Genomic DNA, 53,320 nt, shown 5'->3' with positions numbered 1-53,320 from the left:
CAAGCGGTTGCAGAGCGACAATCGCTATCGCGCCGGTGATAACAGTCGTCAATAAAGGGTTAAGAATTAACTCCAGCGACCCCGGCAGCAGCTTACGGAACTGGCGCTCAATCCAGCACATTAACGCCACCACCAGCAGGACGGCGATAACGCCGCCCCGTCCCGGCTGAAGCACCTCGCCAAAGAGCGTAATCTGCGCCAGTTGCGGGCTGGAAAGGATCCCCGCCATCACGCCGCCTAACGCCTGCGATCCGCCAAAGACTTTCGCGGTATTGACGCCAACCAGAATGTTCATGATAGCGAATACCGCGCTACCAAATATCCCCATCAGGCCCAGCAGGTTAGGATAGTGGACAGCAACATCGCCGACGATATCCGGACGTTTAAGAATGTTGATAATGCCGGTAATCAAGCCGGATGCGATAAAGGCGGGGATAAGCGGTATAAAAACATTCGCCAGCTTACGCAACGCATCGCTCATCGGCGCTTTATACTTCGCTTTCGCCTCGGATTTGGTACGCGCCATAGCATCGTCCGGCTTTACACCACCTGCGGCAATCTGCACGCGCATCGCATCAACCACCTGCGCAGCCTTCCCCGGCCCAACGATCAGCTGATGTTGCTCCCCTTGCTTTACGTATCCACTGACGCCAGGCAACGCTTTTAAGCGCGGAATATCCAGTTGGCTGTCGTCCTGTACCTCCACCCTGACTCGCGTCATACAGTTTTCCAGGCGCAGAATATTTTGCTCTCCGCCGATACCACGTAAAATGTCGCTGGCGAGCGCTGCCGTCTTATCCATACACACCTCTTTAGTGTTCTAACGCCGCCCTTAAAAAGCCCTGATGAGCGGCGAGTTTTTCCCTGGCGGCTGCAGCATCCAGCCCCGTAAGCGCCATCAAAATGGCGGGCTTAACCTCAAAATCGGTCTGTTTCAGCAACGTTTCCGCCTCTTCACGACCTATCCCGGTCGCTTCAACGACCATCCGACACGCGCGATCGACCAGTTTGACGTTGGTGGCTTTCATATCCACCATCAGGTTTTGATAGACCTTGCCGAACTTCACCATCGCGCCGGTAGAAATCATATTGAGCACCATTTTCTGCGCGGTGCCGGATTTCAGCCGCGTGGAGCCGGTAAGCGCTTCCGGCCCGACAACGGGCGAAATAGCGATATTAGCCTCCCGCGCAATAGGCGAATCTGGATTACAGGAGACGGCAACAGTGGTACAACCGGACTGTCGCGCATAGCGCAGGCCGCCAATCACATAGGGTGTACGACCCGACGCCGCGAGCCCCACGACCAGATCCTGTTCTTGCAGATTTAGCGCGACAAGATCGTCTTCGCCTGCCTGTTGGCTGTCTTCCGCGCCTTCGACCGCCTTCAGCAACGCGCCCGGCCCACCGGCAATCAGCCCGACGACCAGACCGTGCGGAACGCCAAACGTCGGGGGGCATTCTGAGGCATCCAGTACGCCAAGCCGACCACTGGTGCCCGCGCCCATATAGATGATACGTCCGCCAGACTTCAGCGCCGCCGCAGCGGCATCCACCGCACGCGCAACGTCAGGCAGAGTGGCTTTTACCGCTTCCGCTACCAGCGTATCCTGTTCATTAAAACGCTTAACTAATTCAGGAGTAGGCAACGCATCCAGATCCATCGTTTGCGGGTTACGGGTTTCAGACACTAAGGTACCAAGATTCATTTTTGTCCCTCTGGAATTTTTAATTCATAATAAGCGTCCATGATGGAATAGAATATTCCCCCAGGCGAGTGAAATTTCGTTTTGTCGTCGCCATCACGTTTCGCAGGAGCTGCCCATGAACTGTTTGATTCGTATTCGCCAGCGTTATCCGGATCTCGCGCAAAGCGACAGGAAACTGGCGGATTATCTGCTCGCGCAACCGGATACGGCGCGACATCTGAGCTCGCAGCAACTGGCGGCCGAAGCGGGCGTCAGCCAATCCAGCGTAGTCAAGTTCGCGCAAAAACTGGGGTTTAAAGGGTTTCCGGCGTTGAAACTGGCTATCAGCGAAGCGTTGGCCAGCAATCCTAATCCGCATTCCGTTCCCGTTCATAACCAGATTCGCGGCGACGATCCGATGCGCCTGGTCGGAGAAAAATTAATTAAAGAGAATGTGGCGGCGATGCACGCCACGCTGGACGTTAACAGTGAAGAAAAGCTGTTAGAAAGCGTCACGATGCTGCGCCACGCCCGCCGTATTGTGATCACCGGGATTGGCGCCTCTGGGCTGGTGGCGCAAAATTTTGCCTGGAAGCTACTGAAGATTGGCATTAACGCGGTGGTTGAGCGCGATATGCACGCCCTGCTGGCGACGGTGCAGGCGCTGGCGCCGGAGGATCTGCTGCTGGCGATCTCTTATTCCGGGGAGCGGCGCGAGCTGAACCTGGCGGCGGACGAAACATTACGCGCAGGCGCGAAAATCCTGGCCATTACCGGTTTTTCTCCCAACGCCTTGCAGCAGCGCGCCACCCGCTGTCTGTATACGATTGCCGAAGAGCAAGCGACGCGCAGCGCCGCTATCTCCTCGACACATGCGCAAATGATGTTGACCGACTTACTGTTTATGGCGCTGGTACAACAGGATTTAGAGCGGGCGCCGGAGCGTATTCGCCATAGCGAGGCGCTGGTAAAAAAACTGGTTTGAAAATGGCTCTTCCGCCTCATGCAGAAGAGCTATCAAGTTTATTGCGCTTCTTTCGCGTGAATCAATTGCGTCAGGAGTGTGTTAACCGGTACAGCAATATTGTTCTGAGCGCCGATTCGCGCAATCGCACCATTTAAATAGTCGATTTCAGTCAGTCGGCCTTTATGTAAATCCTGATGCATAGAAGGATAGTGGTGGCCGCTCTCACGCGGATCGAACACTTTCTTCACCGTATTCATCACCATTTGCTCAGTCAACGGAATATTCTGGCTGGCAGCAACTAACACAAACTCATCAACTACCGCTTGCGCTAAATCTAAAGCACCAGGCCGCTGACCAAATCCGCCGACATTACAATCCAGTAGCGCGCAATAGGTGTTCATTACGCTATTAAAGGCTGCTTTCTTCCAGATCGATAATAATACGTCAGGGCTTATTTCAGCATTCAATCCAGCGCTATTAAGGGTGGCAATGACCTTAGCCTCTTGAGCCGAATCCTGGCTGGCTATCGGCTGCAGTTCAATCGTTCCGGTACCGGTGGCCATAATATGCCCAGCCCCCTCCAGTTCGCTGGACCATAACGTCACACCCGCATAGATTTTCTGCCGATCGACATATTTCTCCAGGGTTTCGATATTTCCCAGGCCGTTAGATAAAATCATCACGACCTTCGCGGCTGGCAGCAGCGGCTTAATACGCTGTAACATGCTATCCAACTGCATGGCTTTGGTAAACAGAATAACCAGCTCAAACTCCCCCTGGGATTCATCAGCCAACATAGCAGGGATGGGGTAATACTTCTGAGTCGTTTCCGTTTCGACAAACAACCCCTTGCTACGAATAGCGTCGACATGCTCCTGCCAACCATCGATAAGCGTCACGTCGTGCCCGGCCTCCAGCAGCATATAGCCAAAACGACATCCCATAGCGCCTGCACCTGCGATTGCAATTTTCATTTTTATTTCCTTATTATCTGATTAATGAATTTTGGCTAAAACCGTTGCGACATATTTTTTCGTTATCAGGGTCAACACGACTCCAATAAGCAATAGCACTGTTGTCAAAATAAATACTGTATTGTAGCTTCCGGTATATTTTGCAATAGCGGACGTTACATAAGGAGCAATAACCGCACCGACGGCAAAACCAAAATACATAAAGCCGTAGTTTAGTCCCTGGTTACGCATACCAAAATTCTGGCTGGTCAAGCCAGGGAAGATAACTAATATACCGGCATAAGCAAAGCCCACGCCCAGAGCGCTGAAATAAAATACCGAAGTATTGCCATTGAAGAAAAATAACAGCAGCATACACAAGCAAGTAAAGAGGTAAACAATAACCAGCGTATTATAGCCGCCTAATTTATCGGTTAACCCTCCCCAGAACAGGCGACCGATCGAGTTAAATATCGAGACCAGGCTAACGACTAATGCACCGGACAGTAAACCGTACTGCGTCATACCAATTTGCGCAGAACTTGAGCTAATTACCATCCCAGAGAACACGCCCAGCGCCAGAATCATAAACAGCAGCCAGAAGCGCAGATCTTTCAGCATGTGCCGATAGTCTTTATCCAGTGGCGACGCTTTAATTCCTCCACTATCTTTTGCTGGCGCGCTACGAATAAAGAACTGGACGATAAAAATAACCACCAGATAAACAATGCCCAGATATAACAACGCCCGACTAACATCGTGAGTTTGCGCCATAAAATATTCGGCCAGGCGGGTGCAAAGTAGCGTCCCGACGCCAACACCCGCCAGTACGATACCGCTGGCAAGACCGCGACGGTCAGGGAAAAATTTCAGAATATTATTAAGATTACCCGTAAAAGCCAGGCCCGATCCCAACCCGGCAATGACGCCGTAGGTTAAAAACAGCATGGGCAAATTATCCACAAACCCGGACAAGATAAAACCTAAAGAAAACAGGATACCACCGATAACTATCGCCTGCTTTCCTTTACCATTGTCGATCATTCTCCCGCCCCAAATCATCGGTAAAGGAATGATCCCCATATTGATAGAGAATGCTAACGCCAGCGTAGCCGGATCCCAGTGATATTGCGCCATGAGTGGTGTTTTGAAATAGCTAAATGCGTAGACGCCCCCGAGCACAAAATTGATGCACACGTGAGCGGCAAGCATTCCCCAGCGGTTGATTGATGCCGACATAATTTTCCCTTTTTAAAATGCACTGATCACAGTTTAAAAAAAGCAAAATAGGCAAACAATTTGGTATTTTTTATAATCGTTATAACAAAACCCAATCGATTGGCATTAAATTTTAATGAATATCAAACAACTACACTCCTTCCTGATATTGTGTGATGAATTACATTATGGTCGGGCAGCCAGTCGCCTGTTTATCACTCAGCCATCATTAAGTCAGCAAATCAAACAACTTGAGTCATCACTTAAAATAATATTATTTAAGCGAAAAGGTAGAGGAATTAAATTAACAAAAGCAGGCATTATTTTGCAACGACACGCTAACAAAATAATGCTGGATTTAAAAAATGCCGAAAATGAACTTCTTCCCTATCAGGACCAACAGCGCGATACTATTTCAATCGGGGTGTCAGGCAGCTACCTGGTCCTGCCCGCTTTTCGCAACTTTATGGCGCACCATCCGGAAATATCTTTAAATGTTAAAGAGTTCTCAACTGAGCAAACCATTAAAAAGCTGACGGATAGCGCCGTTGATATTGGCATTGTTTATCGAACAGCGCTCCCTGCCCAGCTAAGCTCGACCATGCTGTTTGAAGATGAAATTATCGCTGCAATCCCACTTTCTCATCCTCTGGCGACACGCGAACGTCTGCATTTAAAAGATTTAAACGACCAGCCCATTATCGTGCTTAATGACTCTCTGCTATTAAGAGGGATCATCACCACAGAATTTAATAACCGCAAAGTCGTCCCTAACGTCATCTGCGAACTGGATAACCACTACTCATGCCTTGAGTATGCCGAAGCGCAGATTGGCATCGCATTTATTACCCGCTCGCTAACCCATTTATCGACACCCAAAAATGTTCGCCTGGTTTCACTGGGCATCCCCGCATTTTTTATTCCTGTCATGCTGGTGCACAGTAATGACCTTTCACTGGATAACGCAACCATCTGCCTGCTCAAGCAGATCAAAAATTTTTACACTGTAGATAACAAATCAGCGCCAGAAAAGAGCTGGCCCGAGTAGAAAATAGGCGTATAATGCCCGCCCGATTTGTGTTGTTTCTGAGAATTTCCTGATGGCGCTGTTAATCACCAAAAAATGTATCAATTGCGATATGTGCGAGCCGGAGTGCCCGAATGAGGCGATTTCAATGGGCGACAGCATTTATGAGATTAACAGCGACAAATGCACCGAGTGTGTAGGCCATTACGAAACGCCGACCTGTCAGAAAGTCTGCCCAATCCCCAATACGATTTTGCAGGATCCCGCCCATGTCGAAACCGAAGAACAGTTGTGGGATAAGTTTGTTCTGATGCATCACGCAGATAAACTGTAAGCGGGTTAACGCACTTCCAACGCAACAATGCCTGATGGCGCTATGCTTATCAGGCCGACAATATATCGGCCTGTAGGTCAGATAACGTGTTTACGCCGCCATCCGGCAAATCTAACTTTCCAGAATGACCGTAGCGCAGGCGTAATGGCGTTCATCGGCCAACGTGACATGCATGTGCGCCACACCGAGTTTTTCCGCCAGCGTTAACGCCTCGCCCCACAGCCGCAAACGTGGTTTTCCCAGCTCATCGTTAAACACTTCGAACTGATTAAACGCCAGACCGTTGCGGATGCCGGTGCCAAAAGCTTTCGCTGCCGCCTCTTTGACCGCAAAACGCTTGGCGAGAAAACGCACCGGCTGCTGATGCGTCTCCCAGATAGCCCACTCGTTGTCACTGAGCACACGCCTTGCCAGACGTTCGCCGGAACGGGAGATCACTGCCTCAATGCGGGCAATCTCTACAATATCCGTTCCCAGGCCGAGAATCGCCATTAGCCGCGCGCTTCCAGCATCAAACGTTTCATTTCAGCCACCGCCTCTTTCAGCCCCGTCATCACCGCCCGACCAATAATGGCATGACCGATATTGAGCTCGTGCATTTCCGGCAGTGCGGCAATAGCTTTGACGTTATGGTAGGTCAGGCCATGACCCGCATTTACTTTTAGCCCCAGACGGGCCGCCAGGGTCGCGGCGCTGGCAATACGCGCCAGCTCTTTTGCCTGTTCCGCATCGGTTTCTGCGTTGGCGTAGCAGCCGGTATGGATTTCGATAAACGGCGCGCCGACTTCCGCCGCCGCGTTGATTTGCGCTTCATCGGCATCGATAAAGAGCGAAACCTGGATGCCAGCCGCCGCCAGGCGCGCACAGGCATCACGCATTTTATCGCGCTGTCCGGCCACATCCAGGCCGCCTTCGGTGGTGACTTCCTGGCGTTTTTCCGGCACCAGACAACAGAAATGCGGCCTGGTTTCTACGGCGATCGCCAGCATCTCTTCGGTCACCGCCATCTCCAGATTCATACGCGTATGCAGCGTCTGACGCAGAATGCGCACATCGCGATCGGTAATGTGGCGACGATCTTCGCGCAGGTGTACGGTAATGCCGTCCGCGCCTGCCTGTTCAGCAATAAACGCCGCCTGTACCGGATCCGGATAGTCGGTGCCGCGCGCATTACGTAACGTGGCAATGTGGTCAATATTGACGCCTAACAGTAATTCAGCCATGACAATCCTCGTTAATCTTTCTTCGTTTTTACTGTGCGTTTGGGCATAAATTGCCGGAACAGCTCCCGGCTTTTTAACGGTTTTCCCCCAAGATACGGCTTTAATGCCATACGGGTAAAGCGTTTAGCGGCACGCAGGGTATCTACATCCGGAAATTCCCGCTCCTCCAGCGCTTTCAGGTGCCGTCCGGTAAAGGTGTTGTTATCGATGACGACGCTGGCGAAAAAGCCTTTTTCTTCGCGGTAACGGTAGGTCATGGTGTCATCCACCCGTTCGCCGCTGCCTGCACAGTGGGTGAAATTGACGCCATACCCCAGATGACCCAGCAACGCCAGTTCGAAACGTCGCAACGCCGGTTCAGGCGAGCCGGTGGTTCCCGCCAGCGCCTGAATACAGTTCAGATAATCAAAAAAGAGTTCGGAGAAGCGCGTTTCATATTCCAGTACGCGAGAGAGGAGTTCGTTGATGTACAGGCCGCTATAGAGCGTAATACCGCTTAACGGCAGCGCCAGAGAAACTGCCTCGGCGCTGCGCAGGGTTTTCACCTCGCCGCGTCCGCTGTAGCGTAGCAATAACGGCGTAAAAGGCTGCAACGCGCCTTTCAGATTGGAACGTTTAGATCGCGCGCCTTTGGCGACAAGGCGCACGCGCCCCGATTCTTCCGTGAAGACGTCCAGCATCAGGCTGGTTTCGCTCCAGGGGCGACTGTGCAGGACAAATGCGCGCTGCCACCCTTCCACGCTGTGTTAACTCACAGATCGTCTACGTAACCGAGACTGCGCAGAGCGCGTTCGTCATCGGCCCAGCCGGATTTCACTTTCACCCACAGTTCCAGGTGTACCGGCGCTTCAAACATCTCCTGCATGTCTTTACGCGCTTCAATACCAATGGTTTTGATTTTGGCGCCTTTGTTGCCAATCACCATCTTCTTCTGCCCTTCGCGCTCGACGAGGATCAGCCCGTTGATATCATAGCCGCCGCGTTCGTTGGTAACAAAACGTTCAATCTCAACGGTAACGGAATACGGCAGCTCGGCGCCGAGAAAACGCATCAGCTTTTCACGAATGATTTCAGACGCCATAAAGCGCTGAGAGCGATCGGTGATGTAATCTTCCGGGAAGTGGTGAATAGCTTCCGGTAAATGTTTACGCACGATACCGGCAATGGTATCGACGTTCATACCCGTTTCAGCAGAGATCGGTACGATATCAAGAAAGTTCATCTGGCTTGCCAGGAACTGGAGGTGCGGCAGCAAATCGGCTTTTTCTTGCACGTTATCCACTTTGTTAACGGCGAGAATAACCGGCGCTTTGCCATCGCGCAGTTTGTTCAGGACCATTTCGTCGTCCGGCGTCCAACGGGTGCCTTCCACAACGAAAATCACCAGCTCAACGTCGCCAATCGAACTGCTCGCCGCCTTATTCATCAAACGGTTAATGGCGCGCTTTTCTTCCATATGCAGTCCCGGGGTATCGACATAGATTGCCTGATACGGGCCTTCGGTATGAATACCGACAATGCGGTGGCGCGTGGTCTGCGCTTTACGGGAAGTGATCGAAATCTTCTGCCCGAGCAGTTTGTTCAGCAAGGTGGATTTGCCAACGTTCGGACGTCCGACGATGGCAATAAATCCGCAGTAAGTTTTGTCAGTGCTCATTCCAACTCCAGTTTTTTCAGCGCCTGTTCGGCGGCAGCCTGCTCCGCCTTACGACGGCTGGAACCCGTGCCAACCACCGGTTCGCTCAGGCCGCTGACCTGGCAGTGGATAGTAAATTCCTGATCGTGCGCCTCGCCGCGCACCTGCACAACCAGGTAAGATGGCAGCGGCAGATGGCGACCCTGCAAATACTCCTGCAAGCGCGTTTTAGGATCTTTTTGTTTATCGCCCGGGCTTATCTCATCCAGACGGGTTTTATACCAGTTAAGGATTAACTGCTCGACGGTCTGGATATTGCTATCGAGAAATACTCCGCCGATTAACGCTTCCACGGTGTCCGCCAGAATGGACTCCCGACGAAATCCGCCGCTTTTTAATTCGCCCGGCCCTAAACGCAGGCACTCGCCTAAATCAAACTCACGGGCTAATTCCGCCAGCGTATTACCACGTACCAGCGTGGCGCGCATACGGCTCATATCTCCCTCATCCACCCGTGGAAAACGGTGATAAAGCGCGTTAGCGATAACGAAGCTCAGGATTGAATCGCCTAAAAATTCCAGGCGTTCGTTATGTTTACTGCTGGCGCTGCGGTGAGTTAATGCCTGCTGCAACAGCTCCTGATGATTAAAAGTGTAGCCCAGCTTCCGTTGAAGCCGATTAATTACGATGGGGTTCATGCGATACCAATAAATGAATGCGTCAACAATCCAGCACACGAAACAGACCTGATACACGTCATCTGTCCTGCCGCATCGCTGCAGCGGAAAGAAGGTTGTCTATAACCAACGCTGTTTCGTGTGCCGTGGCGACCAAACGGCGCCAACCTAAAACTTCGGGGGAATATTCTATACACAACGACAGGGGATGTCGTTAGTCTGAGGGAATTTATCCAGGAAATAATTCACGCTGCCGCTAAAAAGACGGCAGCGTGAACGATCATTTCGTCACAGTTAGTGAATACCGCCGATACGACTCAGGCGTACGCCTGTCGGCCACTCCCCTTCCTGCTTGTCAAAGCTCATCCAGATAGCGACCGCTTTACCGACCAGATTCGCTTCCGGAACAAATCCCCAGTAACGGCTATCCGCGCTGTTATCGCGGTTGTCGCCCATCATGAAATATTGCCCCGGCGGTACAACCCAGGTCGCCAGCGGTTGTCCTGGCTGTTGGTAATACATGCCCAACTGATCCTGGGCTATCGGCACCATCAGGATGCGGTGCGTCACATCGCCCAACGTCTCTTTACGTTCGGTCAGGCGAATGCCGTTTTCTTTCGTCTCGTTTAGCGGAACCTCAAAGAAACCGCTGGTCGCTTCTCCGCCGTTACGGCGGGCAAAGGTCTGTACAAAATCGCTCGGCTCAACGTTAGAGTAGGTAACCGGTAGCGCGTTTTCGCACGCCTGACCGGAGCTACAGCCAGGCTGAATCGTCACCTCTTTCGCAACCGGATCATAAGTGATTTTATCGCCCGGCAAACCGACGGCGCGTTTGATGTAATCTAACTTAGGATCTTCCGGATATTTAAATACCACAATATCCCCGCGCTTTGGATGACCGGTTTCAATCAGGGTTTTCTGGTAGATCGGATCTTTAATGCCGTAGGCAAATTTTTCCACCAGAATAAAATCGCCGATAAGCAGTGTCGGCATCATTGAGCCTGACGGGATCTGAAAGGGTTCATAAAGAAATGAACGAACGATCAGAACGATCGCCAGAACCGGGAAAACCGACGCCCCGGTCTCCAGCCAGCCCGGCTTAGGCGCCACTTTATTGAGCGTAGCGTTATCCAGCGCATCTCCCGACGCCGTTTGCGCGGCAGCCTGGCGCGCCCGACGTTTTGGCGCGAAAACAAACTTATCAACGCACCATAAAATGCCCGTCACCAGTGTGGCTATCACTAGAATCAGGGCAAACATGTTCGCCATGCCAACTCCTTAGGGATTATTTATTGTCTTTACCGACATGCAGAATGGCGAGGAACGCCTCCTGAGGCAGCTCGACGTTACCGATCTGCTTCATGCGTTTCTTACCTTCTTTCTGTTTCTGCAGCAGTTTTTTCTTACGACTGATATCGCCGCCGTAGCACTTCGCCAGCACGTTTTTACGTAACTGTTTTACCGTCGAACGGGCAATAATATGCGTACCAATCGCCGCCTGAATCGCGATATCAAACTGCTGACGTGGGATCAAATCTTTCATCTTCTCCACCAGCTCGCGACCACGGCTTTGCGAGTTATCACGGTGCGTGATCAGCGCCAGCGCATCGACACGTTCGTTGTTGATTAACACATCAACACGCACCATATCGGAAGCCTGGAAGCGCTTGAAGTTATAATCCAGAGACGCATAGCCGCGCGACGTTGATTTCAGACGGTCAAAGAAGTCGAGCACCACTTCCGCCATCGGGATTTCATAGGTCAACGCGACCTGGTTACCGTGATACACCATGTTAGTTTGTACGCCGCGTTTCTCAATACACAGCGTAATAACGTTACCTAAATAGGCTTGTGGTAACAGCATATGACATTCAGCGATAGGCTCGCGCAGTTCATAAATGTTATTCAACGGCGGCAGCTTGGAGGGGCTATCAACATAGATAGTCTCTTTCGCCGTTGTTTCTACTTCATAAACCACGGTCGGCGCAGTGGTGATCAGATCCAGATCGTATTCGCGTTCCAGACGCTCCTGAATGATCTCCATGTGCAACAGGCCGAGGAAGCCGCAGCGGAAACCAAAGCCCAGCGCCGAGGAGCTTTCCGGTTCATAAAACAGTGAGGCATCGTTCAGGCTCAGCTTGCCGAGCGCGTCGCGGAAACTTTCATAATCGTCGGAGCTGACCGGGAACAGACCTGCATAGACCTGCGGTTTCACCTTCTTAAAGCCCGGCAACGCTTTTTCCGCTGGGTTACGCGCTGAGGTTAAGGTATCGCCAACCGGCGCGCCGAGGATATCTTTAATGGCGCAGACCAGCCAGCCTACTTCGCCGCACTTCAGCTCGGTACGATCAACCTGCTTCGGCGTGAAAATCCCCAGGCGGTCAGCGTTGTAGGTCTGCCCGGTGCTCATCACTTTAATTTTGTCGCCTTTACGCATGGTGCCGTTTTTAATACGCACCAGCGATACCACGCCCAGGTAGTTATCGAACCAGGAGTCAATAATCAGCGCCTGCAGCGGGCCGTCCGGATCGCCTTGCGGCGGCGGGATATCGCGCACCAGGCGTTCCAGAACATCCGTCACGCCGACACCCGTTTTGGCGGAGCAGCGTACCGCGTCCGTCGCATCAATACCGACAATGTCTTCGATTTCTTCCGCCACACGCTCCGGATCGGCGGCCGGCAGGTCAATCTTGTTAAGCACCGGCACCACTTCAAGATCCATTTCCATCGCGGTGTAGCAGTTAGCCAACGTTTGCGCTTCTACGCCCTGGCCGGCATCCACCACCAGCAGCGCGCCCTCGCAGGCGGCTAACGAACGGGAAACTTCATAGGAAAAGTCAACGTGTCCCGGCGTGTCGATAAAGTTCAGTTGATAAGTTTCACCATCAGACGCTTTAAAATCCAGCGTCACACTCTGGGCTTTAATAGTAATACCGCGCTCACGCTCAAGATCCATCGAATCAAGTACCTGAGCTTCCATTTCACGGTCAGACAGGCCACCGCAGATTTGGATAATACGGTCAGACAGCGTCGATTTACCGTGGTCAATGTGAGCAATGATGGAGAAATTTCTTATGTTCTTCATAAATATGAATTTTTCAACTCGCTATGCTGATAAATTTTTCTTGATGGACACAGCGGTGGACATTCCACAATAACTACCCCATCAACGACTGGCGTGCATATTACACTGTAGCTTTGCAATCGTCAGCATACGATCTGCTGATCAACATACGATGTTACATCACAATAGTGGCCCATACGACCTATAAACACGGTTACAGTCAGTACTGACTAAACTGCAGGCAGCCTACCAAAGCACGCTCTTGCAAACAACGTGACTGCGGTAATCCATCACATCAAAAATGTGAAAAATCAGGGTGAAGAATTAATTGAACCTGTCACTTAACCCGAAACAGGTCTTCATAGCGGGTGGTATACCTAGGCGAAAGCATTTCTCGCTTCATAGTCCACTGCTGCGGTATCCCCTGCCCGACGATTTTCTGACTGTATTGTCATGGCGCATATTTAAGCCAGTTTAGAGGCCGGGAACTTTCTGTACAGCGTCGACAGCCCCACGTCATAAATAATCGCTACCTGCTGTCGCGGTACTCCTGCCCTAATCAGGCGCCCGGCCTGCGCTCCCAGTGGATGGGAGCTAGTAAGGATTTGAATAGCACATGAACTCACTCTCATATGAATTAATTTCTATAGAAAATAGAATATTGCTTATCATTTTTATTTAAAGTAAATATTTTATAAATTATTTTTATTTACTCACCCGGTAGTAATGAATTACGTTTAATATTTGTAATAAAGGATGCTGTAACAGTAAGGATAGTGAGTCACAATTTAACAGGTAACATATTATGAAACACGTTAAGAGCGTATTTTTAGCAATGGTTTTAATATTACCACCTTCACTATATTCTGCTCTTACAATAGCGGCAGACTCTCAATATCATAAAAAAGAAGAAAAAATTAAGACAATGTCTCGAAGGTGGTGTATTCTTTGGCCTGCTGCCATACCCGTCCCTGAAGATTGGTTTAAAATTTGTGGAGTTCATTGAGTATAAATTTAATATACTAACCAGTAACCTTATCAGTTATGACAGACAGGTCTTCTTCATATTTGCTATAAATAAGGCCTAGTTTTTCTTGATAAATGATAAAATCCTGGCCTGATGTGCCTGCAAGCCAGTAATATGACGTTGTGAAAAGACAGGCTGACGTTAATAAAATACGTCAGCCTGAAGTGATATTCAGTTCAGTAGGAACAATGAAACATAATAGCTAAATACGTCTTTAGCACCCAGAAAGTTACTATAGGTTTATTAAAAAAATTTAACACTGACAAATCTCACAAAAAAACGGTGGTCTATAGGTCCCTGGTGGATATTTATGGCACCACTCTTGACTTTGATAAATAAGTGCTGCCGGGAATGGTGGCAATCCACTAGAGTTTTTTGAATTATCAGGAGGCGCTTTTGTATCACTGTCAGCCATGGCCGATGCTGAGAAGGCTGTAGCCGACAACACCAGAAGCAATGGTAAAAATATACGATGTCTCATAATATCACCCGTGAATAATCAGACTATCCTTACTATTAATTTCCTTCATTTCCAGCATAGTTCACGCTGTATCATCATTGAATAAACAATTAAGTTTATTGAGCGTAAATTTACTTAAAGAAAAAATAATAAGCCTTAATATTTTTGCAATATTTCAACTCATCCCAGAATAAATGTGTGTAGATGACCTAAAAATGATTAGCAGGAATATCGATAGCCAGTAAATCACTCCTGTGGTAATGAAGGCCACCTGATTGCTGTGAAGGTGGCCTCATCTGAAATGCCTGTTAAATACAGCGTTTTAAGCGCCCTGATATACGCCATCCATTTAGTCAGGCTGGCCTTATCGTCGTCACTGATTTCACCCAACGCCAGTTCGGTTCGCCAGTCGGCAATGGCGCTGTTAGCGGCATCCAGTAGTTTCTGTCGGGTGGTTTCGGCCTTAGCCTGATAGTCAACGGGAACAGCCAGAACAGTGCCGTTCGAATATTTCCAGTCGCCATAGATATTAAATCCGGCTGGTAGTTTATTGACCTCAACAACTGAAAAGCCAGCCGGATAGAGTCGCGACACATCTTCTGATACGGAACGGATTATATTTTCGGAGTCAATGCACAACTTATATTTTTTCGTGAATTTATTCAGCGATTCGTAGAAGTCCTGACCATCTTCACTACGGAAATACAGAAAGTTGTTATCGTAATCCGGGGCATCAGGAATGTATCTGGTTACGTTTTTCAATTCCATTATATTCACCTAAATTATCCATTAATTGTACGCCAGCCATTACCCACCCACATTTGGAGTGGTCTATACGCAAATGTCACACCGTATGCTGTTGTTGGGTCATGTCTGGCCTGTGTTAAAAAGCAACCAGCAGGCGCTTCTGCTGGTCCATATTCATCTACTTTGCCAGGCCATACAGGAGCGCCGCGCTGGATATTCTGGACATAACGATTATCTGATTCACCTTTTGTATATACGTTTCCTGATGTTAAATAACGGGCGTCGAAATTACCGTAATTATCCGGAATAACTTGTCCATTAACAACAAACTGAATACTGCCATCGGTATTACGCTGGCTGTATAAATGCCATCCCTGGTCGTCATCCAGATCAATAACCGTTGGTCGATTTCCGTCACCCCACAAATGAAATTGAGCATTCAGCGCGGAGTTATTTGAGCTGGTCATGGTCATTCGTTTGGCATTGCCTGCGCGAATGGCTCCCAGAACCTGCATTTCACCGGGAGCGACACGAACGGTGTGCTGGCTATTCGCAAACGTATCCAGTATCCCGTCACCGTTCTGTTTAATTCCTGTGTCGTTATCGCCGAACACAATCGAATTACCACCAAGTGCATTGTCAGTACCAATACCCAGCGGGCCGTTAAGACGCCCTCCTGTAATCGGCAATGCACCCACATCACCGGCTGTTGGTTTCATCAGACTACTGTAAATTGTATATGTCTGACCGTTGGTTGAGTTTCCCGGCTGTACTGATGAATATTCAGGTGTACTGTGCAGCGTGACATTTGCATTACTGGTGTAATCGTACTGTGCAATTAACCAGTACGCATACTGGCCGATATTAATATAAATATCGTAAGTGTCGCCTGATGTATTAACCCATGCGACCTCGTTAGCCGCGGCAGGCGAACGTCTCCACAATGTGGCGGTTATTCCTGTCGGGTTCCCGTTACCTGAACGCAGCACCAGTTCACTGATTGCCCCTTGTTCAAATGAGCCAACGTTATACCCCGAACTTCCGTAAAGCTTAATTACCGCTGTTGACGTGGACTGCGGCATTACAACCGTGGCGATTTTGAACCAGCCTGATTCACCAAGTGTAATGGTAGTCGACGTTACCGCGCCGATAGTTCTCGCAAATTGTTTTTTGTCCGGAATATCGCCGCCATTCTGCGATTTTTGCAGGGCGCCCGCAGCTTGCTTTGCCGTTTCTCCTAAACCGAGGTATGTGAGAATATCCGCAATACTGGCTTTTCCGATGATGTCGCGCCCAACAGAAGTAAGATCTGTCTGTCCAGCGGTATCATTCCCCGTAAAATACGGAAGTTTATCTGCACCAGTAGCCAGACCAGCGAGCGCCGTCAGCGTGGCATCAAGAGTCTGAAAATCCTTACCGAACGCAGCGGACATTTTGGCGATAAAGCCGCTCAGGTCACCATCATCGAGTACATCCTGCCCGCTCTTGCTGGCTGTGTACTGTGCCAGTGCTGCAGCGATGAAGCTCGCCTGACGCAGCGCTTTATTTACCTGTGCACTTGATGCCTTGCCCGCAGTAAAACCAGACAGGAGCGCCGGCAGCGCCTCCCAGTCAGGCTGCGATGTAACATTAGCACCCTTGCCCGTCGCAAACGGTTTAAAATCATTTTTAGCCATCAGAGTAATGTCCCCCATGAACCGGCATCAAACCCGCTGATATATTCGTTATCCATATCAAACCCAAAAAACCTGTTTCCTTCAGAAGGCGTTTCCACCGAAGGAATTTCAATACTTCCGCCCCATACACCAGCGGCCTTTACCGTCAGATACCCTTGTCGTATCGCAGCAATAAGTTCGAGAGAGACCGATGAAATATCTGTTTCAGGAAAAACCCAGATACCTATGGTCATGTCCTGGTTATCGACGATCTGCATCTTCAGACCGGACCCGTCCAGTGCAGCGTCAAGAATGGGAGGCAGAGAGTCGTTTCTTCCGTCCCAGTTGTTAATTGCTATCTTCGTTTTTAGAACGATGCGATAGGTTTCATCGCTCAGCGAGGTATAACCCGAATCCGGATCATATGGCCCCTGCCAGACGCCCTGGTCATATCCGAGTCCGTCAGTGTCCCAGCTGAAATAGACACCGCTTATTGGCTGGCTTACAACCCGGCTTAACCCTATCCACTGGCCGAGAATATCGAGTTGTATTCCTGTCGCATAATCAATATCAAAAGCGTTTATTAGCCCATTTATTGCGGCTGAAGTTTCAGCTAACGGCCTGGTCACTAAATCGATGTGTTCAACGAATTTAGGTTTTGTCGCATGATAGTTAGTAATTAAGTCCGTATATTTGCTCATGCTGCCACCGTAATAATAATATTTTCCGGCTTACAGGAGGCAGATTCGTCGTAAGCAATATTAATATTCGCCGCAGCAACAGCTTCCGGAGATTTGCCGATCAGCAGCTCCTGAATATCGTAATAGCGTGCATTTCCACCACTGACGACCCCAAGGTTAGCAGGAGAATAAATCCGGCTCAGCAGTACCTGATCACCAATCATCAGTCTGTTAATGTAATCCGCAACAGCCTGCTGAATCTGCACACCTATCTGAGATGTGTACCCGGCAAAAACTTTTAAGGTGATTTTTCCGTAAACAGGGACATCAGTTGGTCGCGAAAAACTGATTATGTGAGGATTGCCATATTTATCCGGTACGGTTACGGATGTTTTTCCCCAGGTCCGGCCCCCCTGCCCTTTATTTCCCCGGATGGTCCTGGCTATTTCGGTCACATCGCCACCATCAACAATGGCCGAGATGGAATGCGGAGGGAGCCCGTTACCGTCAGTCTTTCCTGTATCATTTTCATAGAGCTTGTGGCGCGTCACACCAGCAATATTAGCGATCGCCCCGTCCACACCTTCAAATGGTGTGATGGATGGTATCGCGACACTCTGCCCCTGCCTGATGCGCAGTTCTGCGTCCGTTTCTGCAGGTGCGCCAACGGTGGCCGCTGCCGGGTTGGTTACTGACGTCCAGCCACGGGTCGGTGTATTGATAGTGGTAATCGCCCCCGCAGGAGCTGCAACCGCTCCGCTTTTGGAACAAATTGCAGTTGCCGTCACGGTGCCATCAACACCAATCACCACTGAATCCGGAAGACGCCAGATCACGTTATTGGTGTCTTTCACGGTGCCGTTCGTAATGGTTGTTCCTGCGGTGCCAGTGAGCAGTAAATCCACGGTAGAGTTCGTTGCACCTTTGCGCGCGATACCGTTAATTTTTACGTTACTGGTCAGCGCTGCGCCGTAACCCGTAGCAGGTGAAAAGCAGTTATAGACGGAAATGGCTGTGTTATTGGCATCGTGAATAGCAAGCGCCACCAGCGCCACCATCTGGCCGTCTTTGCTGTCCGGCTCCAGATAAGCGTCACTACCATAAATCTGCTGGAAATAGCTCGTCAGGGTATCGAGTATCGTCTGGTAATCAGGCGCACTGATCCCCTCAGCGGTTACCGTTGCCGATAAGCCGAGTGTGTCCAAATTGAGGGCCATTTATGCCTCGCTGGTTACTGTCGTTGTTCCGTAGATAGTGTCGATTTCAGCGAAGAACTGGACGCGGCGCGTCGTCGTGTTCACTGTGGTATTGAAAGAGAGGATGGATTTCACGCCCCGCGTTTCGAGGATGCGCTTGCGGATCGCCAGATTGTAGGTTTCCGGCTTTTGCTTACCGAGCACAGACTGAATCCACGGTGTTCCCTCTGTCTTATCGAGGAACCACTGCCCGTACCACAATGCAAATCGTGTTTTTACCGCCTGCGCGACAGCTTCTGGCGAGTTAATCAGCCAGGTATCATCGCCACTACCAAAAGTGTAATCACCTTCGCCGTCTTCACGTCTGTACCGCATTAGTTCACCTCATCTGTATTGCTTCCACCGCGTTGAACGCCGCCATGCGTATGGGTATTGTCGATCAACTTGCCGTTCGCTTTCACACTACCGATAAACTCAACAGCACCGGTGATTTTTGATGCAACGCCAGAAACAACGGACCCTACCATGCCGCCCAGCCAGGACAGCAGCCCATGAATGGTAACTTTCGCCGAGAAGTCGGCCAGCGGAGTCACTATATCCAGACCGCCAGGCGCTACGATTTTAATTTTCTGAGTGGAAGGGTTGAGCTCAAAGAACGTACTTCCGTCGTCGCTACGGAGCTGCGCGGCCCCCGTACTTATTCCGCTTATTTTTTGCGCCTGCGACTGCGGCCCGACGATACAGAACGCATCCGATAAATCATGCACCCGATCGTCGACAGGCTCCTGTACCCCGCCGTTCTGCCACCAGAAATCGATGCAGCGATCGGAAAAAATCACCAGGCATTCATCACCGGCTTTCACCGGGAACGTTAGCGTGCAGCCGCCGCCGCGAGGAAATACCACGGGCACATCCACCAGCAGCGGGTAAGGTTTTGTCACCCGGTTGCCGTCGTTATCGGTCTCAACCGAACGGATAGCAGGCTGCACAACCGCCGTAACCGCGTCAGGGTCGAATGACTGAATAATGCCGGGCAAAGCGACGCGGATTTGGTTCTTTGTTGTTTCCCGCTCAGATTTGAATGTTTCGGCAAGGTCGCCGCTACGGGTCTGGTCAGATACTGCCATTTAGTAGGCTCCAGAAAGCAAAAAACCCGCCACTGGCGGGTTTATAAATAAGGTTTAATTAAGCAGCCTGGGATTTCATTTCTGCTATTTTGTCCAACATCTTGTTCACTGCTGAAATAGATGAACTCGCTTCTGTTTGCAAAATAGTCTCTGTTAGATCGTAGTCCGCGCGCTTACGCTTCATTTTTTGTTGCTTAAGAACTGCCCCCAACTGGATAAGAGACATTAACTCATAAGGTTCGCCCTTTCGCCTTGCGTCTGAAGTCAGATATTGTACAACTCCATCATGTGTTGTTGGTGGACAACACGTCAAAAGGCCGCATGTTTCATGGTAGAAAGCATAGTAAGCCCGCGAAATAGCACTTCTGAAACCAGACTCAACACCAGTGTCTAAACACGTGATGGCTGCGTCAATGAACTCTTTTCCTTGGATACTCATATTGTGAATTGAATCTCCTGCCGATTACGCCCGCGGAACCAAGCTGTTACATTTTTTCCAGCGAAGACTTCATTCATTGCAATTTCAGTAGCAACGTCAATATCCATATCGGAAAGCGTATCAGCATCTTCGCATAACACATCACAAACTATGCCCGCATCCCCTTCAGGGCTTGCGACGTAGTCATGTGAAATTGCTAAAACACCATAATTTTTGGCGACATTAGCAATTGTTCTGGAAAGAAGACTTATTTCATTTGTACTTAAATCAGTCACACTTATGAATGCATCTAATGCCTGTTTTTTTTCCATAACATCTGACTCCATGCTTTCTCGCTCGCTATCGCTTCCAATCATAGACAGAGCTTTTCGAGCAAAAAAGAGTGATAGTTCACCATCACCGTCCGCATAGGCTGCATTCCTGGCTCGTACACACAAAGCGAGACTAGTAATTTCCCTAGCCAGTCTCACAGCCTCTTCACGATACAATTCATACTGCCCGGTATAACTGAGATAAGAGAGATAATTCCTGGCTACTGCTTCGTCACGATATGCAACTGCCTCCCGGAAAAAACCGACAGCCTCACTGTGTTGATGCGCAGCTCCATAGGCCAGAGCCAACACCATAAGCTTCACGGGCTCATCTGGGATTTTACTTGCTCCAGAAACCACTCGCTTTAGTGTAAAAGCATCTAACTGTTGCCCTTCATCAATATGCGAAGTAAGCATCTCAAGCGTTTCATTCAGTTTGCTATGCAGTGCAAGTGACATTAATTATCCTCCGTGGCAGCAGAATTTATCATCAGGAGGCATCATCAACAACCTGTAGTTTTATTCATTACTCCCCATTTTAGACTAAGACTTTGTTCTTTTGCGGGGAGGTAAAGAGAACTTGTTAAAAATAAATTCCACTCAATCAGGCACTTTCTTACACGGAAATGATCCAATGATCCTCGGCGCGTCCATGCTGTTCTGCAGCAGTTGGACGTTAAGGAACGCTTTTCCGTTACGCTTCACAAACTCAAAGCCGTAATTGTTGCCATCACGGGAAGGCATCAGGCCCATGTCCATTTTCATGTTTGAGTAATCACCATCTTTTCCCAGAAATTTGATTTTCTGAGATGTGACAGTCTCACCGTTAATAACAGTCATTCCGTCACCGGTCATTGTGTAATTGCCGCACTGAATTGCAGCCATCGCCGGTGCAGTAACCATCATTGCTAACGCCAAACAGAACCGTTTCATTGAAGCCCTCTTTCCCTCGCTGATGAGGAAACAAGATCCGCCGCGCCACGCGCTTCGCACATCATGTCCATGTACCACGCCTGGCCCCTTGTATCACCAGTATACATAATGCCTTTCACAACATAAACGCCATCCGTTGCGATGCTGGCAGGCTGCGCCGTGGTGCCGCTGAGTGTGATATTGCCGTCAGTGTTCTGGTCGGTGATGCGGCCACCAGCCATAGCAATATCGTTGTTCGACAATGCAGTACGATACACCGAAGCCTGATCCAGTTGAATTAGCCCGTTAACCCGGATGTTCGGGTTAATCAGCGCGCGGACGTTAACGCCATTACCGATGGTCTGCTGAGGCATGCCGATCAGCCCGGTGGCGCTGTTGAGCACAATCGCGTCGTGCATGTATTCACCTTCGGGCAGCATATTAAGCTGACCATCCACGAACTGCCAGGTGGCACCGCACTGAGCAGCAACGTTATCCATAAGATGCCGTGTCATGCCAAACAGCGCACGTCCGCGCGGGAAAACAGTCGGGGGGAATACCGGAGTGCGACCAACGGTCGCGCCTTTGGCTTCGAAGTCTTTCATCAACAGCCTGAACATATCTTCTGTCGTGTAACCCGCTGCCAGCGTCTGATTGGTAATGCTAGTGGCAAATGCCAGATCCGTATCGGCGGCCTGAATCAGGACGTAGGAGTCAATGGGACTGTCTTTTCCTGTGACCGAGTAGCGAATTTCCCCACTAAAAATCAGTCCGTAGTTGCGCCCGTCGCTCTGGCCCACCGTGTCGGCGTCGACTTCCCGCGCAATGCCGACATCGCTGGCTGCCACCTCCGGCGCGATACCGTCGTAACCGGCAATCAGCCGCACTTTCGAAAACTCCTGGCCGGTGATGCGGTTCACCGTATCAGCTGACAGGTTGTAGATTTTGAACGTTCCCACCCGGGACGCGCTGCTGATGTTGAACCAGTCGATCGTAAAGGTCACTTTAAAATCGCTGAGTTGAATACCCTGTCCGTTTTCGCCCACGAGCTGCAGCTCGAAATGCCTCATCCAGTTCTGTGACATGCTTACTCCGTTAATACCAGTAAATGACTGCGACCGCCCAGGTCGGTTTTCGTCGGATAATCCTGTGTACTGTCGTCACACATCACCACCAGCTTAAAACCCAGTCCCATGTATGCGTACTGTGCCAGCAGGTCGGCGCCAGTGACCAAAGGAATGCCGGAGATTACCGGCTCCCCCCTGTCGTTCTGCAGGTCCATGATCCAGTACAGGTCACGCCAGATGATGCGAATCCGCCACGTGATACCCGCCAGGATGATGCTGAACTGCTGGTTATCCGCGGTCAGCGGGATTTCCTGAATTGCCATTAGCCCAGCCCCAGTAATGACGCCGCGTTACCCGTGATGCTTTTCAGCAGCGAGGTATTTGGCGGCTTTGTGGTTTTGTTGCCAGTATTCAGTACCGCCGACGTGCTGGCCCCGTCCTTCATGTTGGTTTTATCCGCGACGGTTACCTGCTGCGTCTGCGAGATAAGAACCTCCTTCAGGGTGAGGACAGCAGACAGAACGTTTTCGGTCGTCCTGTCGGTCGTCACCTCCAGTGCGCGGATCAGCATGTTGCTGTACAGCCGTTTGCCGGTCACCACATCGAAGGGAATACGGCTTTCCTGCAAGTCGAGTATCTCCTGATACGTCTGCTGAGGACTCAGGCCCAGTAAGCTGGTGGCCGTCAGGTTACTGGCAAAATCCAGCAACGATCCGCCACCAGCGAAACCGACCTCCATCACCACTTCAGACGGTTTTTTGTAGGCATGGTCAGCGATGGCGGCACCGACCTCGACAGGGTGCTCTGTTATCTCTAGCGTGTCGGTGTGCTTCTCTGAAACAACCACACTGGGGACTATCATCCCTATTTTCCGGCTCTGCTGCTGAAAGAGCGTAGAGAGAATATCCATTAACCCACCTTCGTTTGATTGCCGCGCATCACCTGTGCGTTTGCTGATTGCTGCCGGCGCTCGACCTCAGTACCGACAGCCCGTGGATCACCACCACCGTAAATGTGATAGGTGTTCTGCTGCTGTACCTGTGTACCCCGCCCCGGCATGTTGCTCAATACCTTAGGAATGTAGTTGCGGGTTTCCTGAGGCATAAGGGCCATCCCGTGTTTCTGCACATTCCCGATCCCCCAGTTGTATGACGCCAGCGCCTTACTCAGGTCACCACCATTCGCCCTCAGCAACTGTGAAAGATACTTTGCGGCTGCCCGCGCGGCCTTCTCCGGGTCGAAAACATCATTCCCGCGCAGCCCCATGTCGCGCGCCGTGCCGTCCATAAACTGAAACAGACCTTTAGCGCCAGCACCTGAAACAGCGAACTGATTACCGCCAGATTCCGTGATCGCCACGCTGCGCAATAAACCTTCCGGAAGCCGATAGAGGTGTTCCAGATTGGTTAGCATCGGCTGCATCCATCCCAGCAGCTCAGCGCCAGCTTTTGTTGGTTGTGGCCGCTTAACTGACTGTCCGTGTTGTTCAGGGTCATCACCCCCAAACCAGCCGCGAACCGTTCGGCCTACGCTGCGGGGATCGAATCCCCAGTGCTCTTTAATCCAGTCGGCGGCACCGTTGGCGCTGTCTGTTACCATTGGCATCGCTGACGAATTTTCGCTGCCCTGATTAAGCATCTGTTTGCCGATGCTGGCGGCATCGGCCCAGCGACCGTCTTTAATGGCATTGAGCAGGTCGGCGATCATGTTCAGCATTTTGCTGAACTCACCCATCTGGTCGATGAAATTGCTGAAATCCCACTTCAGGGACCATGATTTGGGGTCAATATTGAGCAGCTTCGCCAGCGCTTTCGCCAGGTCGTTAACGGTCGTTTTAAGGTCACGAACCATCTTCAGCGCAGCGTCGACTTCCGGCTTCCACTTACCCCAGTCAATCAGGCTGTCCCCGCCTTCCTTCCAGGTCTGATAGTCTTCCCACAGGAGAGCAATACCCGCCGCCAGCGCGGTAATGAGGCCAATCGGCGACATCCAGAACGTGCTGTTCAGAATGCGCAGCGCAATCGTCAGTGCGCCAAACAGCGAGATCAGTTCCCGCGTTTGCTTATCCAGTGATTGCCACCAGGTGATAAGGCTGGATGTTCCCTCAATAAGCCTGAAGAACAGGCGCCCGATGATATCCCCGAGCGTCAGAATACCTTTTATGGCTTTCGTCAGGGTCTGCTCGATGCGCGGGAAGTTATCCAGGATGTGGCGGCGCAGCGTGTCCAGCGAACCCGCCAGACCACCAGCAAGATTAGAGCCGATCTTGTCACGGGCCAAGCCTGCCATCGCGCCGAACTCGCGCAGGGAGGTCATGAACCTGTTGGAGCTTTTGGCCGCCTCGTCAGCATTGAAACCGATGACCTTTGCCATCGCGCTGTACTGGCCGGAGAATCCCCCTAAACCCCAGCGCATCGCCATAAGGGTATTTTCATCAATGCCCAGCATCTGCGCATACTGGTTAGCCCGGTAATACGGCATGCTGCTGAGCTTCTGGCCGACGCCCGTAAAAATGGCGGCCATATCGCGCATATTCCCGCTGGCGTCCCGGGTCTGTACGCCCAGGCGGTTCAGAAAGCCTTCCGCGCCGGGATTATTACGCACAAACCGGGAGAGGCTTTCCAGCGAAGTCCGCGCCGCGTCCACACTACCGCCCACCTGCGAAACTGCGTAGCCAATCGACTGAATCCCCTGAACCGTCGCGCCGGTGCGTTGAGATGCCCAGTAGAGATTATCCAGACCGGAGGCAATTTTCGCCGTAAACGCAACAACGGACAGCGCCGCACCTTCCACCGCCAGCCCTGTTTTTATGGCATTTGCGGTGACGCCAGCAAGAACAGATTCAAATTTCTCGTATCCGGCTTCATCAATACCAAAGCCAAGGGAGACGAGAAAATCTTTAATAGTCTCAGCGTTCATTATCCTCTCTCCATTTCTCAATACGGCGCTGGTTGTCAGCCTTAACGGCCAGATGGTCATTCATCAGCGCGATATCGCACAGATCGACAGACCCATCCTTCAGCGCGTAATAAGGGATTAACCCGGCATCAACCGGATCGAGGAGATAAGACAGCCCGTCAGGCAGGCTGTTAAGGATTAATCCTGAGACTGCCCCGGCGTCGCGCTGGTAGGGTTCACGGGCAAAAAATTTCCCAGAGAATCGGCGACCACCCGCGCCACCAGCTGCAGCATGGTCAGCAGGTCGATATCGTCAAACATCAACTGACCGCTGTTAAACACCGGGGCCCATCCCCCCATATGTTTGCGTGATACCACAGCCAGGCAAGGATGAATAATCGCGTTGGTGTCTTCTTCGGTCAGGGAAGACAGTTCCTCAGCGATGCGCGGAAGCAGGGTTTCAAACACCGGCTTAAGCGCATCAAACTTAGCGCTGTCGATTTTGCCATCCACAGGCAGAAGGGAGCGAATGCTCCCGAAATCTGACATCATGCCCGCCAGTACCGGCAGCAATTTACGGGTGACTTTCAGCTGGTCAAAAACGCTGAGTTTTGCCACGCGGTAATCGTGGCCTTTGACTGAACATTCCATCTGTTAAAACTCTCCGAGGATCTGGTCGATTTTGCCGCAGTCAAATACCCAGGGCATCGTATTACCGGCTTTAGCGTTGGCGTTATCCGGCTGTTTCTGGAACGCCACACTGCGCGCCGTGATGATGTCTCCGCTCACCTTATTTCGGATCACAATGACGTTGTTTCCCCAGGTACCTGAGGACTGACTCTGTGCGTTATACGCCAGCGACAGTTTTTTGTTTGTCGGCGAGGTCTTCAGCAGATTGACAGTTACCGTACCGCTTTTATCCGCGTGCAGGCTGTGCATCACTTCGCCGTCAGCACCGATGGTCATGGTGTTTTTGGGGCCGCCCATTGCAACGGTGATCCCCTCCTCTGAACTGGCGGAACCGTAGCCCAGGTCAATCTCGCCAGTCGGGCCGGAGAGGGACGCCGTGACATCCATAAAAGAATAAGTAGCCATTCATTTTCCCCTTAGCGAACGACGTTGATCTGTACGTCAGCGAAATGCACCGCACCCGCCAGCTTGCAGGCCACCTGAATAACCGGCGCCTTACGGGCTTCTCGGTCAGCCTGTGCCTGTTCTGATAGCGGCTGTGCGTAGACGTAATACCCTTTTGTCAGCGTGTCTCCGGAATCCAACTGCCCGATTGGGCCACCGTTCCATACGCCAGCAGCCACCAGCCCGTTCGTCACGGACTGATCCATAGACTGCTCAACATTGGACAGAAGACGTGTAACACCCGCATCGGTCTGAGGCACTTTGGTTGTACTGGTGTACAGCAGGTTATACAGGTTGGTCTGAACGTAGTTCTGCAGCCAGTCGAGCCCGTGGCGCTCATCAAAGAAATCACCGCTGGACATGACGCCCTGCTGCAGGATTGCCGTATCGTTCTGGTAATACACAAACACGTTGCATTTTTTGGCATCCAGCGCCGCCGCCTGATCAGTCGTCAGAGTTTCGTAAGTGATCCCCGGCTCCTGTTTAAATTTCAGGGTAATGGTGGTATTGCTGCCGTTGAAATTCACCGTAAACGCGCGGCCAAATGCAGACAGCGCAGCGTACTTGCTGCTGGAGGAATACTGTACGAACGTGCGCCCGTATTTTGCCGCCTTCAGCTTGTAGGCCAGATCCCCGGTTGAAGTGGCGTCAACGGTGGCGGGATCGCTGGTGGTAATTGCCAGAATGCGGCTGACGCCCGAAGCTTCTACGGCTGCAGCAACTTTCAGCCAGTCGTCATCTGCAATATCCTCTTTGTCTGCAATACCGAGACCATACCAGTTGGTGTAGCCCATTACGGCGTTAACCGCATCCATCAGCTTTTCAGCAGCACCCGCCTCACCCGTTGCCAGTGTCTTAGCCCAGCGACCTACATATACTTCTTTAGGGCGTGGTGATTGCGAGAAATAGACTGTTGCTGCTTCATATTCGGGGCTGTCCACGCCGAAATCAGATCCGATGTCCTCCTTTGAGGAGTAGAGGCGAATGCGCTCAGAAACCGGGATAACCGTTGAGCTCCCGAGAATGAGCAGTGAACCAAAGTTTCGACCAGTAGCCGCACGCGGCCCAATGATCACGTCGACATTAACGACGTTTGAGACAGGTAATCCCTGCGGCATAATTTACTCTCCGAAGAATGAAACGGGCGCATCTTGCAGCGCCAGGATGTTGTACTCTCGAACCACTTTCCGGCGCAGCCGCACTTTCATGTCGTAACGGCGTACCCACTGTTGGTTAATAAGCTCGGGGAAAGGGACAATATCGCCATAGTCAACGAGCGAGAGATCCGACTGGTTCAGCTCGGCGTTGTTTTGCTCAACCGATATTCCGTCACGGAATCGCGAAGCAATTTGCATCCCCCCCGGGCCGTAGAACGACGCCATAGCGACAAAATCCTCATGCCGCCAGAGCTGTGTTCCGGTATCGGTCTGTTGAGTGAATGCGGGGCTGTTATCAATGGGCCATTCGATGATGCCAAACGCGCACCAGTTCGTTTCAACTGGCAGCAGTGGCGGCTGATCTTTCTGCCAGCGCGGGCGAACCATCCCAGCAGGCAAGCCGGAAACGTTGCGCATCCACTGGCTTAACAGCCTGTCTAGCGCTTCGTCATAATCCGGATCGCCGCTGGTAGGCGTCAGCCAGCCGCACTGTGTGCTGGTGTTATTGCTCAACGGGAGTACCCCCATCAAACGGCAACAGTTCGCAATGAGCCTGGACGAAGCCAGCACCGTAAGCGGTATACGGGTCGACGAACGTCACACGATAATCCCGGTTCTGATACGTCACGATATCGGCATCACGGCCAGTCTGCCCCTGCGTGAGTCGCTCAGTCGTCACGATTAAAATCGCTCCGCTGATAACCTGCCCGGCCTGCATGCGGCGGTTTTCAAGAGAGCGGTCAACGGTAACAACCCCTGCAAACTGCGTTTTAACTTCGCTGTCGCTGCCGATCCCGTCCTCGTCCACCGTTTGTGCGCGACGCGTTACCCACAGGTTGAAGTCGCAAAAATCGGGGTCAAAAAGCACATCGGTTACATCAAGAGTCGGCATCTTTATCCCTCACTACATGGGTTATTGAGGCGAGATATTTGCCAGTATCGTAAAGAGGCTTAGCCAAAGTGGTGCCCGGAGATTCACCAGCAGCACGCCGCGCAAGTTCCGCTTTCGCACCTTTACGCCCACGGCGCGCACGCGCTTCAACGGTGCTATCTGCAAGCGGAGTAAAATTGGCAGCTTTGATGTGATTTTTCACCCCTCTTGCAGCCACTGTACCTGCGCGGTTGAGTGCTCTTTCCGCTCCCGCCGCATTACCATCAAGCGCAGCCTGTGCCGCAGCTTTAAGCTGTGGCATCGTCTGGTCTTCAACTGATTTAACGCCGGGTACAAGATGCGGACGTGGTGGGATGTTTTGTGCAGGTGAACCGTATTCGTTGATATACCCAATCCCGGCATTACCGAACGGCACATCATCCCGATCGCTGTCTTCCGCAGGGATACCGACCAGCACATCCTTTTTGGTTAGCGACTTTAGCGCATCCAGTATTGCCTGAGCGTTATCAACCCTCGTTGTTACACCGCTTTTGAAACTCATAGCTGGCGTCCCCCCGCACCGAACATCGTGATCAGCTGATAAAATTCAGCGCCATACCGGGTGTTATTCCAGAAGCCTGCGTCAGGGTTTAGCGTCGCGCTGGTGTCATAGCTGACGCTTACCTTGTCAACGGACTTAGAGGACTGAACACCATTGGTTGAACCGCCCGGACCGCCAACCAGCATCGCCCGGCTATCTGTCGCCCAGAGCGTCATATAGTGCGCAACGAACAACTCGGCAAAGTACGGAAACAACTTTTTGCCAGTGACGTTTTCGCTCAGTAGTTCATCGGCCAGATTTAGACGGAACTCGATTTGGACGTCGGGATATTTTGCCGGGTCAGCAAACTGCGGGAAGTCGCGGCGAAAATCACTTACTGTTGGCAGGCTTTGATTCTTTGGCATCTTTCGCCCCATTACCGCCAGTCCGGGCGGAAGTAATCTGCGCCTGCAGGCTGTCGTTCTGCTCCTGCAGCTTGAGCAGAGCGTCTTTCAGATCGGCAATCAGTTTATCTTTATCGGCAATCTGCGCCTGAAGGCTGTCAATAACGGGTTGCTGGTCATCAGTTTCATTCGATCCGCTTTCGGAAAGCTCAGCGTGCGCCCGGGTAAACCAGTGCGACGCGACCTCTTCTGGTACGTTATGCCGTCCCCGGCCAAACTCCTGTTTTGACTGATCGCCGAGCGTCAGCGTAAACGGGGTGTGAACATGGATGGTAACCAGCTTTTCTTTCGCCATTTTTAGTTTCCTTCTGGCCCCTTTCGGGGCCATTCTGGTTATCAGATACCGTCCACGTAGGACAGGGTTTCTTTGTACACTGGCTCAACCGCACCGAGCTTGCCGTAGTAGGTCGCAATCTGGTACAGACCACGATACTGAACAGGAACGCTTTGCAGCGGAACCAGTGGATAGCGGACGTATTTCTTATCGTTGGTGTAGGCGACCATACGGTCTTTACCGCCAACCCCGCGCCCTTTCAGCCATTTGACCGCTTTGATTTCCAGCGGAACGCCGTTCTGGTGGAAAGCGATAGTGTTCACAGCCAGATAGGTCAGCAGTGACTGGTTACCCGCTTCGGAAACCTTACGGCTCGCCAGCAATGAATACTGCTCTGGCGGAATGCGCAGATCAGAAGGCACGACGGAATAACCGGATGCTGCCCAGGCATTCGACAGAATGCTGTTTACGCTGTCGAGGATCTCATCGTTGGTGGAGTTAGCCCAGGTCTTCGTTGCGTTGTTCAGCGTCACACCAACGAGATTCGTCAGACCTTTCAAACCAAGCGCTTCGTCTCCGACGTAAACCTGTTCGTCGTTATCCATCTGCCATTTAAGCTGCATCCCGTCGTACTTCTGAGTGTCGATCGGACGGCCTACCTGCTGTGCCGCAGCCAGCTCAACAACAGTCCATCCCAGCTCCATCCCCCAAAGGTTCAGCGGATTGCCGTCTTTACTGATATCAACATTAACGCCAGCAATGGCAGTTGAATCTTTGCCTACCCAGTTTTTACCATTCGGATTAGCGCCAGAACCCGCCACGCCAAAACTGGTATTCGTCCAGCTGGAAATGTCATCTGCGATAGAGACGTCTTCGCGCAACTGGATATCACGTGTCCAGGTATAACCCACCAGTGGCAGATTCAGCCCCTGGTCGAGTCGCTCCAGCTCCCCGATGAGAAAGGCACCGGAGCTATCAACGGTTGCCTGATCAAAAGTAATCATTCGTCTGTTCCTTAAATCTTCCAGGAGATTTCTGCGTTGCCGTCAGCGTCACCGGCCCCCGTAAAAAAAGCATCAGGTAACGCGGCTGTTTTGCCTGTCACCTCTGCCGCCGTGATCCCGCCAAGCGGAACTGGGATGGAAGCATCGGCTGATACCACGATGTACACCACGCCCCCTTTTTTAACGGACGAAGCATCAGCACCCACGTTTACCGTCATGTACCCACGCTTCATGGCGTCGCCCGGGAAATTCTTATCAGTACCCACCTGGCGAACCATGTCTGGCTGCGATGTAGTCGGATACGGACGAACGTAGATACCCTTCACCTTGTCGACGGTGTCACCCTCCGCCAGCGGCACGAAAAAGCCGTCAGCGTCGTATTTGCCAGCCAGACCATATGCTGCGAAGGCGTTATCGGATTTAAGGATCACCGGTTCGACGGTTAAGTCCTGCGGGCGAGAGATAGCCCCGGCAATGCCAACAGGCATCCGGTACAGATATGCAGTCATTGGATTATCCTTTGCGGTTAGACCAGAAGTCGGCGTTTTGTTTGTTCAGGGAAGCGATGCTGGTCATGCCCATGCCTGGACGTTGTGCATCGCCCGTGGTGCTGCGGGTGTTTCTCCCTTTTGCAATCTCAGATACGGCGTTAAACGCCATATCAACCGATTGTTTAGGTAATTTGCGGATATCAGCGTCACCGACAACCTGGCGAACCAGTGTTTTGTCTGCGGCCGCCAGCACATCACGTTTAAATGCGGTCGGTTTCACCTTACGGCTCAGATCGATACCCGGGATAATGACTTCAGCGCGATAGGCAGAATCACCAGTAATCGTGGTTTCCTCTTCGTTGTCCTCGCCGTCGCCGGTCGGGTCTTTCTTATCTTTATCATCAGGGGTGTCAGCATTATCGCCCGTTGCCGTTCCTTCCAGCTTAGCCAGCAGGGCCTTGAGCAGGGTTTTGATATCGTCCTCGCCGTCGCCGGTCACATCTCCGCCCATCTCCGGCTTTTTGTCCGGCAATGGTTGTTGCGGTGAAAGGTTAATGTTGAGATTAACGCCGCCCGGCAGATCACCTTCATCACCCGTTACAGCCGCTGGCGCTGAGTCCAGCAGTTCGTTCATGGTGTCCGAGTCACCTGTTTTGATGGCCGTGCGCATGCGGGTCCACCAGCTTTTCTTTTGATTTGCCATTGTGTCTCTGTCTCCAATTGCACAACGATTTCCGGCTCTGCCTTTGGGGACAAGAGCCACATGGTTTCCGGTAATATCGACTTGCTCAGCCTTACCTGGCTCAGCCTGTTCATATTCCGCGTCATAGCCACACGACACTTCGCGCAGACCATCTTCGATAAGCTGAATGGCGCTTTCGTCTTTGACGATAAGGTCAGCCAGCATCAAATCAGACTGCTCACCAGTCCCGCGCCGGACATTCTGAAGATGACCGACCGCAAGCTCTTTCCAGTTCTCGGGATTGACCAGCCGGACGTTCCCGTTTTCATCCTCCGGATGCAGGATCGTGATGCTCATCCCTTCGAAGGAGGCAAGCGTGGCCGGATGGAATACCTGCTCAGGAGAGCGCGTTACGACTATCTCACCGAACTTGTCAGGCTTGAGGTTTGGCAGATCAGCAGCGCCGTAAAGCTGCTTACCCGTTCGACCTATCGGCACGTCTCTGCACAGCAGCGAGCCGTCAGCCAGCTGATAGCGGGTTTCCCCCAGCCGGGTATTGAAAAAATATTTCATGTTTTACCTGCGATTCAGGCGAGATAAGAATGAGGGTTGGGGAAGACGATTTCTTTATAACAGCGGCAGTTCGGGAGCTCGCCAGCGTGACCGGTCATGCCGTCAAGCGTTGGGGGTCGTCCCCATTCGACAAACTTCCCTTCCATCTCCCGATGAGAATGCCGGACGTCGCCATCTTCGGCTGTACGCCAGATATAACCATTCGAGCCGATTGACAGCGCTCGCGCCTGATCGAGCGCGCCGGTTGCACGTCCAAGCTCGGTACGGGCGATAAGGTCAGCCCTGGACTTTGCTATATCACCCGATGCTGCAATTTCTTTAGCAAAATGCTCCGCTCTCCCCCCGGTCACAACAGCTTCAATCGCCCGATTCTGGATGTCGTATACCCTGTCAGCAGCCTCGAGGGGTAGCGATTTAATGTACTTAACCTGTTCGGCAACGATGGATTTCATCACCTGCCCTGGCGGGGCATTGCTCACCAGATTGCGTAGTTCACGACTGATGGTTTTGCTGTGTTTCCGCCACTGCTCATCATTCTTGCGCACAATGTCGGCGGTAAAGTTCTCAGCAACCTTCGTCGCCCACGGCGTTATAATTTCGCTGTAGCGCTCCAGGGCTTCCATGATTTCGGTGACGCTATCATTTGAACCATCGTAGTGCCCATTTACGATATCCCCGACCGCCCGCGCTATCTGCCGTAGGCTCGTTCGATATCGGATCTCCGCCTGTCGGCTCTGGCGGTTTGTCGACAAGTTCGCCGATGCCTGGTGGCGCTTCGTCTTCGGCATTCTCGATATCCTCGTCGGTAATGGATGCACCGATGCCAGTAACATCGGAGTTCTCACGCAGGTCGGTCATAGCGGCTTTGGTTGTCATCAGACCTGCATCCAGCGCATTGACAATCGCCGTGGTGGTATTCACAGCCACCGTTGAGCGGTCCACATCTGACATCTGCCATAGCGGGTTAAACTCAAACGTGAAATCGTCCGGCAGCGGCTTACCGAGCTCCGAACGATGCATAATGTCCAGCACCCGGCGCACTGGCAGGCGTAAGCGACGCTCCTGCAATGAACTGACCCGGTCATAATAGTTGGCAAGGTCTGCGTCACCCGTTGAGAAACCTTTAGGGGACTGCCCGAAGAGGCGCACCAGTGGAATGCCAACAGCACCGCTAATCTGCTCGGCGAACTGCGAAAGAATGTCATCCAGACCGCTGAAACTGTACTGGTGGGTTTCGAAGGTATCCTTGGCATCCATTAGCGTCATGCCTTCATTGCTCTGAAACTGGCGGATCAGATCAATGTTTTTCAGCAACGCCTCGAATGCCGGGCCGCCCAGTGCAATAAGCTCACGGAGTTTTTCCACTTTGTAGGTCCGCAGATGCGCTTTGTAGACCAGCTGCGCCGCACCGACAGTGGCGCTGTCGAACGCAGTAAGCCGATCCCAGATACGCTCTACAACCGACATGCCCCATTCGTTCTCGGTCATCTTCTGCTGGAATGGCAGCGTCACCCCATCGAAGCGAATCAGGCGGCTATGGTGAATACGCCAGGCGGGGATGCCCGTTGCGGTGGTCACCACATCATAAAGCTCAGGCTTGCCGAGATTCGGCCCCATTTCTTTAATGCGGCGGGTCAGTACCGGGTTAATCATCCAGCGGTCAAGCGGAAGAATCCCCTTAAACTTGCCTTCACCAATGGTTTCGAGCCGTAGCGGGGTCATGGGCGCCTGACCTTCTATCATGATGAAGCCCACCGCGCCGCCGTAGAGACGAGACCATTTCAGTACGTCGTTCAGCGCATCCCAGATTTGCAACTGATCCAGTTGCGCTTCGAGAGTGCCACGGTCTTTTGCGTCAATCTCAGAAGTGATGCGAATGCCTTTGCGGGTCATGTCGTCGGGGATAGCATCTACCGCTTCACCGATGAGCCAGGATGAGCGATAGGACCATTCCACCAGCATACGGTTGCGGCTGGTGAAGTTCGCCCGGTAGGTCGATGCGGAGTGCTGGTTAGGCGTCTGCATCCCCACGCGGGCGACAAAGTTCTCGTAGCCGTCGGCCGTGGCCTGCACCGTTCGTCGCGAGGCTTGTTTGTTTCGTGCCATCAGGCCTGTCTCCCTAGCAGCTCCCAGATATTAAGGGCTGAATTCATTGGCGCGTAGCTGATCATCACCGAGTCGGCGAGGTTCGGCGACCTGGTACCGTCAGGCTGTTTATCCACAACGATTTTCCCCACGCCGTTAATGGAGTAGGTTGGCTGCGAAAGCTCGATGATGAGTTTGTCTTTGCTCTCCATCGTGCTGCTGATGGAGATAATTTCGTCCGGGTTGTAGGCCATACCCTCAACAACGGCGCGGTAGGTATTCTGGAAGAGCTTGCGTAAGTACCACCAGCTCTGTGCCTTGGCGTTGGCGAAGAAATCCTTGTTCAGGCGTGCGGCCTGCCCATTGTCGCCCCGTACGGCTTCGTCATCAGGATCGAATACCGCGCCGCTACCACGAAACGGTGTGGCAAGTACTGGCGGCCTGCGGGCGGCTTTGCGTAACTCGTTAATGGCGCGCGCATCGCCGCGAACGCCAGCCCCCAGACCGTCCTCGTCGAAGCGAAACTCTTCGAGATTATCCTGTTCACAAAAGCCGAAGACCTTCTCAACAGACTGGTAAATGTCGCTGCCCACGCCGGACCATTCCCGCACATTCTCCAGAAGGAAACCGTGACGGGTTGAAAAGGCGTTTTTGTCCCGACCTTCGTCGGCGACGTCCATCGCCCCCAGTCGTTTGCCAGTTGGCTGGATGCCCAGCCTGATATGTGCATCAACAGCAGCCTGTACCCAGTCTGAGGGGATCAGGACACCTTCCGCTGATGCGCTGTAGTTCAGGTCAAGCTCCTGCGCCACTACCACCGGATTGTCGATTTTCTCGCATTCCCTGCGATACCACTCATCATCCTTACGGGGGTCGCTACGCCAGTGGAATGTGAATACCGGTATCTTTCCGCCGTGGCGTTTCTGCGCAAACGGGTTCGCCATGCCGTTGACCGAACTCAGGTCAATACGGCAACGGGTGGTTTGCGATAACGCCGCATCAATCAGTAGCGGGCGTTGCAGAAATGCAGCCTCATCCACCAGATAGAGTGTGGTTCGGTCACCACGTCCAATATTGTCACCAGCTTCGCCCTTGATGACCGCGCCTGTCTCAGGAAATTCAACACGCATGTACGGTGCATGCTTCTTCTCATTCCACGACCCACGAAACTCGACGGGCAGCGTCTCTACAAACTTGCGCGCCTTCCAGAACAGCGCCTTAGGGTCACCAGTACTGTCGACATATTCCTCTTTACGGGAACCGAAGCCGATGACCATCTCTTTGTTAAACAGGCAAAGCGAGCAGGCCATCCCGATCGCCGTCCAGCTCAGCCCCATTTCACGGGATTTTTCGGTGATACCGTTCTCCCGCTTGCCCCAGCGTTCCATAATCCAGTGAATCCACTCTTCCTGTTTCGGGAATAGCAGAAAAGGGATGGTGACCGGCAGGCCATAATCGATATTACGCGGGTCCGTCGTCATGCCCCAGTCGATGATGAACTGAGCCGGGTTAGTACGATAAAACTGCTTCAACGCGGGCAGCATCTCAGGATGCTGGCGAATGCGCTGTAAGCGTTCCATCCGCCATTCAAACACCATCTGGTAATCTGGATGTTTGAAATCGAAGGAGAATGGTAACGGCATAATTAACCCATCATTTTTTTGTATAGCTCCGCTGCCTGATCAGTTGTCAGATCAGTATTTTTTCCTGGTAGAGGCGTTTTTTCTGGTTCACTGACAGCACCTATACTCCATGCTTCTCTCTCCAGGCCGATCAACGTTTTCAGGCTGTCGCTCAGGTCTTTCAGAGATTTCACACGGGAAGGCAAACTGATGACTTTTTGATAAGTTTCATTGAGCCGGTCACGGCCTTTATCGTCAGGATCGAACATGATGTCACCCAGTTGCTCCAGCGCCACCACATCAGCACACTGCGCACCAAGTTCATCAAAAAGCGTGTTTGTGAGTTCCCGGGCCCGGCGAATATCGCCCCGGTGCTCCATGCGTACCGAGGCTATTACCTCCGCTGTGGCCTCTATCAGTACGCGTTCTGTAAGTTCCGTTTTGGTGCGTACCGTTTTGCGTACTTCCTGTTTGCGTACCAGATCGTCAGCCTTTTGCTGAATCCTGGCGTTAAGATCACGGGACCAGTCATCACGCTTTGCACGCTTGCGGATAGCACCTTCACTAATACCATGATGTGACGCAATTTCACGTAGGGACATCACTCCGGCCCGGTATGCCGTCTCGATGGCCTCCCAGTCCGGTTTTGCCATATCTGATCACCTGCCTGTTTGTCATTATCGCAGACACTCAGGGAATGCCTGCTGTAATGCTTACTTACGTAACCGTTCCAGTAAATCCTTCTCAAATATCCCGGTACTTTTACACTCAACCGGTTTCACCTTATCGTTACCGTCGGCAGTATCCAGTCCGGCAGAGCCTGTCACCATTACCGAAACATTACTGCCTTCACCGGCACTCCAGACCTGCGCGACGATACGGTAATGCTCCTGGATATTTTGTGTCTGCGGTAACAGTGAACAGTCCAGATACAACGAACTCAGTTCCGGGTCATCTCCTCTACCGGCGATAATCCCTGTGGTCTGGTCGTTAACACTGGCTGTGATGGCCTTCTCCCTGAAATACAGCGCCACGGCATTCAACAACTCATCCGGTTTACGGTTACCAATGAATGAGGTTGATATCTGTTCGCTCATCCCTGGCTGCTGCCCGGACTGGCTGTCCTGCTGTTGCTGCCCGCCCGTTTTAACCGGACCATACACGGTAATACAGCCGCCAAGACAAAGTGCGGCAGCGGTGGCTAATATACGGCGCATAGTCATTACCGATAATAAAGCGTTGTACACCCGGCGAGGGACACACATACCAGGGCCAGTACGAATAATTTTGCCTTCATTAATTTTCCTTGTTATCAGGTTTCAGTTCTGCCCGGTCACTTTGTCCCAGGTACGTTCGCATGTGCTTCCGGCGACATAACGCTCATCAGCCTCTTTTGCGAACTTTCCCGCCAGATCGTCAGCTTCGCCAAGCAACTTGGCGAGCAGTATTCCGGTCTCGGCTTTTGCCTGGCTTGCTGCGGCAAGAGCGGAAAGCCTGCCGGTTTCACTTCCTGCAAGTTGCCGTTGTACTGCTGCGAGCTGCTGTTGCAGCCCACCGCGAGCACGCTCAGCAGCATCAGCATCGGCCTGTATTTTTGCCAGTTCTTCATCGGCTCTTTTCCGTTCTTCATCTGCGGCGTGCTGGCGACGCTGTTCTTTCGCTCGTTCGGTTACTTCACGCTGCAATGCAGCGGTCGCATCGGTAAGGTCTCGTTGCGCCCACTGGTATTTCCAGGATGTATCCGCTTTCTGATAACCTCGTGAATAACACCAGTACGCTGCCGCACATAACAAAAAAGCCACCAGCAGTATTTCTGCTAATGGCTTCCAGATTTTTTTAAGCAATACAGGTAACAGATTCATACCAACACCGATTTTGCTTTTTCAAAGCGCTCTCGCCGATCTCCGATGCCGTTCTGCCCTCCGTTTATTATCTGTGTAACGCGTACCATGTCGCCGGAATATTTCAGACACCCTTTAGTCGCGAAGAACCACGCTGCACTACGGGCAGCATACGTATCCTGTGCCAGTAGATCCGGATGGGAAACGAGCTCAGTTTTGATCCCGTTACCGCAATCACGGTAGTTGTTCAGACCTGTGATCTGAATAAGCCCACGCCCACGGTAGTTCCAGCCGTCGCCAGGCCCGTTGTTACCCATTCGCTTGCTGTATACCAGATTAGCTATTGCACGCTGTCGCTCGAGCGGAAGCGCCTTCTCACAGGCTTTTCGCCCAAGAGTACTGGCCTGATCTGGAGTGATTCTCCCGGCGCGGATGAATCCGGTCAGCCCGGCGATACTGTAGTTGAAGCTCTCCACCAGCCTTGTAAAACCAGCGCTTTCATGTCCCGCCTGAGCAATGAACATGGCCTGATCCAGTGGAGCAGTAATACCGAATTCGCTCATTGCCGCCGTAATATGTGGATACCAGCGCGCAGCCAGTTCGGCGCTGATACCAGCCGCCTGCTGAAATTGTTGTTGATTCATCAGTGCCTCAGTGCATCGACCAGACGCGCCACATTACCGCGAGCCCACAGCACAGCGGCGCAGATAAGGATATTCACCATCACCACCAGCCAGTGGGATGATTCATATAAACCAAAAACAAACCGGAAAGGGACGCTGGCATATACCAGCACCATGACATAGGCCAGTAACGAAATCAGGGGACGGTGTGTCGCATCACCGCGTCGGTAAAACATCAGAACGATGACTATCACCCCACAAATTACGGCATTCAGAACTGCAGAAGGGTCATTTGCTACCATTTGATCCCCCTCCCCTGATACGAGAAAGAATACTGAACAGGCTGTTCAGATCCTGACTGTTAAGAAAAGTGAGAAACTTTATACACATTGCAGAAATAATCACTGCGCCAAGTGCATCCAGTGGTTTTTCATAATGCGTTATTGCCGCAAGCTTAGTACCTATCAACCCGGCGCCAAGCACTCCCACAATAAATGATGTAATAAAATAAGCGACCAGCCTGATGCGTCCGATGTTGGTTGCCGTGGCGACATAAAACACCGCGCCGGCAAAAGCACCGAATACCACACCATAATCGGTTCCGGTTGCCAGACCGAATACACTGGCCCCCATTAATCCACCAGCCAACACTGTCGCACTGGATACAGGTTCGGACATTCATCCCCCTCTGGTTATGTGGGTCCTCTCAGTTATGAGGGGAAATAAAAAAGGCTGCCTGATGGCAGCCCTGATAAGGTTTAAGTCATTTAAACTGGCGGCTGTAACGGCCCAGACAGTACTTCTGCTTCACCGTTATGGCAGATATCATCACCCCTTGTCAGATGCCAGACACCGACAATAAGCTGTCCTGATTCCAGATCGTCAACTGTGTCATTCGTATAGTATGCCACCTGAGCAACACCGTTATGCTGAATCCAGTAATACCCTTCTTTCATTCACACCTCCGCAAGACTAAGCAAATAGTATAAGGCGAAGCAGAAAATGCCGCGGTGCAAGAAACCACAACTCAAATCCTGTTGTACAGGCTGCTCTTTCCAGTCATAGCCTCACCACCGATAGCTCGGATGGCGCAGTGTGAAGTAGGAAGGCCGCCCGGTGGATTAACAACAAAACTCAGAGGGATTATTCCGGACGGCACAAACAGAAAAGCCCCGGCAATCACCGAGGCTTAAATTGTTGCCGGTTACCGCTCCGGCGCGATCAGCAAAAGCTATCGCGGTATCAGATTGTGGTCCTGCCTGTGTGAGCTTTGCGGTCGGCTGGAACATGTAGACTCCGCATCACTCCCCGCACTTTGTCTTATTGGCGTCGGGAATCCATAAAAGAAAACCCCGCCGAGGCGAGGTTCTTAATTCTTGTAACGTCACAGGCATAATAACCCATCGTTGGAATCAGGTTAGCCATTTTCCGTTAAGTTTGCAATAGCTAAATTATTTTGGTCATCGAGTCACGTTTCCCAGAACCTTTTCTGCATACGATTCCTCAATATGGCAATGCTCCACCAGCCGATCGAAAAACAGTTTATAGTTGTACCGCCATACCATTTCCGTTACTCCTAGTGCTTTAAAAATCTCGGTATCTTTGAGACGTGGGTAGCCTCTTCCCTTGCATCTTGGGCATTTTTTATAAACCGGCACGCCCTGCAACTCAGATTTTTTCTTATCGAGAATTTCTCCGCGTCCCCGGCAACGACATTCATTTTTCACATGGCCTTTGCCATCACACGCCTTACACACTACGCGTACCTGCTCACGAACTGATTTCCACACCTCCCAGTCGGACGGAGAAATACCTTTCGTATCTTTTACCCATTTTGGTGGCTTACCATCTGGGTAGGTAACCTTGTTCGTGAAAACCTCAGCATCAATTAATTTAGCACCATGACAGTTACTGCACGTCACCAGGCTGGCCGCGCTGAGGGAATAATCGCGAAATACATAACGCGCCATAGTGTCGAGAAATTTTGAACGCTTACCCTCTTCCATTTTCCGTAATGCCCCATGCCGTTCTGCACGCTGCTCTGCTAATAGCCTGATATAGGCGATGATATTTTCAGAAGATAAAACCCCAGCTTTTGCAAGATACAATTCAATACCCACTGCGGCTTTTGCAGTAAGTAGCCCGAGTGATGCCATTACGTCAGTAATAGTCAGCGTATCAGACGTTATTCCGCATGGTACTGCGCCGGGCATCATGGATTTAGGTGAAAAATATTTCGGTAAGGACTCAAGATTCATTTCGATGCTCCCGTTTTGCTTCAATGCGGACGTAATTACGAAGAATGCGGTATGCCACAGGAAAAGATCCCCGGTATCGATAAATTCGGAGACGCAACCAGCGCATGCGGAGTATCTCGATCAGTTCTGGTTTCATGCTGCATGTTCCTGCCGACGTGCGCGGCGCTTCTCCAGCGCCCAGGCTTTGCGGGTGAATATGGATTTGATGCGTTTCAGGTACGGGATATCGAAACGACGTGGCGCATTGTCAGATTCAAGACGCTCCACCCTTTCCAAGCCTATACGCCTGATGAGGCGTATTCGGTATTCGACCGCATTACCGCTTAACTGCCGGTTGCAGCGCGTGCAGGCCGAATGAACGTTGAATACGTTGAATTTGAGATGTGAGGCGGCACCGCGCGAGCGGTAATGGCTTGCATCGATGGCGCTTCCGGTCAGGAAATTGCTTTTACCAACCAGCGGCGCATCGCAGCTAATGCAGGGTTTACCTTCATCCCGTATCCTGATGTAACGGTTAAAGGCGGCCTGCGCCTCTTTATCCCACTGAGCTTTAGTTTTGAACGACTCACGCTTAGCCTGGCGGCGCTGGCGTTCGGCTTTATCCGCCTGGTGTTTCTCCCTGATACGCCTGGCTGCGGCTTTAATCTTTTCTTTGGCACGCAGTTCCAGGGCATAGATAGCGCCATGTTCAGGACAGCACCAGACAACGTTGCTGTAAGCAGGATGAAACCATTCCCGGCAAACTTTGCACTTACGGCGCGGTAATTTAGCCATGTTCACCCCCAGACCTTTTGGCGTAAGGATTTTGGCGTCCGCACCCGGTGTGCATATTCAGGTAATTTCGCGCTGACAGTCCAGGTAATGAAGTCAGGGTTCAGGCTCTTTTCTGTCCTTACGCCCCGCTTCTGATAATCCGATACCAGCGTGTCGGCCTGCTCGGTTGTGCAGTCGTGATGATGGAACCAGGAGTATTTCATCGCCATCACCCCGCAAAGCTCATGAGCTGGGCGGCGGCGTTCTCGGCCTCGCGCTGAGTACGAAATGTACGTGATAAAATCCACCGCCAGATCACATCAAGCGCGGATTTATACAACTGCTGAAATTCGACCTCATCCATGCTGGAAAAAGCGATGCTGCGGGGATGTTTGCGAAGGGTGCCGTCCGGTAACTGGATGGCGTCATAGTGACCAGCCTCAACCGTCACCCATGCGCGGTAGGCATCGAATGATTTACACAGGCTAATCCCGTTTGTTACCCGGCGGTTTGCAATCTGTTCCAGATACTGTTCAGCCGCATCCAGTAATGCGCTTTCATTCCCGCCATATGCAGCGAGAAACTTTGCATAACCGTTTACCAGTTTGCGCTCATTGGCAGAAATGGCGCCGCCGGTGGGTTCCCAGTATTCAAACCCAAGATTAAGCAACGCGAAAAAGCGGCGATGGAATGCAGGATTCCTCACCTGGCGGAACTCAGCCACCAGCACGGCACCGAGTTTAATTTTTGATTGCAGAATTTCGCTGGTCTCCGGCGTAGCGGGGATCAGAATTCCAGATGACTGCTTGATGAGTTGTAATTCGTGCGCCATGGTGTTCTCCGTGGCGCAGCAGGTGCAGGTTGTTCAGGCCTACATTTGAAGTGTATCAAAGCAACGGGTAATTCGATAGCCTGCCTTTTCTAACATTTGCGTAAATAATGTTGGAGTTCCAACTATGTCATCAGGGTGAAGGGGAACAAAAGATATCTCGTCACCACGACGATACATCAGGGCGCGTCCGCTATCCGGAATACTACCGAACCTTGCCACTACACAATGATCGTAACAACGTATAACCGCATACCCTGATTCTGGTAAGTCTTCTAACATGTAACCCCCCGTCACACTGACTTTATTTCTGGAAACGTCTGCGACTCCACGATGCTTAATATGCATAAAACCAGTCGTCAGCGCTTTCCCACGTTTCCTGCAGAATGCTCTGTATACGTTTTTTATCGCCATCAGCAGCACCGACGATACTCAGACCATCCTGACTGCCTCGACGGATGGTTAAGTTGCAGTTTTCATACTGATTCTGGAGACGGGTAATTAATTCTTTTTCAAGCGCAGGAACGGCACCTTCCGGAAGCTGTTTTGTCCGGCTGATAACAAGTTCAATTCTCATAATTCCCTCTACATTTAACTACTGTATATAAACACAGTATACCTGTTAGAAAGAATATTCAAGAGGTGAATAGCACTTTTTGCAAAAGCTAGCATGTTGTTTCATATCAGATTTTAGGCGAAAAACCCGCCGCAGCGGGTTATGACGCAACACTTCATGCCGGAGTTTTCCGGTCCGTCTTGTTGTGAACCTCCCAGAGACTAATGCCACAACTGAACACAAACTCAGCCAGATAATTTAAGCCGGACCATTCCCGGATGCCGCCGCGCGCCGCTTCCACAAATACAGCGATATCCTGATCACGCCACACTCCAAACAGGCGCCAGCCGCCACTGTCAGTCTTAACGGCTGCTATACGCGTCAGAACACCAGTCTGGTACAGGTCAGTGAACGCAGGTTTCTTCCTGGTTATTATTCGCATATCTACAAACCTAAGAAATGTTGATTACAAATCACTGATTCGTATTTTTTGATTTTTCACTAATGCCGATCACAGGACCGGCATGTAGATACGGGACATTAGCTCTGCTCTGGTTCTGGTGCTGCTGGCAGCGGCATCCAGTGCGTAACCAAGATATGCTCAATGCAGTTCATCTGATTGCCGCCTCGCATGTCAAAAAATAGTCCAGAATGCTCATCAAAATATGAAACATAACGATATCCCAACTTGTTATGAACAATTACTTCTTGCTCGTCTTCTGGCATCCGCTCACTACAGCTTATCCAACCATCCGGAATTACCGGCGCTGACTGCTCTTTAATATGCAGTCGTGGCTCACCGTCTTTCGGTTCAGGCCATTCGCGCTTCTTGTTCACCGCCAGCTTTTCCACCATCGCCAGGGCAATCTGCTCGTCAGTAATACCAGCGCGGCGTTGTGCATCCCATAACAGGAATTGCATATCAGCCCACTCAAGCGGATCTGATGGGTCTGCGGCGGCCTCGAGCGCTTCTTTTGAGAGGTGTTTCAGTGGCCCCACTGGACCGACATCGCCGAACGTCTTATCTGACCACTCGGCGTGCTCACGGCGAATACGTTCGCGTTCTGGCACTGGCGGGGTGGTGTAGAGCGGTATATACACGGCAACATCATCAGCAGCATTTGGCTGCTGCTCTAACGTCACGCATGTGCCGGAAAATTTATTCAGATATCGCACAGGCTCAGCGGTAAGCGCTGCCAACGCTATACGCGCCAGTTCGCGCAGGTTTTCGCTATACGGTGACGTGTTATCACGACTGATTACGTGGTTCGCCGTATCAATTAAAATCTGTTTTTGCTGTTCTCTGGTAATAGTGGTCATGGGTTAGCCCTCAGCCTGCCGTGCTTTCAACTTGGTTAGGGAATGTCAGGTACTCATTAAAGGCCGCTCCGATACGCATCGCGGCGGGGATAAATTCGCTTTTCCCCTTATCTACTTCATCAAAAATTTCGTCATAGCGCGTCACATCAAATAGCGATACTTCACAATCGCCAGTCGTCGCAAACGCGATCCGATTTGAGGGACACTCCGCCAGTAGCTTATTGAGTTTCTTTACCCAGGCTTTTTCCTGTTTCGTCAAAGTAGCCATATCACTCCCCCTTAACCTTGATGCCAGCGGTGCGTATTTCGTGTATCGCATTGTCATTACCAGCACACCAACCCTCGGCATAATCCCGGCTGAATCCGCTCATGTGCATGACTTCTCCAACGCTGAGTTTTGACAGGTTGACCTCCCGCGCCTCCAGTTCTGCTATGCGCTGCTGGGCTTCATGGTACGCATCAAGCAGTATGTCGAAACAATTGCCGTCGTTCAGTATTTGGGCCAGTTCAGGTTTCCACGCTACGCAGTCATCATCCGGGTCTTGCATGTTGTAGACGTAAGTATCAAAGGCACCCATAAAGCGCCCGAATCCACCTTTGTCGTCTACCAGCACTTGCCAGGAGCGGAGAAGGAACAGTTTTTGGTCACGATCTAAATCTGTCCGGGATAGCTCATCGGCGATAATGCTGATCTCACTACCGTGCCAGCGAGCATCATTACGTTGCGCCGCATGAAACAGCTTCCAGAAATACTCAGTTTCTTCCTGGTTCGGGCGGCATTGCTTCAATGTATGGACTGTCATGCTGCACCTCCAAAAATCCATTGGTTACCTGCGTGCGCCTGGAATTTGCAGGACGTATCAGGCATAACCAACTCATGAACCACTTCGCCTGTTTCAACAAAGTAGTAGTTGCTGTCTGTAACGTTGTTGATGAAGAATGCCTCACGCTCGCGCCATGACATCTCACCGAGAATACGCTGCACCTTTTTGGTGATTGGTCGGTAATCAGGTTCTATGCCAGCCAGTTTTGCCGCCGCGTAGTTGTGGTGGCCATCCATCAGGATGGTGTATTGCTGCCCACGCAGAACTATCGGGTAAACAGATACGATAAAACGCTTAAATCTTGCCGCTCTGTCGTTTACCTTTGCCTTGTCGAGGTAGCGCTGACTGCTGATAAGCGGACCTTTGATGTTGCTCATTGGCCCTTTATCGGTGATTACTTTTTCAATATCTAATGCAGTTATCATGATCTGACTCCCTTTAGTCCGAATTTGGCCCGAATTTCTGCAATCTTCGCGAGGTTTTGCGCGCGGTTTAGTGGTCTGCCACCAAGAACAGGAAGCTGCTTAACTGGCTCCGGGATCACCTCTCCACGGTTTATCCTGGTAACCATGTGGTTGAGTTCTTCGACTGCCTTGCGGCGCAACTCGGTATCACTAAGAGCGTTAGCTCGCATGTTTGAGTACAGTGTGGTGACAAGCCAGTAATGGGCTTTGGATTCCCATGGATATGATTCTGCATCCGGGTATAAACCACGCGTGCGGCAATACTGGTAAACCATATCGACCAGTTCATTGGCATCAGGAAGCCCGGCAGCAGTTGCCAATTCAGCCTTACACCATGCGACGAACTGGCCTGGAGACGGAAGAAACGGACGTTCCTGACGGCGGGCGACACGCATTCCGGCCGCAACTTGCTCCATGGTGGTGATGTCGTTCTCACGGAAAGCCAGAACCCACTGACGCCGGATTTCGTTCATCTCAGCCTGGCTGCGATTAGCTGTGGTAGCAGGGAACGCTGCCATAAGCTGACTAAACACGTTGTTGATGACCTTAGCAACCTGCTCAACTTGCGGCTTATCGTCATGCTGTTCCGGCATGTTGTTGGCAATACGGCGCATCTGCTCACGGTCAAAATTAACCATCTGCGCAGCAATGTTTTTCATAGCTCCACTCCGTATATCCAGTCAGTGTTATTTAGGTCAAGTTTTGGCTTAGAGGCAGTTGTGCCAGTCTGTTGCTTGTTGCGGTTGATATCGAGTTGAGTCCACTTTTCGCGGAGCTTTGCCGGGCTAATGACGTTGCCAGCCCAGAAGCTGTCATGGCACGCCCAGCGAAACAGCACGCACATGTCGCGATGTGTTCGTCCGTCACATTCACGCATCAGGCGTATATCGTTAGCCCATCCTGCCAGGTTAGGTTTTCTGGCTGATGGAGAAATGGTTTTTATCAGGTCAAACATCCACTCGGCAGCAGTTAGGTCTTCAGCAGTTCCCCACTTGTTGCCTCTCTGAATCGCTGCTTCGGGTTTTAGGACATGAGGTTTCTTTCTTGGCTTGTCAGAGGATTCGTCAGAATTCTCTGACGTAGATCTTTTAATATTGTCTTTTGTTAGTTTGTCTTTTGTGGTTAGCAACTTCTGCTTAGGTGCGTTAGCAACTTCCGCTAAGGTTTTCTTAGCAGGTTTAGCTAATGTTTTGCAGAATCCGTTATTTTTAGTTTGCCACTCGGAAATATGGATATTCATACCAACCCTGCGGCCTTCCTGAATCAGTACCTTCTTCCTGATCAGACTGTTTTTTGCTGTCGAGCAATGGGTATGATGCTTCTGAATCATCTCCTCTAACTGCTCGTTGCTGATCCAGTCCATTTTCTTGTTGTATCCATACGTTTTGCGCCATACGGCCATCAGGATGCACAGCTCAGTCTCCGGCAAACCAGAACACATCACGGCATCCAGAAGTTCATTTGCCAGGCGCGTATAGCCATCATCGAGATCTGCCACGCGCGGCTCCTTAGGTGCCACGTCAGGCACAGGAAAATTGATTACTTCGGCAGTGTTTGCCATAATTACTCCTGTGAATTGATCCAGTTAATTCCACCAGAAAGCCGTTGGTGACCCCTCACCGCGGCTTTCGCCTTTTTGGTTGCTGTCATTTTCAGTCCCACCCCAGCGCATCCGGCCTGGCTCGTTCAGCCTTTAGCCCGGCATCAGCGAGAATCTCTACGGCTGTGAGATAGTTTCTGGATACCAGTACCGCCTCCGGTGGCGCGGCCTGAATCCCAAGAAAAGCCAGCTCTTCCGCCATGTTGCAGAAATATCCCTCAGCTTTACGCCTGCTGACTGTCGACTCGCTGATGCCCATATGCTCGGCGTATGATTTCTGCCCTACTGATGCAAGCCGGTTGAGCAGAACACTCTCTATCTCAATCGGGTTGATTTCTGGTGGGTCTAACTTTCGTGCAATTGCGTTCTCCATGGGTAAATATCCTCTATGGTTATTTGGCTGATGCCTCTTGGCTTGGTAAGCCATCGGTTGGGTTTGGGTAGAGATCAGGACGCAGTTCGTGTGGGGTGACTTTCCAGTCAATAGCTCTTGCCACTCGAACTACAAGTTCGCCGGGAACTTTGTTTTTAAACCAGCCGTTAACGGTCTGAGCACGGCGACCAAGTCGGCGTCCCAACTCAGCCTGGCTACACACGGAAAGGATCTTGCGTTGAACAGTTACTTTCATTGGTCGGTCTCATTGAGTGAAGATACAACCAATTATTCAAATTTAATCGATACTGTCAAATTATTTCGATAGCCATACCTACAGAAAAAATCTGTATAATGAAACCATGTAATTGTGCGAGAACGAAAAATGAACTTTGGAGAGCGTTTACAAAGAGTGCTTAATGAGACTGGGATCACCCAATCTGAGTTAGGTCGTAGAGTCGGCGCTACCTCTCAATCAGTTAATGGTTGGTGTCAGTCCGGCATTCTTCCCCGAAAAGATATCTTAGAGTTGTTACCTAAGGCCACAGGTAAGCCGTTGTATTGGTTCTTCATGGAGGATGATGAGGAATCGGATGTGCCTGAACGTCTAACACAAGGTGGTCCAACAGATCTCAATGACCGACAAAAGCGGCTCTTAGAAATATTTGATCAGCTACCGACTGTTGAACAAGACCGTTTTATTGAGCTGGCAGGCACCAGACTTCAAGAACTAGACGATTTCATGGCTGAATACCAAAGACGCAGAAAAATCGAGCCTCCTTCTCGCTAAACCAGCTTTAAAACTACTAACCGCCTTAACTGGCGGTTTTTTTATGTCATTAATTCACCCACATCTCGCTTTCTTAATCTTCCCTGTAAAATTAATCATCAAATTTAATTGACATGTATCGATTGAATCGATAATACTTAACCTATCAAACGCAGCAACGAGTCATCAAGGCAGGACGCCCACGAAGTAGCCGCCCGGGGCATACGAAGACCGGGATGAGATGGCAAGGTTAACGTGCAGCAGGTGATAAACGTTCCGCTGGCCGGCGATAAGGCAAACGAGGGAAGTCATGGAAATCATCGATAAAAAATACAACAGCAAAGAAGAGACTACTGCATTTCACCTGAAATCCAGTGGCAAAATTGTCTCACGCCTGCTTTCAACAAAGCTTGATCGTGATGATTGGGAGATCATCCATAACCTATTGCATTTCGTTTACAGCCAAGGTGTCGAGGCAGGCAGTAAAAGCCGCGCAAAAGAAATACGGATAGCTCTTGGATTAGAAGATGATTGATTTCGCACGTAAGCCAGCACGCATCCAAGCCATCAAACTTAGCTATTTCGGAGTGAGGTTACGCCGCCTCTGCTACCTGCTGGCGCAGAAAGGAGATCCGGATGCTTAAACAATGCGGTTACTGCCGCAAATCCATTGATGAAGGCAAAGAAGTAAAAAACACCCTTCTCTATCTCAACGGCTCGCAACTGGCGCGCAAAGAAAAGGAATATTGTTCCAGGCAGTGCGCTGAATACGACCAGATGGCGCACGAAAGTTAAATAGTAGTTCCGAAATATGAAATGAAAAATTCGCCATTAATTTGGCGTGGCTTCCTACACCCTGAATTTAAGACTGGAGAACTTATGGAAATCTTAAAAATCGAAATGAACCTGAAAGCAGTTAATAAGAGCATTGCTTTATTCAATTGCGAAAAGAAAGTCTCAGGCGTTATTCACTCAAATTCAACTGGCGAAACTACTGTGATTCTCGACGGTGGATATGTACTCGGAAAGTTCGACTGTCCTCATTGTGCTGTAGAAGCCATTTCGCTGCTCACAGTCAAGGTAAGTGATGGAGAACAAGCAGGGTTTGGTAATTACCGAAGCTACAAGCTTGATTACTCAGAAAAATTTTATCAGACCATCCATTAAGAAAACGCCCACCGAAGCGGGCGTGCCCTGTCCGGTCCAACCGACCAAAGCGAACCGGACCTAACAACCAGATATATCGGGGTGCTGTTAAGGCACCTCCATTCTACACGAATTGAGGACAAAACAATGAGTGGAACTAATCCTGTATTTTTAGTCCGCAAAGCAAAGAAATCATCAGGCCAGAAAGACGCTGTACTCTGGTGCAGTGATGATTTTGAAGCGGCAAATGCAACACTGGATTATCTTCTGATTAAATCCGGTGCGAAGCTGAAAGATTACTTCAAAGCTGTCGCTACTAATTTCCCTGTCGTTAACGAGCTGCCGCCGGAAGGCGAACTGAGCCTCACTTTCTGCGATTACTATCAACTCGCTAAAGACAATATGACCTGGACGCAAATCCCCGGCGTCACCCTGTCATCATCTGAAGCCGCCGCCGCGGCGCGCCAGCATATCGTCGATGGTGTTGATACCGAAACAGGCGAAGTGCTGGAAGACCACACCGAAAATTTTGGTAACGAAAGCAACAGCCCTGACCAGGCAACAGCCCCAGCCCCCGAGCTGACTGTTGTCGCAACTATGCCTCTCCGTCACCGCGTTCTTGCTCAGTACATAGGTGAAGGTGAGTATCTTTATCACGTCGACGCCTCCCAGAAAAAAGAAATTCTGCGTCTCGAAATGGACACCGATAATTCATATGTCCAGAACCTGCTGCTTGCCGCCGAGAATGTTGAAGCGTTCAAGAAAGCCATTGAACACGATGTTCATAAGGTAGTTAATGCCATCAAAAAAGTATTCCCTGTCGATGGAAAAACTCCTGAACTGGCGACTGTTATCCTGTTCCTTAAAACATGGTTCGAGACGGAGCATATCGATCGCTGTTTGCTCGTTAAGGAGTGGGCAAAAGGCAACCGTGTATCGGCTATTCAGCGCACTGAAAGCGGCGCCAATGCTGGCGGTGGCAATAAGACTGACCGTAACCCTGATTACGAACACACTCTCGATACTCTTGACGTAGAGATTGCAATGGCCACTTTGCCTATGGACTTTAATATCTATAAGCTACCTGGCAGTGTTTACCGTCGCGCAAAAGAAATCGTAAAGAAAAAGGAAAGTCCGTTCAAAGAATGGTCCGCAGCACTTCGCGCAACGCCCGGTATCCTGGATTATTCCCGCGCCGCTATTTTCGCGCTGATCCGAAGCGCACACCCTGAGTTTTATCACTACCCCGGACGCCTTCAGGGGTATATCAACGCCAACTTAACGGAGACTGATCACGAGAACCCCACCGAGGAAGCTCTCACGGCTGCCCGACACACTCCGGAAAAAGACGCAGTAGAAGAAGCCAACCGACAGCTTGCCGCCGCACGCGGTGAATACGTCGAGGGCATCAGCGACCCGAACGACCCAAAATGGGTGAAAACCGAGACAAGCCAGCCGACCACCGAACCTGAACTGGTTAAAAATGTTGGCAACGGTATTTTCGACGTGTCCGCTTTAATGCAGAACTCATCAACTCATGGCACAGAAACGAATCCGGAGATCACCAGCAATGTGCAGGTTCAAGAAGCTGACAGTGATGAAAAACAGGCTGGTGATGCGGTGCAGGCAGGCGAAGGCGATCTGGGTACTGGTAAAGAAGCAGTTACCGTAGAGAACCAGAATCAGGCTGAAACGCACCAGAACAACGATTCTGTGAGCCAATCTGAACCTGAGGCGCAACAAAATGTACCGGAATCGCAACAAGAAGAGCCAGAAGCAGCCTGGCCGGAATACTTCGAGCCGGGCCGCTATGAAGGTGTACCAAACGAGGTTTACCACGCCGCCAACGGGATCAGCTCAACTCAGGTGAAAGATGCTCGCGTGTCGCTGATGTACTTTAACGCGCGTCACGTAGAGAAGACTATCGTCAAAGAGCGCTCCCCAGTACTTGACATGGGCAACCTGGTACATGCTCTGGCTCTACAGCCGGAAAACCTCGAAGCGGAGTTCAGCGTAGAGCCTGAGATCCCTGAGGGTGCTTTCACCACCACCGCCACCCTGCGCGAGTTCATCGACGCGCACAACGCCAGCCTGCCAGCACTGCTGAGTGCTGACGATATCAAAGCGCTGCTGGAGGAGTACAACGCCACCCTGTCCGCTCCAGTACCGCTGGGTGCCAGTCTGGAAGAAACAGGGCAAAGCTACATAGCGCTACCTGCTGAATACCAGCGCATTGAAGCAGACCAGAAACAGACAGCCGCAGCCATGAAGGCCTGTATCAAAGAATACAACGCCACCCTGCCTACGCCGGTTAAAACGAGCGGTAGCCGTGACGCACTTCTGGAGCAACTGGCAATAATCAACCCTGACCTGGTCGCTCAGGAAGCGCAAAAATCGTCGCCGTTGAAAGTATCTGGCACGAAGGCCGATCTGATTCAGGCCGTGAAATCAGTCAACCCGGCAGCGGTATTCGCCGACGAATTGCTGGATGCGTGGCGGGAGAACACCGAAGGGAAAGTGCTGGTCACCCGCCAACAGCTCAGCACCGCGCTGAACATTCAAAAAGCCCTGCTGGAGCACCCGACCGCCGGCAAATTGCTGACTCACCCAAGCCGCGCTGTCGAGGTTAGCTATTTTGGGATTGATGAGGAAACCGGGTTGGAAGTTCGGGTACGCCCTGACCTTGAGATCGATATGGGCGGCCTGCGCATTGGCGCCGACCTGAAAACTATCAGCATGTGGAACATCAAGCAGGAAGGCCTGCGTGCGAAGTTGCACCGGGAAATCATCGACCGGGACTATCACCTGAGCGCGGCCATGTACTGCGAAACTGCGGCGCTGGACCAGTTTTTCTGGATTTTCGTCAACAAAGACGAGAACTACCACTGGGTCGCCATCATTGAGGCGTCTACCGAGTTGCTGGAACTTGGCATGCTGGAATACCGCAAAACAATGCGAGCGATAGCAAACGGCTTCGACACTGGTGAATGGCCAGCGCCTATCACAGAAGACTACACCGACGAACTGAACGATTTTGATATGCGCCGCCTTGAAGCGTTGCGCGTACAGGCATAAGGGGAAAATCATGGAAAACACAAATATTGTTACCACTGAGCAGCAGGCACCAAACACCATTTCTGCCAGTAACGCAATTTTTAACGTTCAGGCACTGGGTCAGTTAACAGCTTTCGCTAACCTGATGGCAGACTCACAGGTGACGGTACCGGCACACCTTGCAGGGAAACCAGCCGACTGTATGGCTATCGTCATGCAGGCTATGCAATGGGGTATGAATCCTTACGCTGTGGCGCAGAAAACACACCTGGTTAACGGTGTTCTTGGTTACGAGGCACAACTGGTCAACGCAGTAATTGCAAGCTCCAGTGCCATTCATGGCCGTTTTCATTACCGCTATGGGGGTGACTGGGAGCGCTGCACCAGGACACAGGAAATCACACGCGATAAAAACGGTAAAAATGGGAAGTACACCGTCACTGAGCGCGTTCGGGGCTGGACGGATGAGGACGAGATCGGCCTGTTCGTTCAGGTTGGTGCCATTCTGCGAGGTGAATCTGAAATCACCTGGGGAGAACCTCTTTACCTCTCCGGCGTTGTTACCCGCAATTCTCCGCTATGGGTTTCAAACCCTAAACAGCAAATTGCTTATCTGGGCGTTAAATATTGGGCTCGCCTGTACTGCCCGGAAGTGATCCTCGGCGTGTACAGCCCTGATGAGGTTGAGCAACGAGAAGAACGCGAGATT

General features: G+C 51.3%; 71 protein-coding genes and 2 pseudogenes (1 of these 73 cut by a window edge). 10 read left to right on the top strand and 63 right to left on the bottom strand.

Annotated features, from left to right (window positions below):
- Both ACLJR2_RS20455 and murQ read right to left on the bottom strand, forming a co-directional pair.
- Positions 1-802, bottom strand: the 5' portion of a protein-coding gene (locus ACLJR2_RS20455) for a PTS transporter subunit EIIC (RefSeq protein WP_000361662.1). The gene continues 560 nt to the left of window position 1, outside the view; only the first 802 of its 1,362 coding nucleotides appear in the window; the start codon lies at positions 800-802; its stop codon lies beyond the left edge, outside the window.
- 10 nt (positions 803-812) lie between these two features.
- A complete protein-coding gene (gene murQ / locus ACLJR2_RS20450; protein WP_001048531.1) occupies positions 813-1,706 on the bottom strand; it encodes an N-acetylmuramic acid 6-phosphate etherase in 894 nt (297 codons plus the stop codon).
- A 115-nt stretch (positions 1,707-1,821) separates the two neighbouring features.
- On the opposite strand from murQ, the gene ACLJR2_RS20445 reads away from it, so the two are divergent.
- Complete coding sequence (locus tag ACLJR2_RS20445) at positions 1,822-2,670, top strand: MurR/RpiR family transcriptional regulator (protein ID WP_000995694.1); 849 nt, start codon at positions 1,822-1,824, stop codon at positions 2,668-2,670.
- A gap of 38 nt (positions 2,671-2,708) precedes the next feature.
- Here the strand turns inward: ACLJR2_RS20445 and ACLJR2_RS20440 are convergent, their stop codons facing one another.
- Positions 2,709-3,626 carry an oxidoreductase gene (locus ACLJR2_RS20440; RefSeq protein WP_000684023.1) on the bottom strand — a complete coding sequence of 306 codons (918 nt, stop codon included), beginning with the start codon at positions 3,624-3,626 and terminating at the stop codon, positions 2,709-2,711.
- Between the two features lie 21 nt (positions 3,627-3,647).
- Positions 3,648-4,844, bottom strand: a complete 1,197-nt coding sequence (locus tag ACLJR2_RS20435) for an OFA family MFS transporter (RefSeq protein WP_001276364.1) — start codon at positions 4,842-4,844, stop codon at positions 3,648-3,650.
- Positions 4,845-4,959: 115 nt separating this feature from the next.
- Here ACLJR2_RS20435 and ACLJR2_RS20430 point away from each other — a divergent pair, with 115 nt between their 5' ends.
- Together ACLJR2_RS20430 and ACLJR2_RS20425 are read left to right on the top strand one after the other, a co-directional pair.
- The gene (locus tag ACLJR2_RS20430; RefSeq protein WP_015633058.1) at positions 4,960-5,871 is read left to right on the top strand and encodes a LysR family transcriptional regulator; all 912 of its coding nucleotides are present in this window, start codon (positions 4,960-4,962) and stop codon (positions 5,869-5,871) included.
- Between the two features lie 52 nt (positions 5,872-5,923).
- On the top strand, positions 5,924-6,184 hold the full coding sequence (locus ACLJR2_RS20425; protein ID WP_001196291.1) for a YfhL family 4Fe-4S dicluster ferredoxin: 261 nt from the start codon (positions 5,924-5,926) through the stop codon (positions 6,182-6,184).
- A gap of 111 nt (positions 6,185-6,295) precedes the next feature.
- Here ACLJR2_RS20425 and acpS read toward each other — a convergent pair whose 3' ends face one another.
- The 9 genes and pseudogenes from acpS to ACLJR2_RS20380 form a co-directional block, all read right to left on the bottom strand.
- On the bottom strand, positions 6,296-6,676 hold the full coding sequence (acpS, locus tag ACLJR2_RS20420; RefSeq protein ID WP_000986043.1) for a holo-ACP synthase: 381 nt from the start codon (positions 6,674-6,676) through the stop codon (positions 6,296-6,298).
- Positions 6,676-7,407, bottom strand: coding sequence for a pyridoxine 5'-phosphate synthase (gene pdxJ, locus ACLJR2_RS20415; RefSeq protein WP_000818964.1), 732 nt, complete (start codon positions 7,405-7,407; stop codon positions 6,676-6,678). Before pdxJ ends, acpS begins: the two co-directional genes overlap by 1 nt.
- An 11-nt stretch (positions 7,408-7,418) precedes the next feature.
- On the bottom strand, positions 7,419-8,147 hold the full coding sequence (gene recO / locus ACLJR2_RS20410) for a DNA repair protein RecO (RefSeq protein ID WP_000399382.1): 729 nt from the start codon (positions 8,145-8,147) through the stop codon (positions 7,419-7,421).
- 11 nt (positions 8,148-8,158) lie between these two features.
- Entirely contained in the window at positions 8,159-9,064 is a 906-nt protein-coding gene (gene era, locus ACLJR2_RS20405) for a GTPase Era (RefSeq protein ID WP_000102230.1), read from the bottom strand.
- Positions 9,061-9,741, bottom strand: coding sequence for a ribonuclease III (rnc, locus tag ACLJR2_RS20400; protein WP_001068341.1), 681 nt, complete (start codon positions 9,739-9,741; stop codon positions 9,061-9,063). The genes era and rnc overlap by 4 nt, the downstream gene beginning before the upstream one ends.
- A 273-nt stretch (positions 9,742-10,014) precedes the next feature.
- The gene (gene lepB, locus ACLJR2_RS20395; protein ID WP_000002559.1) at positions 10,015-10,989 is read right to left on the bottom strand and encodes a signal peptidase I; all 975 of its coding nucleotides are present in this window, start codon (positions 10,987-10,989) and stop codon (positions 10,015-10,017) included.
- Positions 10,990-11,005: 16 nt separating this feature from the next.
- On the bottom strand, positions 11,006-12,805 hold the full coding sequence (lepA, locus tag ACLJR2_RS20390; RefSeq protein ID WP_000790154.1) for a translation elongation factor 4: 1,800 nt from the start codon (positions 12,803-12,805) through the stop codon (positions 11,006-11,008).
- A 316-nt stretch (positions 12,806-13,121) separates the two neighbouring features.
- A pseudogene (locus ACLJR2_RS20385) lies at positions 13,122-13,214 on the bottom strand (DUF4113 domain-containing protein); the annotation flags it as partial.
- Between the two features lie 34 nt (positions 13,215-13,248).
- Positions 13,249-13,362 (bottom strand): annotated as a pseudogene (locus ACLJR2_RS20380) (helix-turn-helix domain-containing protein); the annotation flags it as partial.
- A gap of 227 nt (positions 13,363-13,589) precedes the next feature.
- On the opposite strand from ACLJR2_RS20380, the gene ACLJR2_RS20375 reads away from it, so the two are divergent.
- Positions 13,590-13,790 carry a PagK family vesicle-borne virulence factor gene (locus ACLJR2_RS20375; protein WP_057516116.1) on the top strand — a complete coding sequence of 67 codons (201 nt, stop codon included), beginning with the start codon at positions 13,590-13,592 and terminating at the stop codon, positions 13,788-13,790.
- Between the two features lie 727 nt (positions 13,791-14,517).
- Here ACLJR2_RS20375 and ACLJR2_RS20370 read toward each other — a convergent pair.
- The 50 genes from ACLJR2_RS20370 to ACLJR2_RS20125 all read right to left on the bottom strand — a co-directional run bounded on the left by ACLJR2_RS20370 (position 14,518) and on the right by ACLJR2_RS20125 (position 47,898).
- Positions 14,518-15,039 carry a tail fiber assembly protein gene (locus tag ACLJR2_RS20370; RefSeq protein WP_057515233.1) on the bottom strand — a complete coding sequence of 174 codons (522 nt, stop codon included), beginning with the start codon at positions 15,037-15,039 and terminating at the stop codon, positions 14,518-14,520.
- A 14-nt stretch (positions 15,040-15,053) separates the two neighbouring features.
- Positions 15,054-16,694 (bottom strand): hypothetical protein, encoded by a 1,641-nt coding sequence (locus tag ACLJR2_RS20365; protein ID WP_057515234.1) that lies wholly within the window; start codon positions 16,692-16,694, stop codon positions 15,054-15,056.
- Positions 16,694-17,374, bottom strand: coding sequence for a DUF2612 domain-containing protein (locus ACLJR2_RS20360; RefSeq protein ID WP_057515235.1), 681 nt, complete (start codon positions 17,372-17,374; stop codon positions 16,694-16,696). The genes ACLJR2_RS20365 and ACLJR2_RS20360 overlap by 1 nt, the downstream gene beginning before the upstream one ends.
- Complete coding sequence (locus ACLJR2_RS20355; RefSeq protein ID WP_057515236.1) at positions 17,371-18,570, bottom strand: baseplate J/gp47 family protein; 1,200 nt, start codon at positions 18,568-18,570, stop codon at positions 17,371-17,373. The genes ACLJR2_RS20360 and ACLJR2_RS20355 overlap by 4 nt, the downstream gene beginning before the upstream one ends.
- Positions 18,571-18,924, bottom strand: coding sequence for a hypothetical protein (locus tag ACLJR2_RS20350; protein ID WP_001270643.1), 354 nt, complete (start codon positions 18,922-18,924; stop codon positions 18,571-18,573). It abuts the gene before it with no gap.
- Complete coding sequence (locus ACLJR2_RS20345; protein WP_000301077.1) at positions 18,924-19,676, bottom strand: Gp138 family membrane-puncturing spike protein; 753 nt, start codon at positions 19,674-19,676, stop codon at positions 18,924-18,926. The genes ACLJR2_RS20350 and ACLJR2_RS20345 overlap by 1 nt, the downstream gene beginning before the upstream one ends.
- Before the next feature lie 58 nt (positions 19,677-19,734).
- Complete coding sequence (locus ACLJR2_RS20340; protein WP_000027041.1) at positions 19,735-20,115, bottom strand: hypothetical protein; 381 nt, start codon at positions 20,113-20,115, stop codon at positions 19,735-19,737.
- The gene (locus ACLJR2_RS20335; RefSeq protein ID WP_000050388.1) at positions 20,112-20,885 is read right to left on the bottom strand and encodes a hypothetical protein; all 774 of its coding nucleotides are present in this window, start codon (positions 20,883-20,885) and stop codon (positions 20,112-20,114) included. Before ACLJR2_RS20335 ends, ACLJR2_RS20340 begins: the two co-directional genes overlap by 4 nt.
- A 141-nt stretch (positions 20,886-21,026) precedes the next feature.
- Positions 21,027-21,359, bottom strand: coding sequence for a hypothetical protein (locus tag ACLJR2_RS20330; protein ID WP_000819157.1), 333 nt, complete (start codon positions 21,357-21,359; stop codon positions 21,027-21,029).
- Positions 21,356-22,423: a hypothetical protein gene (locus ACLJR2_RS20325; RefSeq protein ID WP_057515237.1), complete on the bottom strand. Its 1,068-nt coding sequence runs from the start codon at positions 22,421-22,423 to the stop codon at positions 21,356-21,358. Before ACLJR2_RS20325 ends, ACLJR2_RS20330 begins: the two co-directional genes overlap by 4 nt.
- Positions 22,424-22,425: 2 nt before the next feature.
- Entirely contained in the window at positions 22,426-22,728 is a 303-nt protein-coding gene (locus ACLJR2_RS20320; RefSeq protein WP_031571512.1) for a phage baseplate plug protein, read from the bottom strand.
- Entirely contained in the window at positions 22,728-23,315 is a 588-nt protein-coding gene (locus tag ACLJR2_RS20315; RefSeq protein WP_057515238.1) for a phage baseplate protein, read from the bottom strand. The genes ACLJR2_RS20320 and ACLJR2_RS20315 overlap by 1 nt, the downstream gene beginning before the upstream one ends.
- Positions 23,315-25,324 carry a transglycosylase SLT domain-containing protein gene (locus ACLJR2_RS20310; RefSeq protein WP_057515239.1) on the bottom strand — a complete coding sequence of 670 codons (2,010 nt, stop codon included), beginning with the start codon at positions 25,322-25,324 and terminating at the stop codon, positions 23,315-23,317. Before ACLJR2_RS20310 ends, ACLJR2_RS20315 begins: the two co-directional genes overlap by 1 nt.
- Positions 25,314-25,478, bottom strand: a complete 165-nt coding sequence (locus ACLJR2_RS20305; protein ID WP_023229521.1) for a DUF6889 family protein — start codon at positions 25,476-25,478, stop codon at positions 25,314-25,316. The genes ACLJR2_RS20310 and ACLJR2_RS20305 overlap by 11 nt, the downstream gene beginning before the upstream one ends.
- A gap of 23 nt (positions 25,479-25,501) precedes the next feature.
- Positions 25,502-25,954: a phage tail assembly chaperone gene (locus ACLJR2_RS20300; protein ID WP_057515240.1), complete on the bottom strand. Its 453-nt coding sequence runs from the start codon at positions 25,952-25,954 to the stop codon at positions 25,502-25,504.
- A gap of 3 nt (positions 25,955-25,957) precedes the next feature.
- Positions 25,958-26,398, bottom strand: a complete 441-nt coding sequence (locus ACLJR2_RS20295) for a DUF3277 family protein (protein WP_057515241.1) — start codon at positions 26,396-26,398, stop codon at positions 25,958-25,960.
- Positions 26,399-26,409: 11 nt separating this feature from the next.
- Positions 26,410-27,555 (bottom strand): DUF3383 family protein, encoded by a 1,146-nt coding sequence (locus tag ACLJR2_RS20290; RefSeq protein WP_057515242.1) that lies wholly within the window; start codon positions 27,553-27,555, stop codon positions 26,410-26,412.
- Between the two features lie 3 nt (positions 27,556-27,558).
- Positions 27,559-28,107, bottom strand: a complete 549-nt coding sequence (locus tag ACLJR2_RS20285; protein WP_000069897.1) for an LIC_12616 family protein — start codon at positions 28,105-28,107, stop codon at positions 27,559-27,561.
- Positions 28,097-28,486, bottom strand: coding sequence for a hypothetical protein (locus ACLJR2_RS20280; RefSeq protein ID WP_001142474.1), 390 nt, complete (start codon positions 28,484-28,486; stop codon positions 28,097-28,099). Before ACLJR2_RS20280 ends, ACLJR2_RS20285 begins: the two co-directional genes overlap by 11 nt.
- On the bottom strand, positions 28,473-29,027 hold the full coding sequence (locus ACLJR2_RS20275; protein ID WP_000008736.1) for a hypothetical protein: 555 nt from the start codon (positions 29,025-29,027) through the stop codon (positions 28,473-28,475). The genes ACLJR2_RS20280 and ACLJR2_RS20275 overlap by 14 nt, the downstream gene beginning before the upstream one ends.
- Positions 29,024-29,431: a DUF4054 domain-containing protein gene (locus ACLJR2_RS20270; protein ID WP_057515243.1), complete on the bottom strand. Its 408-nt coding sequence runs from the start codon at positions 29,429-29,431 to the stop codon at positions 29,024-29,026. The genes ACLJR2_RS20275 and ACLJR2_RS20270 overlap by 4 nt, the downstream gene beginning before the upstream one ends.
- On the bottom strand, positions 29,397-29,765 hold the full coding sequence (locus tag ACLJR2_RS20265) for an STY1053 family phage-associated protein (RefSeq protein ID WP_001040702.1): 369 nt from the start codon (positions 29,763-29,765) through the stop codon (positions 29,397-29,399). The genes ACLJR2_RS20270 and ACLJR2_RS20265 overlap by 35 nt, the downstream gene beginning before the upstream one ends.
- 41 nt (positions 29,766-29,806) lie before the next feature.
- Complete coding sequence (locus ACLJR2_RS20260) at positions 29,807-30,748, bottom strand: DUF2184 domain-containing protein (RefSeq protein ID WP_000627464.1); 942 nt, start codon at positions 30,746-30,748, stop codon at positions 29,807-29,809.
- A gap of 11 nt (positions 30,749-30,759) precedes the next feature.
- Positions 30,760-31,257, bottom strand: a complete 498-nt coding sequence (locus ACLJR2_RS20255) for a hypothetical protein (protein WP_057515244.1) — start codon at positions 31,255-31,257, stop codon at positions 30,760-30,762.
- 4 nt (positions 31,258-31,261) lie between these two features.
- Positions 31,262-32,494 carry a DUF2213 domain-containing protein gene (locus tag ACLJR2_RS20250; RefSeq protein ID WP_000873182.1) on the bottom strand — a complete coding sequence of 411 codons (1,233 nt, stop codon included), beginning with the start codon at positions 32,492-32,494 and terminating at the stop codon, positions 31,262-31,264.
- Positions 32,495-32,508: 14 nt separating this feature from the next.
- A complete protein-coding gene (locus ACLJR2_RS20245; protein ID WP_000387695.1) occupies positions 32,509-33,117 on the bottom strand; it encodes a phage head morphogenesis protein in 609 nt (202 codons plus the stop codon).
- Positions 33,118-33,133: 16 nt separating this feature from the next.
- Positions 33,134-34,600: a DUF1073 domain-containing protein gene (locus ACLJR2_RS20240; protein ID WP_057515245.1), complete on the bottom strand. Its 1,467-nt coding sequence runs from the start codon at positions 34,598-34,600 to the stop codon at positions 33,134-33,136.
- Entirely contained in the window at positions 34,600-36,222 is a 1,623-nt protein-coding gene (locus ACLJR2_RS20235) for a TerL protein (protein WP_057515246.1), read from the bottom strand. The genes ACLJR2_RS20240 and ACLJR2_RS20235 overlap by 1 nt, the downstream gene beginning before the upstream one ends.
- Positions 36,223-36,224: 2 nt before the next feature.
- Positions 36,225-36,854, bottom strand: a complete 630-nt coding sequence (locus ACLJR2_RS20230; RefSeq protein WP_057515247.1) for a hypothetical protein — start codon at positions 36,852-36,854, stop codon at positions 36,225-36,227.
- A gap of 60 nt (positions 36,855-36,914) precedes the next feature.
- Positions 36,915-37,418 carry a hypothetical protein gene (locus ACLJR2_RS20225; RefSeq protein WP_046598537.1) on the bottom strand — a complete coding sequence of 168 codons (504 nt, stop codon included), beginning with the start codon at positions 37,416-37,418 and terminating at the stop codon, positions 36,915-36,917.
- Positions 37,419-37,520: 102 nt separating this feature from the next.
- Positions 37,521-38,063 carry a DUF2514 family protein gene (locus ACLJR2_RS20220; protein WP_057515248.1) on the bottom strand — a complete coding sequence of 181 codons (543 nt, stop codon included), beginning with the start codon at positions 38,061-38,063 and terminating at the stop codon, positions 37,521-37,523.
- Positions 38,060-38,686 (bottom strand): glycoside hydrolase family 19 protein, encoded by a 627-nt coding sequence (locus ACLJR2_RS20215; protein WP_057515249.1) that lies wholly within the window; start codon positions 38,684-38,686, stop codon positions 38,060-38,062. Before ACLJR2_RS20215 ends, ACLJR2_RS20220 begins: the two co-directional genes overlap by 4 nt.
- Entirely contained in the window at positions 38,686-38,967 is a 282-nt protein-coding gene (locus tag ACLJR2_RS20210) for a phage holin family protein (protein ID WP_000226307.1), read from the bottom strand. Before ACLJR2_RS20210 ends, ACLJR2_RS20215 begins: the two co-directional genes overlap by 1 nt.
- A complete protein-coding gene (locus ACLJR2_RS20205; protein WP_001294873.1) occupies positions 38,954-39,343 on the bottom strand; it encodes a phage holin family protein in 390 nt (129 codons plus the stop codon). The genes ACLJR2_RS20210 and ACLJR2_RS20205 overlap by 14 nt, the downstream gene beginning before the upstream one ends.
- A gap of 89 nt (positions 39,344-39,432) precedes the next feature.
- Positions 39,433-39,621: a hypothetical protein gene (locus ACLJR2_RS20200; RefSeq protein WP_023221874.1), complete on the bottom strand. Its 189-nt coding sequence runs from the start codon at positions 39,619-39,621 to the stop codon at positions 39,433-39,435.
- A 504-nt stretch (positions 39,622-40,125) separates the two neighbouring features.
- A complete protein-coding gene (locus ACLJR2_RS20195; RefSeq protein ID WP_001749676.1) occupies positions 40,126-40,923 on the bottom strand; it encodes an antitermination protein in 798 nt (265 codons plus the stop codon).
- A complete protein-coding gene (locus tag ACLJR2_RS20190; RefSeq protein ID WP_001617856.1) occupies positions 40,913-41,059 on the bottom strand; it encodes a YlcG family protein in 147 nt (48 codons plus the stop codon). The genes ACLJR2_RS20195 and ACLJR2_RS20190 overlap by 11 nt, the downstream gene beginning before the upstream one ends.
- Positions 41,056-41,697 (bottom strand): recombination protein NinG, encoded by a 642-nt coding sequence (locus tag ACLJR2_RS20185; protein WP_057515225.1) that lies wholly within the window; start codon positions 41,695-41,697, stop codon positions 41,056-41,058. Before ACLJR2_RS20185 ends, ACLJR2_RS20190 begins: the two co-directional genes overlap by 4 nt.
- 2 nt (positions 41,698-41,699) lie before the next feature.
- Entirely contained in the window at positions 41,700-41,906 is a 207-nt protein-coding gene (locus tag ACLJR2_RS20180) for a hypothetical protein (RefSeq protein ID WP_001241022.1), read from the bottom strand.
- The gene (locus ACLJR2_RS20175; RefSeq protein WP_000929801.1) at positions 41,906-42,508 is read right to left on the bottom strand and encodes a DUF1367 family protein; all 603 of its coding nucleotides are present in this window, start codon (positions 42,506-42,508) and stop codon (positions 41,906-41,908) included. Before ACLJR2_RS20175 ends, ACLJR2_RS20180 begins: the two co-directional genes overlap by 1 nt.
- 39 nt (positions 42,509-42,547) lie before the next feature.
- Positions 42,548-42,787 (bottom strand): hypothetical protein, encoded by a 240-nt coding sequence (locus ACLJR2_RS20170; RefSeq protein WP_001804676.1) that lies wholly within the window; start codon positions 42,785-42,787, stop codon positions 42,548-42,550.
- A gap of 55 nt (positions 42,788-42,842) precedes the next feature.
- The gene (locus ACLJR2_RS20165) at positions 42,843-43,082 is read right to left on the bottom strand and encodes a DinI family protein (protein ID WP_001217670.1); all 240 of its coding nucleotides are present in this window, start codon (positions 43,080-43,082) and stop codon (positions 42,843-42,845) included.
- A gap of 519 nt (positions 43,083-43,601) precedes the next feature.
- Entirely contained in the window at positions 43,602-44,381 is a 780-nt protein-coding gene (locus tag ACLJR2_RS20160) for a dATP/dGTP pyrophosphohydrolase domain-containing protein (protein WP_000208141.1), read from the bottom strand.
- Positions 44,382-44,391: 10 nt separating this feature from the next.
- Positions 44,392-44,649, bottom strand: coding sequence for a hypothetical protein (locus tag ACLJR2_RS20155; RefSeq protein WP_000224239.1), 258 nt, complete (start codon positions 44,647-44,649; stop codon positions 44,392-44,394).
- 1 nt (position 44,650) lies between these two features.
- A complete protein-coding gene (locus tag ACLJR2_RS20150; protein ID WP_000215887.1) occupies positions 44,651-45,184 on the bottom strand; it encodes a hypothetical protein in 534 nt (177 codons plus the stop codon).
- Positions 45,181-45,630: a ParB/RepB/Spo0J family partition protein gene (locus ACLJR2_RS20145; protein WP_000626977.1), complete on the bottom strand. Its 450-nt coding sequence runs from the start codon at positions 45,628-45,630 to the stop codon at positions 45,181-45,183. The genes ACLJR2_RS20150 and ACLJR2_RS20145 overlap by 4 nt, the downstream gene beginning before the upstream one ends.
- A complete protein-coding gene (locus ACLJR2_RS20140) occupies positions 45,627-46,328 on the bottom strand; it encodes a replication protein P (protein ID WP_000788825.1) in 702 nt (233 codons plus the stop codon). Before ACLJR2_RS20140 ends, ACLJR2_RS20145 begins: the two co-directional genes overlap by 4 nt.
- Positions 46,325-47,230: a replication protein gene (locus ACLJR2_RS20135; protein WP_000024046.1), complete on the bottom strand. Its 906-nt coding sequence runs from the start codon at positions 47,228-47,230 to the stop codon at positions 46,325-46,327. The genes ACLJR2_RS20140 and ACLJR2_RS20135 overlap by 4 nt, the downstream gene beginning before the upstream one ends.
- Before the next feature lie 91 nt (positions 47,231-47,321).
- Complete coding sequence (locus tag ACLJR2_RS20130) at positions 47,322-47,696, bottom strand: CII family transcriptional regulator (protein ID WP_072141721.1); 375 nt, start codon at positions 47,694-47,696, stop codon at positions 47,322-47,324.
- Positions 47,662-47,898, bottom strand: coding sequence for a transcriptional regulator (locus ACLJR2_RS20125; RefSeq protein ID WP_000869364.1), 237 nt, complete (start codon positions 47,896-47,898; stop codon positions 47,662-47,664). Before ACLJR2_RS20125 ends, ACLJR2_RS20130 begins: the two co-directional genes overlap by 35 nt.
- Positions 47,899-48,027: 129 nt before the next feature.
- Here ACLJR2_RS20125 and ACLJR2_RS20120 point away from each other — a divergent pair, with 129 nt between their 5' ends.
- The 6 genes from ACLJR2_RS20120 to ACLJR2_RS20095 form a co-directional block, all read left to right on the top strand.
- Positions 48,028-48,432 carry a transcriptional regulator gene (locus tag ACLJR2_RS20120; protein ID WP_001009038.1) on the top strand — a complete coding sequence of 135 codons (405 nt, stop codon included), beginning with the start codon at positions 48,028-48,030 and terminating at the stop codon, positions 48,430-48,432.
- Positions 48,433-48,721: 289 nt separating this feature from the next.
- Positions 48,722-48,946: a hypothetical protein gene (locus ACLJR2_RS20115; RefSeq protein ID WP_000402505.1), complete on the top strand. Its 225-nt coding sequence runs from the start codon at positions 48,722-48,724 to the stop codon at positions 48,944-48,946.
- Between the two features lie 101 nt (positions 48,947-49,047).
- Positions 49,048-49,206, top strand: coding sequence for a YdaE family protein (locus ACLJR2_RS20110; protein WP_000917562.1), 159 nt, complete (start codon positions 49,048-49,050; stop codon positions 49,204-49,206).
- A 21-nt stretch (positions 49,207-49,227) separates the two neighbouring features.
- Entirely contained in the window at positions 49,228-49,578 is a 351-nt protein-coding gene (locus tag ACLJR2_RS20105) for a hypothetical protein (protein ID WP_023252309.1), read from the top strand.
- 126 nt (positions 49,579-49,704) lie between these two features.
- A complete protein-coding gene (locus ACLJR2_RS20100) occupies positions 49,705-52,632 on the top strand; it encodes a RecE family exodeoxyribonuclease (RefSeq protein ID WP_057515224.1) in 2,928 nt (975 codons plus the stop codon).
- A partial coding sequence (locus tag ACLJR2_RS20095) for a RecT family recombinase (RefSeq protein WP_141039446.1) occupies positions 52,595-53,320 on the top strand: 726 nt, incomplete at its 3' end. The genes ACLJR2_RS20100 and ACLJR2_RS20095, both read left to right, overlap by 38 nt.

The sequence above is a fragment of the Salmonella sp. SAL03688 genome (assembly GCF_046551895.1).
Taxonomy (GTDB): domain Bacteria; phylum Pseudomonadota; class Gammaproteobacteria; order Enterobacterales; family Enterobacteriaceae; genus Salmonella; species Salmonella enterica.
The sequence above is the reverse complement of the archived record's forward strand: the minus strand, read 5'-3'. Positions and strand labels throughout refer to the sequence as shown.

Bases quoted from the DNA above. Each gene is read 5' to 3' on its own strand.
- ACLJR2_RS20100 (WP_057515224.1), top strand. From the start codon at position 49,705: ATGAGTGGAACTAATCCTGTATTTTTAGTCCGCAAAGCAAAGAAATCA.
- ACLJR2_RS20150 (WP_000215887.1), bottom strand. From the start codon at position 45,184: ATGACAGTCCATACATTGAAGCAATGCCGCCCGAACCAGGAAGAAACT.
- ACLJR2_RS20350 (WP_001270643.1), bottom strand. From the start codon at position 18,924: ATGCGGTACAGACGTGAAGACGGCGAAGGTGATTACACTTTTGGTAGT.
- ACLJR2_RS20220 (WP_057515248.1), bottom strand. From the start codon at position 38,063: ATGAATCTGTTACCTGTATTGCTTAAAAAAATCTGGAAGCCATTAGCA.
- ACLJR2_RS20230 (WP_057515247.1), bottom strand. From the start codon at position 36,854: ATGGCAAAACCGGACTGGGAGGCCATCGAGACGGCATACCGGGCCGGA.
- ACLJR2_RS20365 (WP_057515234.1), bottom strand. From the start codon at position 16,694: ATGGCTAAAAATGATTTTAAACCGTTTGCGACGGGCAAGGGTGCTAAT.
- ACLJR2_RS20370 (WP_057515233.1), bottom strand. From the start codon at position 15,039: ATGGAATTGAAAAACGTAACCAGATACATTCCTGATGCCCCGGATTAC.
- ACLJR2_RS20360 (WP_057515235.1), bottom strand. From the start codon at position 17,374: ATGAGCAAATATACGGACTTAATTACTAACTATCATGCGACAAAACCT.
- ACLJR2_RS20355 (WP_057515236.1), bottom strand. From the start codon at position 18,570: ATGGCCCTCAATTTGGACACACTCGGCTTATCGGCAACGGTAACCGCT.
- ACLJR2_RS20225 (WP_046598537.1), bottom strand. From the start codon at position 37,418: ATGCGCCGTATATTAGCCACCGCTGCCGCACTTTGTCTTGGCGGCTGT.
- ACLJR2_RS20445 (WP_000995694.1), top strand. From the start codon at position 1,822: ATGAACTGTTTGATTCGTATTCGCCAGCGTTATCCGGATCTCGCGCAA.
- lepA (WP_000790154.1), bottom strand. From the start codon at position 12,805: ATGAAGAACATAAGAAATTTCTCCATCATTGCTCACATTGACCACGGT.
- ACLJR2_RS20300 (WP_057515240.1), bottom strand. From the start codon at position 25,954: ATGGAATGTTCAGTCAAAGGCCACGATTACCGCGTGGCAAAACTCAGC.
- lepB (WP_000002559.1), bottom strand. From the start codon at position 10,989: ATGGCGAACATGTTTGCCCTGATTCTAGTGATAGCCACACTGGTGACG.
- ACLJR2_RS20235 (WP_057515246.1), bottom strand. From the start codon at position 36,222: ATGCCGTTACCATTCTCCTTCGATTTCAAACATCCAGATTACCAGATG.
- ACLJR2_RS20170 (WP_001804676.1), bottom strand. From the start codon at position 42,787: ATGTTAGAAGACTTACCAGAATCAGGGTATGCGGTTATACGTTGTTAC.
- ACLJR2_RS20125 (WP_000869364.1), bottom strand. From the start codon at position 47,898: ATGAAAGTAACTGTTCAACGCAAGATCCTTTCCGTGTGTAGCCAGGCT.
- ACLJR2_RS20325 (WP_057515237.1), bottom strand. From the start codon at position 22,423: ATGTCACAGAACTGGATGAGGCATTTCGAGCTGCAGCTCGTGGGCGAA.
- ACLJR2_RS20190 (WP_001617856.1), bottom strand. From the start codon at position 41,059: ATGAAACCAGAACTGATCGAGATACTCCGCATGCGCTGGTTGCGTCTC.
- ACLJR2_RS20320 (WP_031571512.1), bottom strand. From the start codon at position 22,728: ATGGCAATTCAGGAAATCCCGCTGACCGCGGATAACCAGCAGTTCAGC.
- ACLJR2_RS20310 (WP_057515239.1), bottom strand. From the start codon at position 25,324: ATGAACGCTGAGACTATTAAAGATTTTCTCGTCTCCCTTGGCTTTGGT.
- ACLJR2_RS20345 (WP_000301077.1), bottom strand. From the start codon at position 19,676: ATGGCAGTATCTGACCAGACCCGTAGCGGCGACCTTGCCGAAACATTC.
- ACLJR2_RS20280 (WP_001142474.1), bottom strand. From the start codon at position 28,486: ATGCCGACTCTTGATGTAACCGATGTGCTTTTTGACCCCGATTTTTGC.
- ACLJR2_RS20250 (WP_000873182.1), bottom strand. From the start codon at position 32,494: ATGAAATATTTTTTCAATACCCGGCTGGGGGAAACCCGCTATCAGCTG.
- ACLJR2_RS20270 (WP_057515243.1), bottom strand. From the start codon at position 29,431: ATGCCAAAGAATCAAAGCCTGCCAACAGTAAGTGATTTTCGCCGCGAC.
- ACLJR2_RS20255 (WP_057515244.1), bottom strand. From the start codon at position 31,257: ATGACTGCATATCTGTACCGGATGCCTGTTGGCATTGCCGGGGCTATC.
- ACLJR2_RS20200 (WP_023221874.1), bottom strand. From the start codon at position 39,621: ATGAAAGAAGGGTATTACTGGATTCAGCATAACGGTGTTGCTCAGGTG.
- ACLJR2_RS20105 (WP_023252309.1), top strand. From the start codon at position 49,228: ATGAAAAATTCGCCATTAATTTGGCGTGGCTTCCTACACCCTGAATTT.
- ACLJR2_RS20110 (WP_000917562.1), top strand. From the start codon at position 49,048: ATGCTTAAACAATGCGGTTACTGCCGCAAATCCATTGATGAAGGCAAA.
- ACLJR2_RS20140 (WP_000788825.1), bottom strand. From the start codon at position 46,328: ATGAAAAACATTGCTGCGCAGATGGTTAATTTTGACCGTGAGCAGATG.
- rnc (WP_001068341.1), bottom strand. From the start codon at position 9,741: ATGAACCCCATCGTAATTAATCGGCTTCAACGGAAGCTGGGCTACACT.
- ACLJR2_RS20430 (WP_015633058.1), top strand. From the start codon at position 4,960: ATGAATATCAAACAACTACACTCCTTCCTGATATTGTGTGATGAATTA.
- pdxJ (WP_000818964.1), bottom strand. From the start codon at position 7,407: ATGGCTGAATTACTGTTAGGCGTCAATATTGACCACATTGCCACGTTA.
- ACLJR2_RS20145 (WP_000626977.1), bottom strand. From the start codon at position 45,630: ATGATAACTGCATTAGATATTGAAAAAGTAATCACCGATAAAGGGCCA.
- ACLJR2_RS20155 (WP_000224239.1), bottom strand. From the start codon at position 44,649: ATGGCTACTTTGACGAAACAGGAAAAAGCCTGGGTAAAGAAACTCAAT.
- ACLJR2_RS20215 (WP_057515249.1), bottom strand. From the start codon at position 38,686: ATGAATCAACAACAATTTCAGCAGGCGGCTGGTATCAGCGCCGAACTG.
- era (WP_000102230.1), bottom strand. From the start codon at position 9,064: ATGAGCACTGACAAAACTTACTGCGGATTTATTGCCATCGTCGGACGT.
- ACLJR2_RS20185 (WP_057515225.1), bottom strand. From the start codon at position 41,697: ATGGCTAAATTACCGCGCCGTAAGTGCAAAGTTTGCCGGGAATGGTTT.
- ACLJR2_RS20120 (WP_001009038.1), top strand. From the start codon at position 48,028: ATGAACTTTGGAGAGCGTTTACAAAGAGTGCTTAATGAGACTGGGATC.
- ACLJR2_RS20115 (WP_000402505.1), top strand. From the start codon at position 48,722: ATGGAAATCATCGATAAAAAATACAACAGCAAAGAAGAGACTACTGCA.
- ACLJR2_RS20275 (WP_000008736.1), bottom strand. From the start codon at position 29,027: ATGAGTTTCAAAAGCGGTGTAACAACGAGGGTTGATAACGCTCAGGCA.
- ACLJR2_RS20210 (WP_000226307.1), bottom strand. From the start codon at position 38,967: ATGGTAGCAAATGACCCTTCTGCAGTTCTGAATGCCGTAATTTGTGGG.
- ACLJR2_RS20335 (WP_000050388.1), bottom strand. From the start codon at position 20,885: ATGTCACTTGCACTGCATAGCAAACTGAATGAAACGCTTGAGATGCTT.
- ACLJR2_RS20160 (WP_000208141.1), bottom strand. From the start codon at position 44,381: ATGACCACTATTACCAGAGAACAGCAAAAACAGATTTTAATTGATACG.
- ACLJR2_RS20165 (WP_001217670.1), bottom strand. From the start codon at position 43,082: ATGAGAATTGAACTTGTTATCAGCCGGACAAAACAGCTTCCGGAAGGT.
- ACLJR2_RS20440 (WP_000684023.1), bottom strand. From the start codon at position 3,626: ATGAAAATTGCAATCGCAGGTGCAGGCGCTATGGGATGTCGTTTTGGC.
- ACLJR2_RS20175 (WP_000929801.1), bottom strand. From the start codon at position 42,508: ATGGCGCACGAATTACAACTCATCAAGCAGTCATCTGGAATTCTGATC.
- ACLJR2_RS20330 (WP_000819157.1), bottom strand. From the start codon at position 21,359: ATGAAACGGTTCTGTTTGGCGTTAGCAATGATGGTTACTGCACCGGCG.
- ACLJR2_RS20315 (WP_057515238.1), bottom strand. From the start codon at position 23,315: ATGGATATTCTCTCTACGCTCTTTCAGCAGCAGAGCCGGAAAATAGGG.
- ACLJR2_RS20260 (WP_000627464.1), bottom strand. From the start codon at position 30,748: ATGATTACTTTTGATCAGGCAACCGTTGATAGCTCCGGTGCCTTTCTC.
- ACLJR2_RS20435 (WP_001276364.1), bottom strand. From the start codon at position 4,844: ATGTCGGCATCAATCAACCGCTGGGGAATGCTTGCCGCTCACGTGTGC.
- ACLJR2_RS20240 (WP_057515245.1), bottom strand. From the start codon at position 34,600: ATGGCACGAAACAAACAAGCCTCGCGACGAACGGTGCAGGCCACGGCC.
- ACLJR2_RS20340 (WP_000027041.1), bottom strand. From the start codon at position 20,115: ATGAGTATCCAAGGAAAAGAGTTCATTGACGCAGCCATCACGTGTTTA.
- ACLJR2_RS20245 (WP_000387695.1), bottom strand. From the start codon at position 33,117: ATGGAAGCCCTGGAGCGCTACAGCGAAATTATAACGCCGTGGGCGACG.
- ACLJR2_RS20205 (WP_001294873.1), bottom strand. From the start codon at position 39,343: ATGTCCGAACCTGTATCCAGTGCGACAGTGTTGGCTGGTGGATTAATG.
- ACLJR2_RS20295 (WP_057515241.1), bottom strand. From the start codon at position 26,398: ATGGCTACTTATTCTTTTATGGATGTCACGGCGTCCCTCTCCGGCCCG.
- ACLJR2_RS20195 (WP_001749676.1), bottom strand. From the start codon at position 40,923: ATGAATCTTGAGTCCTTACCGAAATATTTTTCACCTAAATCCATGATG.
- ACLJR2_RS20375 (WP_057516116.1), top strand. From the start codon at position 13,590: ATGAAACACGTTAAGAGCGTATTTTTAGCAATGGTTTTAATATTACCA.
- ACLJR2_RS20180 (WP_001241022.1), bottom strand. From the start codon at position 41,906: ATGGCGATGAAATACTCCTGGTTCCATCATCACGACTGCACAACCGAG.
- ACLJR2_RS20425 (WP_001196291.1), top strand. From the start codon at position 5,924: ATGGCGCTGTTAATCACCAAAAAATGTATCAATTGCGATATGTGCGAG.
- acpS (WP_000986043.1), bottom strand. From the start codon at position 6,676: ATGGCGATTCTCGGCCTGGGAACGGATATTGTAGAGATTGCCCGCATT.
- ACLJR2_RS20265 (WP_001040702.1), bottom strand. From the start codon at position 29,765: ATGGCGAAAGAAAAGCTGGTTACCATCCATGTTCACACCCCGTTTACG.
- ACLJR2_RS20130 (WP_072141721.1), bottom strand. From the start codon at position 47,696: ATGGCTTACCAAGCCAAGAGGCATCAGCCAAATAACCATAGAGGATAT.
- murQ (WP_001048531.1), bottom strand. From the start codon at position 1,706: ATGAATCTTGGTACCTTAGTGTCTGAAACCCGTAACCCGCAAACGATG.
- ACLJR2_RS20135 (WP_000024046.1), bottom strand. From the start codon at position 47,230: ATGGCAAACACTGCCGAAGTAATCAATTTTCCTGTGCCTGACGTGGCA.
- ACLJR2_RS20290 (WP_057515242.1), bottom strand. From the start codon at position 27,555: ATGCCGCAGGGATTACCTGTCTCAAACGTCGTTAATGTCGACGTGATC.